The 57,671-nt window shown below is 51.4% G+C and carries 48 protein-coding genes and 2 pseudogenes (1 of these 50 running past the window's edge); 43 read left to right on the top strand and 7 right to left on the bottom strand.

The window, feature by feature from the left end:
• From LK536_RS45375 to LK536_RS45255, 25 genes are all read left to right on the top strand, one after another.
• On the top strand, positions 1–777 hold the 3' portion of the coding sequence (locus tag LK536_RS45375) for a D-2-hydroxyacid dehydrogenase (protein ID WP_008719765.1). Its footprint begins 189 nt before the window's first position; the window shows 777 of its 966 coding nt (coding positions 190–966); the start codon falls outside the window, past its left edge; its stop codon occupies positions 775–777.
• A 113-nt stretch (positions 778–890) separates the two neighbouring features.
• On the top strand, positions 891–2,585 hold the full coding sequence (locus tag LK536_RS45370; RefSeq protein WP_008719764.1) for a thiamine pyrophosphate-binding protein: 1,695 nt from the start codon (positions 891–893) through the stop codon (positions 2,583–2,585).
• Positions 2,586–4,025: an MATE family efflux transporter gene (locus LK536_RS45365; RefSeq protein WP_227795797.1), complete on the top strand. Its 1,440-nt coding sequence runs from the start codon at positions 2,586–2,588 to the stop codon at positions 4,023–4,025. It abuts the gene before it with no gap.
• A gap of 52 nt (positions 4,026–4,077) precedes the next feature.
• Positions 4,078–5,163 carry a M24 family metallopeptidase gene (locus LK536_RS45360; RefSeq protein ID WP_120055276.1) on the top strand — a complete coding sequence of 362 codons (1,086 nt, stop codon included), beginning with the start codon at positions 4,078–4,080 and terminating at the stop codon, positions 5,161–5,163.
• A 36-nt stretch (positions 5,164–5,199) separates the two neighbouring features.
• A complete protein-coding gene (locus LK536_RS45355) occupies positions 5,200–6,597 on the top strand; it encodes a YfcC family protein (protein ID WP_227795796.1) in 1,398 nt (465 codons plus the stop codon).
• Positions 6,598–6,628: 31 nt separating this feature from the next.
• Positions 6,629–7,849 (top strand): M20 metallopeptidase family protein, encoded by a 1,221-nt coding sequence (locus LK536_RS45350; protein WP_227795795.1) that lies wholly within the window; start codon positions 6,629–6,631, stop codon positions 7,847–7,849.
• Between the two features lie 355 nt (positions 7,850–8,204).
• Positions 8,205–9,338: an NAD(P)-binding domain-containing protein gene (locus LK536_RS45345; protein WP_008719754.1), complete on the top strand. Its 1,134-nt coding sequence runs from the start codon at positions 8,205–8,207 to the stop codon at positions 9,336–9,338.
• 100 nt (positions 9,339–9,438) lie between these two features.
• On the top strand, positions 9,439–11,244 hold the full coding sequence (locus LK536_RS45340) for an FAD-binding protein (protein WP_227795794.1): 1,806 nt from the start codon (positions 9,439–9,441) through the stop codon (positions 11,242–11,244).
• Positions 11,244–11,531: a 2Fe-2S iron-sulfur cluster-binding protein gene (locus LK536_RS45335; RefSeq protein WP_008719751.1), complete on the top strand. Its 288-nt coding sequence runs from the start codon at positions 11,244–11,246 to the stop codon at positions 11,529–11,531. Before LK536_RS45340 ends, LK536_RS45335 begins: the two co-directional genes overlap by 1 nt.
• A 71-nt stretch (positions 11,532–11,602) precedes the next feature.
• Positions 11,603–12,688: a TAXI family TRAP transporter solute-binding subunit gene (locus LK536_RS45330; RefSeq protein WP_227795793.1), complete on the top strand. Its 1,086-nt coding sequence runs from the start codon at positions 11,603–11,605 to the stop codon at positions 12,686–12,688.
• 44 nt (positions 12,689–12,732) lie between these two features.
• Positions 12,733–14,634, top strand: coding sequence for a TRAP transporter permease (locus LK536_RS45325; RefSeq protein WP_227795792.1), 1,902 nt, complete (start codon positions 12,733–12,735; stop codon positions 14,632–14,634).
• Positions 14,631–15,290, top strand: a complete 660-nt coding sequence (gene fsa, locus LK536_RS45320; protein WP_008719743.1) for a fructose-6-phosphate aldolase — start codon at positions 14,631–14,633, stop codon at positions 15,288–15,290. Before LK536_RS45325 ends, fsa begins: the two co-directional genes overlap by 4 nt.
• A gap of 16 nt (positions 15,291–15,306) precedes the next feature.
• Entirely contained in the window at positions 15,307–16,128 is an 822-nt protein-coding gene (locus LK536_RS45315; RefSeq protein WP_474912675.1) for a transketolase, read from the top strand.
• Positions 16,129–16,130: 2 nt separating this feature from the next.
• Complete coding sequence (locus LK536_RS45310) at positions 16,131–17,063, top strand: transketolase family protein (protein WP_227795790.1); 933 nt, start codon at positions 16,131–16,133, stop codon at positions 17,061–17,063.
• A gap of 37 nt (positions 17,064–17,100) precedes the next feature.
• Positions 17,101–17,985 carry a carbohydrate ABC transporter permease gene (locus LK536_RS45305; RefSeq protein ID WP_008719739.1) on the top strand — a complete coding sequence of 295 codons (885 nt, stop codon included), beginning with the start codon at positions 17,101–17,103 and terminating at the stop codon, positions 17,983–17,985.
• Positions 17,986–18,001: 16 nt separating this feature from the next.
• Positions 18,002–18,829, top strand: coding sequence for a carbohydrate ABC transporter permease (locus LK536_RS45300; protein ID WP_177314784.1), 828 nt, complete (start codon positions 18,002–18,004; stop codon positions 18,827–18,829).
• 136 nt (positions 18,830–18,965) lie between these two features.
• The gene (locus LK536_RS45295; RefSeq protein ID WP_227795789.1) at positions 18,966–20,357 is read left to right on the top strand and encodes an ABC transporter substrate-binding protein; all 1,392 of its coding nucleotides are present in this window, start codon (positions 18,966–18,968) and stop codon (positions 20,355–20,357) included.
• A 10-nt stretch (positions 20,358–20,367) separates the two neighbouring features.
• A complete protein-coding gene (locus LK536_RS45290; protein WP_025485601.1) occupies positions 20,368–20,766 on the top strand; it encodes a cupin domain-containing protein in 399 nt (132 codons plus the stop codon).
• Positions 20,715–21,161, top strand: coding sequence for a TIM barrel protein (locus LK536_RS45285; protein WP_227795880.1), 447 nt, complete (start codon positions 20,715–20,717; stop codon positions 21,159–21,161). The genes LK536_RS45290 and LK536_RS45285 overlap by 52 nt, the downstream gene beginning before the upstream one ends.
• Positions 21,162–21,329: 168 nt before the next feature.
• The gene (locus LK536_RS45280; protein WP_227795788.1) at positions 21,330–22,538 is read left to right on the top strand and encodes a DUF401 family protein; all 1,209 of its coding nucleotides are present in this window, start codon (positions 21,330–21,332) and stop codon (positions 22,536–22,538) included.
• A gap of 157 nt (positions 22,539–22,695) precedes the next feature.
• Positions 22,696–23,115: a 30S ribosomal protein S12 gene (gene rpsL / locus LK536_RS45275; RefSeq protein ID WP_008719729.1), complete on the top strand. Its 420-nt coding sequence runs from the start codon at positions 22,696–22,698 to the stop codon at positions 23,113–23,115.
• Between the two features lie 354 nt (positions 23,116–23,469).
• Positions 23,470–23,940, top strand: a complete 471-nt coding sequence (gene rpsG, locus LK536_RS45270) for a 30S ribosomal protein S7 (protein ID WP_002568226.1) — start codon at positions 23,470–23,472, stop codon at positions 23,938–23,940.
• A 48-nt stretch (positions 23,941–23,988) separates the two neighbouring features.
• Entirely contained in the window at positions 23,989–26,106 is a 2,118-nt protein-coding gene (gene fusA, locus LK536_RS45265; protein WP_227795787.1) for an elongation factor G, read from the top strand.
• 109 nt (positions 26,107–26,215) lie between these two features.
• Positions 26,216–27,409, top strand: a complete 1,194-nt coding sequence (gene tuf, locus LK536_RS45260; protein ID WP_227795786.1) for an elongation factor Tu — start codon at positions 26,216–26,218, stop codon at positions 27,407–27,409.
• A gap of 134 nt (positions 27,410–27,543) precedes the next feature.
• Positions 27,544–28,920: an MATE family efflux transporter gene (locus LK536_RS45255; RefSeq protein WP_227795785.1), complete on the top strand. Its 1,377-nt coding sequence runs from the start codon at positions 27,544–27,546 to the stop codon at positions 28,918–28,920.
• 127 nt (positions 28,921–29,047) lie between these two features.
• Here LK536_RS45255 and LK536_RS45250 read toward each other — a convergent pair whose 3' ends face one another.
• Positions 29,048–29,275: a hypothetical protein gene (locus LK536_RS45250; RefSeq protein WP_008719716.1), complete on the bottom strand. Its 228-nt coding sequence runs from the start codon at positions 29,273–29,275 to the stop codon at positions 29,048–29,050.
• Positions 29,276–29,695: 420 nt separating this feature from the next.
• On the opposite strand from LK536_RS45250, the gene LK536_RS45245 reads away from it, so the two are divergent.
• Complete coding sequence (locus tag LK536_RS45245) at positions 29,696–30,607, top strand: YitT family protein (RefSeq protein ID WP_120055288.1); 912 nt, start codon at positions 29,696–29,698, stop codon at positions 30,605–30,607.
• A 146-nt stretch (positions 30,608–30,753) separates the two neighbouring features.
• Here LK536_RS45245 and LK536_RS45240 read toward each other — a convergent pair whose 3' ends face one another.
• A complete protein-coding gene (locus LK536_RS45240) occupies positions 30,754–31,302 on the bottom strand; it encodes a CDP-alcohol phosphatidyltransferase family protein (RefSeq protein WP_227795784.1) in 549 nt (182 codons plus the stop codon).
• 95 nt (positions 31,303–31,397) lie between these two features.
• On the opposite strand from LK536_RS45240, the gene LK536_RS45235 reads away from it, so the two are divergent.
• Complete coding sequence (locus LK536_RS45235) at positions 31,398–32,252, top strand: MurR/RpiR family transcriptional regulator (RefSeq protein ID WP_008719710.1); 855 nt, start codon at positions 31,398–31,400, stop codon at positions 32,250–32,252.
• On the opposite strand, the gene LK536_RS45230 is transcribed toward LK536_RS45235, so the two are convergent.
• The gene (locus LK536_RS45230; RefSeq protein ID WP_227795783.1) at positions 32,233–33,204 is read right to left on the bottom strand and encodes a LysR family transcriptional regulator; all 972 of its coding nucleotides are present in this window, start codon (positions 33,202–33,204) and stop codon (positions 32,233–32,235) included. The genes LK536_RS45235 and LK536_RS45230 overlap by 20 nt on opposite strands.
• Positions 33,205–33,403: 199 nt before the next feature.
• On the opposite strand from LK536_RS45230, the gene ilvD reads away from it, so the two are divergent.
• From ilvD to LK536_RS45185, 9 genes are all read left to right on the top strand, one after another.
• On the top strand, positions 33,404–35,107 hold the full coding sequence (ilvD, locus tag LK536_RS45225; RefSeq protein WP_227795782.1) for a dihydroxy-acid dehydratase: 1,704 nt from the start codon (positions 33,404–33,406) through the stop codon (positions 35,105–35,107).
• Between the two features lie 148 nt (positions 35,108–35,255).
• Positions 35,256–36,995, top strand: coding sequence for a DUF5722 domain-containing protein (locus LK536_RS45220; RefSeq protein ID WP_227795781.1), 1,740 nt, complete (start codon positions 35,256–35,258; stop codon positions 36,993–36,995).
• A gap of 294 nt (positions 36,996–37,289) precedes the next feature.
• A complete protein-coding gene (locus tag LK536_RS45215; protein WP_008719701.1) occupies positions 37,290–38,504 on the top strand; it encodes an aspartate kinase in 1,215 nt (404 codons plus the stop codon).
• Positions 38,505–38,763: 259 nt separating this feature from the next.
• Complete coding sequence (locus LK536_RS45210) at positions 38,764–40,215, top strand: acyl-CoA carboxylase subunit beta (protein ID WP_120055298.1); 1,452 nt, start codon at positions 38,764–38,766, stop codon at positions 40,213–40,215.
• A gap of 17 nt (positions 40,216–40,232) precedes the next feature.
• Positions 40,233–41,051 (top strand): OadG family protein, encoded by an 819-nt coding sequence (locus LK536_RS45205; protein ID WP_025485617.1) that lies wholly within the window; start codon positions 40,233–40,235, stop codon positions 41,049–41,051.
• Between the two features lie 45 nt (positions 41,052–41,096).
• On the top strand, positions 41,097–41,480 hold the full coding sequence (locus tag LK536_RS45200) for a biotin/lipoyl-containing protein (protein WP_227795780.1): 384 nt from the start codon (positions 41,097–41,099) through the stop codon (positions 41,478–41,480).
• Positions 41,481–41,530: 50 nt separating this feature from the next.
• Complete coding sequence (locus tag LK536_RS45195) at positions 41,531–42,676, top strand: sodium ion-translocating decarboxylase subunit beta (protein ID WP_120055300.1); 1,146 nt, start codon at positions 41,531–41,533, stop codon at positions 42,674–42,676.
• A gap of 38 nt (positions 42,677–42,714) precedes the next feature.
• Positions 42,715–44,127 carry an oxaloacetate decarboxylase subunit alpha gene (locus LK536_RS45190; protein ID WP_008719696.1) on the top strand — a complete coding sequence of 471 codons (1,413 nt, stop codon included), beginning with the start codon at positions 42,715–42,717 and terminating at the stop codon, positions 44,125–44,127.
• A 227-nt stretch (positions 44,128–44,354) separates the two neighbouring features.
• Positions 44,355–45,947, top strand: coding sequence for a 2-dehydropantoate 2-reductase (locus LK536_RS45185; protein ID WP_506092168.1), 1,593 nt, complete (start codon positions 44,355–44,357; stop codon positions 45,945–45,947).
• A 372-nt stretch (positions 45,948–46,319) separates the two neighbouring features.
• Here the strand turns inward: LK536_RS45185 and LK536_RS45180 are convergent, their stop codons facing one another.
• Positions 46,320–47,792, bottom strand: a complete 1,473-nt coding sequence (locus LK536_RS45180) for an AAA family ATPase (RefSeq protein ID WP_227795778.1) — start codon at positions 47,790–47,792, stop codon at positions 46,320–46,322.
• A 622-nt stretch (positions 47,793–48,414) separates the two neighbouring features.
• On the opposite strand from LK536_RS45180, the gene LK536_RS45175 reads away from it, so the two are divergent.
• Genes LK536_RS45175 through LK536_RS45150 form a run of 6 tightly spaced genes read left to right on the top strand, consistent with a single transcriptional unit; the run spans position 48,415 to position 53,448 of the window.
• A complete protein-coding gene (locus LK536_RS45175) occupies positions 48,415–48,582 on the top strand; it encodes a hypothetical protein (RefSeq protein ID WP_506092167.1) in 168 nt (55 codons plus the stop codon).
• Positions 48,569–49,513, top strand: a complete 945-nt coding sequence (locus LK536_RS45170) for a TRAP transporter substrate-binding protein DctP (protein WP_506092166.1) — start codon at positions 48,569–48,571, stop codon at positions 49,511–49,513. Before LK536_RS45175 ends, LK536_RS45170 begins: the two co-directional genes overlap by 14 nt.
• Positions 49,514–49,534: 21 nt before the next feature.
• On the top strand, positions 49,535–50,050 hold the full coding sequence (locus LK536_RS45165) for a TRAP transporter small permease (RefSeq protein WP_227795776.1): 516 nt from the start codon (positions 49,535–49,537) through the stop codon (positions 50,048–50,050).
• A complete protein-coding gene (locus LK536_RS45160) occupies positions 50,043–51,338 on the top strand; it encodes a TRAP transporter large permease (RefSeq protein WP_227795775.1) in 1,296 nt (431 codons plus the stop codon). The genes LK536_RS45165 and LK536_RS45160 overlap by 8 nt, the downstream gene beginning before the upstream one ends.
• 12 nt (positions 51,339–51,350) lie before the next feature.
• Positions 51,351–52,796: a sedoheptulokinase gene (locus tag LK536_RS45155; protein WP_227795774.1), complete on the top strand. Its 1,446-nt coding sequence runs from the start codon at positions 51,351–51,353 to the stop codon at positions 52,794–52,796.
• The gene (locus LK536_RS45150; RefSeq protein ID WP_227795773.1) at positions 52,696–53,448 is read left to right on the top strand and encodes an HpcH/HpaI aldolase family protein; all 753 of its coding nucleotides are present in this window, start codon (positions 52,696–52,698) and stop codon (positions 53,446–53,448) included. The genes LK536_RS45155 and LK536_RS45150 overlap by 101 nt, the downstream gene beginning before the upstream one ends.
• Before the next feature lie 52 nt (positions 53,449–53,500).
• Here the strand turns inward: LK536_RS45150 and LK536_RS45145 are convergent, their stop codons facing one another.
• The 3 genes and pseudogenes from LK536_RS45145 to LK536_RS45135 form a co-directional block, all read right to left on the bottom strand.
• Positions 53,501–54,997, bottom strand: a complete 1,497-nt coding sequence (locus LK536_RS45145) for a S8 family peptidase (protein ID WP_227795772.1) — start codon at positions 54,995–54,997, stop codon at positions 53,501–53,503.
• Between the two features lie 158 nt (positions 54,998–55,155).
• Positions 55,156–57,429 carry a glycogen/starch/alpha-glucan phosphorylase gene (locus tag LK536_RS45140; protein ID WP_227795771.1) on the bottom strand — a complete coding sequence of 758 codons (2,274 nt, stop codon included), beginning with the start codon at positions 57,427–57,429 and terminating at the stop codon, positions 55,156–55,158.
• Positions 57,430–57,443: 14 nt separating this feature from the next.
• Positions 57,444–57,605: pseudogene (locus tag LK536_RS45135) on the bottom strand (DUF6783 domain-containing protein); the annotation flags it as partial.
• On the opposite strand from LK536_RS45135, the pseudogene LK536_RS45130 reads away from it, so the two are divergent.
• A pseudogene (locus tag LK536_RS45130) lies at positions 57,543–57,671 on the top strand (DUF6783 domain-containing protein); the annotation flags it as partial. The pseudogenes LK536_RS45135 and LK536_RS45130 sit on opposite strands and share 63 nt — an antisense overlap.

Below are 57,671 nucleotides of genomic sequence, written 5' to 3'. Positions count from 1 at the left end.
GATGCATGCCCGTCTATCAGGTACATTGCCATGCTGGCCACCGGATACAATGTGGTGGATTATGCATATGCGAAGGAAAAGGGCATTCCCCTGTCCAATGTGCCCTCCTATGGGACTGCCGCCGTGGGCCAGTTTGCAATCGCCATGCTGTTGGAAATCTGCCATCATGTGGCCCACCACAGCGATACCGTGCATGCTGGGAAATGGGAAAACTGCCAGGACTGGTGTTATTGGGATTATCCGCTGATTGAGCTGGACGGCAAGACCATGGGCATCATCGGCTTTGGCCGTATCGGGCAGCAGACAGGGAAGATTGCCAAGGCAATGGGAATGGACATTATTGCATATGACAGCTTCCAGAATGACGCGGGCAGGGCCATTGCCCGGTATGTGGATCTGGATACGCTCTTTGCACAGTCAGATGTCATTGCCCTCCACTGCCCGCTGTTCCCGGATACCCAGGGCATCATCAACAGGGAATCCATTGCCAGGATGAAGGACGGCGTGATCATCCTTAACAATTCCAGGGGACCGCTGGTGGTGGAACAGGACCTGGCGGATGCGTTGGATTCGGGCAAGGTGTATGCGGCCGGCCTGGACGTGGTGTCCACGGAGCCTATTAAGGGGGACAACCCGTTGTTAAAGGCAAAGAACTGCATCATCACGCCTCACATTTCCTGGGCGCCAAAGGAGAGCAGACAGAGGATCATGGACTGCACGGTGGAGAATGTGAAGGCATATCTTGCAGGCGCGCCCATCCATGTGGTGAACCGGTAAAATGCAAAGTGAAACCATTGATAATGAAAGTCCACGATGAAATAAACCGTGGAAGGGCAATAAAAGTCCACGATAAAAACAAACCGTGGAAGGGAAAAGAAGGAGAAAGAAATATGAAGATGACAGTTGCACAAGCTATTGTGGAGATCATGTGTAAGGAAGGCATAAAAACCGCCTTCGGCATCCCGGGAGCAGCCATCAATCCCGTGTATAAATATATGGAGCATGCGCCCATTGAACATTTCACCATGCGCCATGAGGAGGCCTGCGTCCATGCGGCCGACGGCTACCAGCGCGCAAAGCACGAGATCGCGCTGGCAATCTGCTCCGCAGGCCCCGGCGCCACCAACTTTGTCACCGGGCTTTATACGGCATTCATTGATTCCATGCCGGTGCTGTGCGTGGTGGGACAGGCCAATACCGGCCAGCTGGGCCAGGAACCATTCCAGTGCGTGGACATGCCTGACATTGTCAAGACCGTGACCAAGAAGGCGTGGTGCGTGATGAAGGCGGAGGACCTTCCGGCCATCATGAATGAAGCATTCTACCTGATGAGGGAAGGCCGTCCAGGCCCGGTACTGGTGGAGCTTCCTCTGGATGTACAGAAGGCGGAGCTGGACTTTGACATCGACAGCTATGTGCCCAGGGAGGTTCCTGTTCCTGGCCCGGACATGGACCGGATTAAGCAGGCAGTCCAGATGATAAAGGAAAGCAAGGCGCCGGTCCTCATCATGGGCGGCGGATGCCTGATAGACGGCTGCACGGACCAGGTTGTTAAGCTGGCGGAAATGCTTCAGATTCCGGTGGTTACCACCTACCAGGCCAAAGGCGGGATACCGGAGGACCATCCGTTGAACGCGGGCCATGTGGGTATCCAGGTGGGGCAGCCCATCGGCAACCGGGTTTTCCTGGATTCCGACCTGGTCATCGGCATCGGCAACCGTTTCTCAGACCGCCACACCGGGGATTTAAAGACATACTGCGAAGGCCGCCGGTTCATCCATATCAATATCGAGCCAAGCCAGATTGGGATGGTATTTGAGCCTGAACTGGGAATCGTATCCGATGCAGGGCTGGCTGTACAGGCGCTGATCACGGAAGTGGAGGCAGCGGGCCTTGGCCCTGTGAATCCGGCCAGGGCAGAGGCCATACCTGCCCTTCGGGAAGAGCTGGCGCGCAGGATGGATTATGACTGCAGCCCCATCATGCCCCACCGCGTGTTCCAGGAAGTCAATGAGGCATTTGACGATGAGACCTATTTTACGGTGGGATGCGGCATTACCCAGATTTGGAGCGGACAGCTTCAGACCATCAACAAAGCCGGAAAATATCTGCCGTCCGGCGGTGCAGGAACCCTTGGATATGAGGTGCCGGCGGCTTTTGGCGTGAAGGTGGCCCAGCCTGGGTGCCACAGCGTGACCCTGGTCGGGGACTTCGGACTGACCTTCATGGGAGAGGAGATTGCAGTTGCTTCCGCCTTTAAGAAACCAATCATCATTGTGGTGGTGAACAATGCATACCTGGGCCTGATCCGCCAGAACCAGAGCGGCTACGGTTTTGAGTATGCCGTGGATATGCCATACAACCAGGATGGTACCATTGATTATGTGAAGCTGGGAGAGGCCTATGGCTGCGTGGCCGAACGCGTATTCAGCCCGGATGGGTTGAAGGACGCGCTGGTAAGGGCCAAGGCATCCACGGAAAGCTCCGGCCGCTGCTATCTCATTGACGCTATCTGTGTGAAACTGCAGGCCTGCGACATGGGGCTTTCCATTGCAAACATCAAATCATGGGCGCCTGAGGTATAAATGTTTAAGTCAGGCAGGAAACAACGGGCCGGCCTGACGGAGGGGAGGCCCGGTATCAGCCTCCTTCTCTTCGCCCTCCCCATGATACTGGGGAATCTGTTCCAGCAGCTGTACAACATGGCTGATTCCATGATTGTGGGAAACTTTGTGGGGGAGGATGCCCTGGCCGCCGTGGGGGCCTCCTACGCCCTCACCAACGTGTTCATCATGGTGGCCATCGGCGGGGGAAACGGCGTGTCTGTACTGATTTCCCAGTATCTGGGAGCGAAACAGTATGGGAGGATGAAGACCTCTGTTTCCACATCACTGATTACCTTCCTCTGTATCAGCCTCCTGTTAGGCGGAGTGGGGTTCGGTTTCAACGGCGCAATCCTAAAAACCCTGCATACACCGGACAATATCCTGGAGCAGGCCAGGCTGTACCTGGGAATCTACTTCCTGGGACTGCCCTTCCTTTTCATGTACAACATCCTGGCCGCTGTTTTTAACGCAATGGGGGATTCCAGGACTCCTTTAGGCTTTCTTGTCTTTTCATCTCTGTTAAATGTGGCCCTGGACCTGTTTTCAGTTACCTGGCTGGGAATGGGTGTGGACGGGGTTGCAATTGCCACTGTGTTCGCCCAGGGCTTTTCTGCCCTGCTGTTATTCTGTCTTCTTATCAGAAGGCTCAAAGGTTATGGGGGACAGGAAAAGGAAGGATTTACATATTACGATATGAAAATGCTGGGAAAGGGGACCAGGATCTCGGTCCCCTCCATCCTCCAGCAATCCATTGTTTCCGTGGGAAGGCTGCTGGTCCAGTCCGTGGTAAACGGATTCGGTTCCGCTGCGCTGGCCGGCTACTCCGCGGGGGGACGCATCGAGTCCATCTGTATCGTGCCCATGAGCGCCACGGGCAATGCCATGGCTACGTTCACGGCCCAGAACATCGGGGCGGGAAAGATAGAACGGGTCAGGCAGGGCTACAGGGCCAGCTACATCATCGTGGCAGTTTTTGCACTGATCATTGCCCTGGTCCTGACGCTTTTTAAAGGACCTCTTATTGCTGCGTTCCTGGGCGGCGGGGCCGCGGGCACAGGAGCCGGCGCCGCCGGGGGAATCCTGTCAGGGGCTGCCGCCGTGCCGGGGACCGGGGCATCTGCTTCCGTCACCGCCTTTGAGACAGGCACCGGATACCTGTCCGGGGTGTGCTATTTCTTCCTGTTCGTGGGGCTGAAGACGTGTGCGGATGGCGTGCTCAGGGGTTCCGGCGACATGCTGGTATTCACTGTATCCAATCTGGTGAACCTGGGAATCCGCGTATTTGCCGCTTTCTATTTTGCCCCTGTCTGGGGAATAGCGGCTGTGTGGTATTCCGCGCCCATGGGATGGATCGCCAACTATATAATATCATTTTCAAGGTACCTTACAGGCAGATGGAAGGAGAAGAAGGTAATCTGACCACGTCCTCCTTCCTCATTGCAACAACAGTTCAGATTTAGGAGAACCCCAAATGAGAACAGACCGTATTGAAAAAATCCTCAAGGGAATGAGGGAGCATGGCATGGACCAGATGATTATCAGCGACCCCTCCACCCTTTATTACCTCACAGGCCGGTTCGCTCCTTCCGGCGGGCGCCTGTTTGCCCTCTACCTGGATACCCAGGGCGGCCTCGCCTTTTTCATGAATACCCTTCAGACTGACTACGCCCGGATGGCGGGCAGCGCTGAGATTGTCTGGTATTCAGACAGCGACGATCCAATCCGGCTTCTTGCCGGAAAAATCCGCCCCGGCGCAGTGGTGGGCGTGGACAGGAACTGGTCCTCCGGTTTTCTGCTGGGCCTGATGTCCCAGGCGGAGGCCCGCTATGTGTTAAACAGCCGGGTGATTGATTATATCCGTATGGTAAAGGACGAAGGGGAAATCCAGCTGCTGCGCCAGTCCCAGGAAGTCAATGAGAAGGTCATCGGGCAGATGTTTGAATATGTGGATCCGGACCTGACGGAGCAGAAGCATCACCGCATGCTTCATGAGGCATATTGTTCCTACGGTGCGGACGGCTATAACATCATAGGCGTGGTGGCTTACGGGAAATCCTGCGGTTACGCCCACCATAAGCCGGATGATACAAAGCCTGTCCCTGGTGACTGCATCATGATAGACGCGGGCGCGCGCCTTAATGGCTACCGCTCGGACATGACGCGCACCGTATTTTACAAGAGCGTTCCAGATAAGATGAGGAATATTTACGAGGTGGTTAAGGAGGCCCAGCTGACTGCCATGGACGCTGTGAAGCCAGGCGCAAGATTCTGCGATATTGACAGGGCCGGACGTGACGTGATTGCCAGACATGGCTTTGGCAATTATTTTACCCACCGAATAGGCCACAACATCGGCATTGACGGACATGAGTTCCCGGATGTGGGAGGCGGCAATACCATGGAGATACGGCCGGGCATGGTCTTTTCCGTGGAACCGGGCATTTACATACCTGGTCTGGGCGGCGTGCGCATAGAGGACCTGGTGGCTGTAACGGAGGACGGCTGTGACTGCCTGAACCGGATGAGCAAGGACCTGCGCGTCATCAAGGCCGATTAAGAGATAAAATCAGTATAAAATTACGAGGTGACTGAAATGAACAATACGAATACGAAAAAGAAAATGGCATTTCCGCACACACTGATCATCATACTTATCATGATTGTATTTGCGGCAGTCCTGACGTATCTCATCCCGGCGGGGCAATATGACCGTATTGAAGTAGCCGGAAGAAATGTAGTCGACCCTGCCAGCTATCATATGGTTGACGCCAACCCGGCCTCCCTGTTTGATATCTTCACCGCCATTCCGTCCGGTATGAAGGCAGTGGCCTCCATCGCGAACATGGTTCTTATCATCGGCGGCTCCTTTGCCGTCATCGAGGCCACCGGCGCTACCAAGGCAATGCTGGCAAAGGTGTTGAAGATGGGCGGACATCTGGGCGCGGCCCTGCTTCCGCTTGTGATCATCGCATTCTCCATGCTTCCTGCATTTACCGGGAATGCCGAGAGCATGCTGGCCTTTGTCCCGTTGGGCATACTGTTTGCCAGGACCCTGGGCTTTGACGCCATGGTGGGCGTATCCATCACCATTGCCGCGGGCAATGCTGGATTTGCCAGCGGACTGTTTAACACCATGACCACCGGCGTGGCCCAGACCCTTCTGGGGATTGAGATGTTTTCCGGTCTGTGGTTCCGCGCCGTGGGCTATATCCTGCTGCTGTGCTCCGTCTGTTTCTGGACCGTATGGTATGCCATGAGGGTTAAGAAGAATCCTGCAAAGAGCTGCTGCTATGATGTTGAGCTGGCGGCCCAGGCTGATGCGGGACAGGTGAATGAAATTGATTCCCAGCTGACCACCAGGAGGCTTCTTGTCCTTGTTGAGTTTGCGGCAGGTATCGGCTGTGTTATCTACGGCGCCCTGAACGGGTGGGATTTCGGTACCCAGATTGCGGCCGTGTTCCTTATCATGGCCATTGTATGCGGACTGACAGGCGGCTTTAACGGCAACCAGATATGCGACGAGTTTGTGGCCGGGGCCAGAAGGGTCCTGGTAGGCGCCCTGGTGGTGGGCTTTGCAAAGGCCATCAGCCTTGTCATGGACCAGGCGTTCATCACGGATACCATCGTGTATGCCTTCTCCAGCCTGTTAAGCGGCATGCCAAAGGTAATCGGCGCGCTGTTCATGTACATATTCCAGGTCATCATGAACTGCTTCATCATCTCCGGTTCCGGCCAGGCTGCTGCCACCATTCCGATCATGGGACCTCTGGGCGATGTGCTGGGGCTTACGCCTCAGACCGTTGTAACGGCATTCATTTTCGGTGACGGCCTCACCAACCTGCTGCTGCCCATGTCCGCTGCCACCATGGGGGCGGTTGCCATTGCGGGGATTACCTATGGACAGTATGTGAAGTACATCTGGAGGATCATTGTGACCAACCTGTGCATCGGCGGCGCCATGGTGGTGATTGCCACCATGATCCATCTGTAAGGCGGCTGTAAGGAAGCGGTATCGTAATGGATTGATAGCAGGCTTTATAGAATGCGAAAGGAGAATTGCCATAGATTACTTAGAGAGAGCCTTCCAACTGGCAGAGGAGATTACCGCAGATAGAAGATATCTGCACCAACACCCGGAAACCGGCTGTGATACTCCGGTGACCATGGAGTATATTGAACGACGGCTGAGGGAGATGGGGTATCAGGCTGCCCATGTGGGGCCTGGCCTGGTTGCCACGGTTGGCCAGGGAACCCCGGTCATCCTGCTGCGGGCCGATATGGACGCGCTTACGATGGATGAGGAAAGCGGACTGCCCTTTGCCTCCTTAAACCCTGGCAAGGCCCACTGCTGCGGGCATGACACACATACTGCCATGCTGTTAGGCGCTGCCAGGATGTTAAAGGAAAATGAGTCCGGCCTGAAAGGGACGGTGAAGCTGATGTTCCAGCCGGGAGAGGAAACCGGCAACGGCGCCCAGGCCATGGTAGAGGCCGGGGTGCTGGAAAATCCCAGGCCGGACGCGGCGGTGGCGTTCCATGTGGACGCCGCCCTGCCCCTGGGCAGGCTGAATTACAGTGTGGGTCCCACCTTCTGTTCCAATGATGTATTCACAATCCTGGTGTGCGGCAGGTCGGGACATGGGGCACGCCCTCATCAGGCAGTTGACGCCATTAACGCGTCGGCCCATATTGTCACTGGTCTGGAAACCCTGATTGCAAGGGAGACCATTCCCACTGAAACCTGCATGCTGACGGTCTGTTCCATTGAGAGCGACAGCAAGACATTTAACGTGTTCCCCAAAACCGTGACACTGACAGGCAGCATAAGGACCTACAACCCGGACCAGAGGGCCGTCCTTGTCAGCCGCCTGAAGGAGGTGGTGGAAGGAATCGCCAGGTCCTTTAACTGCACGGGCCAGGTGTCCTTTGACCACCAGCAGGAACCCCTTCTGGTGGACAGGCAGCTGGAAACCGAACTTCGGGCATACCTGGAGGAGGCCCTGGGAAATGAAGGCACGGTAGTGGAACCGCCAATCATGAAAATGGGGTCGGAGGACTTTGCCTGCGTCACCATGCGGGTTCCTTCCGCATATTTTTTCATAGGAGCGGGGCCGGACAGGGAGAACGGATATCCTTACAGCCAGCATAACCCGAAGGTGCGTTTTAATGAGGATATGCTGCCTCTGGGGGCGGCGGGGTATGCGTACTGCGCTGACAGATGGCTGGAACATAACGGTATCTGACGGATGTAAGGTGAGACATTTTTTTAAAAACATAAAAAACAGTTACAGGGATGGAATCCGGCTTACGGTATTACATCCCTGTTTTGTGTCCCGGCTTGTTTCCGGTTGGCAGAATAGTCTAAAAAATCAACATTTGTGAGTAAATATATAATATTTTCATTGACAAGCTAACTATAACGAGTATAATTGGAGGAAAAGGCTCACAAAAGTTTGCGGTTAAAGAGGAAGGAAACAGTTGAAATATACAAATGGAACGGAACGGATCCGTACAGCGGCTGCTTCTGCACGGTGGGCTGTTTAATGATCCACACCGGCCGCCTGCACGTCCTGACAAAGAATAAGGAGGTTAACATATATGATCATGGAACCCAATTATAACATCGTAGTCATCGGTATGGGGAATATCGGAAAGTATCTGATGCCGGGGTACCGCTGTCTTCTGGGAGACAAGGCAGGGAGCAATGTATTCGGGGTACGCCGCAACCCGGACAAGGTGGCTGAACTTCAAAAGCAGGTTCCCTTCCCTGTATCGGCAGGCAATACCGGCCGGCTGCTCCGGGAGAAACGGCCGGATATCATAATCGTTTCCACGCCGCCTGCGGTCATCCCTCTTGTGGCGCAGGAGGACCTTAAGCCCTATTTTGAGGAGGCGCGCAGGAAGGGCTGGAACCTGCCGGATATATATACCTTTGGTCCCACACCGGAGCCACGGATGTATCTTGATCTTCTGGGGGAGGATGTCCTGGCGGCAAAATTCCTTCCCAGCATGATCAAAGAAAAACAGGGAGTCCCGCTGCATAAGCTGGGCGCAGGTTTCCTCACCTTTGCAGGTTCCTTCCCCAGGGAACGGGAAGCCCGGGCCATTGAGTTTTCCGACATGTTCAGCCGGAGTTTCATTGTGGACCAGGACCAGAGTCTATATGGTCTTTCCAGCAAGATAACCACCTATACCATTTCCGACTGTGTCTGCGCCATTGCCGACGGCCTGGGGGACATGGGCTGCCAGGTCCCTGTAAAGGACATTGCATCCGGGTGGCGGGCAGCTTTCCGCCGGCATACCGGGCTGGAGGGACAGGGGATGTATCCCTGCGCAGAGGAGGACGTTCCTGCATATATCCGTGAGTTTGTGTGCCGCATGTCAGACGCATGGTATGACGGCATCCTGCGCTACATTCTGTCGCTGGGATGCGATGAGACCCTGGCACAGGGGTTCCACGGCGCTAATTTTGAGGCATTTTCCCTGGCTGCCCAATTGTCTGACCGTACTGGAATGGAGGAGGACATGAGGCACCGGGCCACCAAGGGAGGCGTTACGGAAAAGGGAATCAGCACCTTCCGCAGCTATTTTACCGGGCATCTGCGCCAGGCCGCCAGGGACTGGATGGAGGGGAGCCTGGATCAAAGCTTTTTTGATACGGCGGAAGGGATTGCTTACACCATCAATATGACGGTGAACCGCCATGCCTATCGGCTGGCAGCCCCAAAGTGACGCAGGAGGACGGACGGGGGCCAAACCGGGAACCGGAAATAGGGCACAGGGAACAGGTATGGGGATGAAAGCGGATATTGGAGAATAAAGGAGGGATGGAATGACACGGAACATAGTTACAAGTGATATCCTGGTCATCGGAGGTTCCGGGGCCGGGGTGATGAGTGCGGTGGCAGCTTCCAGGAAAGGGGCTGACGTGGTCCTGGTTTCAAAGGGCAGGGTTGGAAAGAACGGGAACGCCATCATGCTGGGAGGCAGCTTCGGGGTGGACGGCAGGGGGGCCAGGGATATCTGCGGCGAGTCTGAGGCCAACCAGGAGTATACGCCGGAAAGCCTGTTTGAGAAGATGGCCGCCTGCGGCTTTGGACTGGGGGACCAGGAACTTCAGAAGCGGTTTGTGCAGGACGGTCCATATGCGGTGAAGGAATTACTTCAATGGGTCAAAGAGTGCGGCAGCACCTTTGTATTTTCACCCAAGGCCTGCCGCTGGAGGGCAGGCGGGGTGGCCTTTGGAAGGGCTTTAAAGCACGGATTGGAAACCCAGGACCAGATAAGTGCCTATGAGGATATCATCATTTCCGACCTTCTGACCGGCAGCGGTAAAGTCTGCGGCGCTATTGGTTTTGACGTATTTACCGGAGAAATCATTGAGTTCCATGCCAAAGCGGTTATCCTGGCCACGGGCGGCTGGCAGCCGTATGAGTTGAAGAATACGGACAGTGACATGACAGGGGATGGCATAGGAATGGCCCTGAGGGCAGGCGCCAGGGTCAGGGACATGGAGTTTGTGCTGGCCATTCCCACCATACAGGAACCCCTTTATGCAAAAGGTTCCATCCTGCCGTTCCAGATGACCATGCCCAATCTATTTCCGCTGCGGCATAAGGCCACAGACCTGGACGGCAGAGAACTGATATATCCCAATGACCAGAGATTCAGGACCAATGCCTCCAACAGTAAGGTCAAGAAGCTTCTCTACTGCGCCTTTTACGCCCCGGGGATGTACGAAAAATGGGATACATATGGAAACCGTTTCTACATGGATTATTCCGCTTATACAGATGAAGAAATCCGGGACGGCTTTAAGATATTTTATGAAAATCAGCACTGGTGGCACGGAAAGGACAAATACCACCACATCGACCTTCAGAGACTGGCCCGGGACATGATTGCCAACGGGAAACGGCTGATGTGCGGCTTTGGCAATGAGTACACCATGGGCGGAATCATCATCAACAAAGACTTTGAGACTGATATCCCAGGTCTTTATGCGGCCGGGGAAGTCACAGGAGGCCTGTTCGGGGCCTTCCGAAGCGGCGACGGTCTTACGGAAATGCTGGCCAACGGCCTGGCGGCCGGGGAAAACGCGGCAGTTTACGCCCGGGCGGCTTCCGTCGCACAGCCTGAAAACGTGGAAGCGGCTGTGGATTTACTGACAGCGCCCCGGAAACGGTCCGAGGGCATCAGCCCTGTTGAAGCCTGGAAAAAGCTGGAACAGGTCAGTGAGGAAGGCTTTGGGTTTGTCCGTGACGGCAGACGCCTGCAGAAAGCTTATGATGAGATGACAAAACTGCGTTCCTCCCTGGATTATATGGCGGCTCCCGGACCTGGGCAGTACAACCTGGAATGGATGAATTCGGTAATGCTCCGTAATCTGGCGCTGTGCACTGAGATTGGGATTTACTGCGCGTTGAACCGCAGGGAGAGCCGTGGATGCCACCTGAGGATGGACGAACCTCAGGTAAACAATAAGGAATATCTGTTCAGCTGGACCGCTGGATTAAAGGACGGAAAGCCTGTCTATGAAAAGGAAATCCCTGTACCGGCCTATCTGCCGCTGGACACGGATGATTATACGAACGTGCAGGAATACATAGCTAAGGCCATATTGAAAGGAGGGACGTGATGAAAGTGGAAATTGAGGAAAGCGCAGGCCTTGCTGTTTATGATGTTCCGGTTGTGCAGGGGATGAAGGTGATGGATGTATTGGATTATATCCATGCCAATCTGAACCATGAACTGGCATATTACAGGCATTCATCCTGCTGTCAGGCAATCTGCGGGCGCTGCGCCTGTAAGCTGGATGGCAGGGCCATCCTCCCGTGTGCAAAGGAGGTGGATGCCGCCGCCGGAACAATGCATCTGAGTCCCGCAGATGGGACAATCATACGTGATCTGGTCGTAATCCGCTGAAAATCCATGATGTCTCTTATATATTATGGTGTATTATAGGTCTGCTTAAATGAAAGGAATAGGTATAAGGAATGAAAATAAGAAAATGTCTTTCTCTGATCCTGATATCGGCTATGGCCATATCCCTGTCTGCCTGCGGCGGCAGCAGTAAAAACAACGGCAGCCCTGCCGGCGACAAGGCTGATACTCAAAGTACGGCTGCCGGGAACAGCGGCGGGGCGGACGGCGGATCCTCCGGTCAGGCAGTTACGCTTGACCTTGTTACCGGAAGCACAGGTACCTCCTGGTATTCCTACGGCGCCACATTTGCAGAGGTCCTTCCCAGGGGACTGCCTTCCGGTTCCATGATTAATGCGGCTGCGGAAGGCGGCGCCACTTCCAATCCCATTCAGGTTTCCAATGGTACCTACCAGCTGGGAATCGGATACAATCTGTCTGACAAATGGGCCTTTGGCGGGGAAAGCCTGTATACGGAACCCTATGATAACCTCCGCGGCATAGCCGGATATTTAGACACATTTTATTATATTGCAGTGGTGCGCACCGATGCCGGATGGACCGATCTGGCTGATGTTGCCGCCAATCATATTCCCATCAACATCAGTGTGCTTCCCGCGGGCAACATGGGCAATATCGTGGCTTCCATGATATTTGAATATTACGGTATGACCTTTGACGATATCATTGCCTGGGGCGGAAAGGTCGAGTACGCGGACTGGAGCACCAGTGTGGAGAATATAAAGGATGGCCGCACGGACTTCATCTGCCACAATATTACCCAGGGACACGCCGCCGTGACGGAACTGGCATCCACGGTTGACATGACCTTCATCCAATTTCCTCAGGACATGATTGACACCTTTGTGGGTGAGAAGGGATTCAGCCCCGAAACCCTGCCGGCCAATTGCTTTAAGGGCCAGGACACGGACATCCGCACATTCGGCGTCACGTCCACCCTGTTCTGTTCCACGGAACTGCCCGACGATGTGGCTTACGGCATTGCCAGGGCTTTGTGTGAAAATGTGGAGGATATCAGGGCCGGGCATACTGCCCTTCAGCGGTTTACAGCCGAAAGCGCCTGTGACCCCGGGGGGATGGGAATCCCACTCCATCCGGGAGCTGAACAATACTACAAAGAAGCCGGGCTGCTGGAATGACGGATCTTCCTGTCCACCTATAAGAAAGGATATAGACCTGACATATGAAGAAAAATAAATACATAGAAGCCTTCTGTAACCCGGGAGCAGTTTGGGCATTGGTTTGGGTCATGTTCCAGCTTTGGGTTGTGGTCAGAGGCTCTTACAGCGCCCTCATCATGCGTTCTGTCCATGTCTGTTTTGCAATGGGGCTGGTATTCCTCACCTTTCCTGCCTTAAAAAGGCATAAGGTCCCCAAAGGGGAGAAATACATCCCCCGGTGGTATGAATACATATTTTTTATCATAACCATTTTCTGCGGCATCTATATCGTGATGAACTGCGCAAGATATGATACCAGGATGGCTTACGTGGACCCCCTTACCGCCATGGACCATGCGGTAGCCATAGCCATGCTGTTGCTGCTGCTTGAATGCAGCCGCCGTGCCGTAAATATGGCACTGACCGTAATTGTGCTGATATTTATTGCTTATGGCTTTTTCGGGGAAATGATGCCTGGCCTGCTGGCCCACTCCAATATGCCGCTGGCAAAGTTCATTGAGGTCCAGATATATTCAACCACAGGTGTTTTGGGGTCGCCTGTGAGCACTGCCTGCGGTACCGTGTTCTATTTTCTTTTATTCGGGGCGTTCCTGACAGCAACGCCTGCAGGCAGGCTGTTTGTTAATATTTCAACCCTCCTTACCCGCAGGGCCAACGGCGGCGCAGGTAAGGCAACCATTGTGGCTTCTGCTTTCTTTGGGATGATTTCCGGCAGCGCCCCGGGCAATGTGGCGTCCATCGGGACGATTATGTACAGGCCCATGAAACAGCAGGGCTTTGAGAACCGGTTCATAGGAAGCATCCTGGCCATTGGCGGAACAGCGGGCCAGCTGATTCCTCCCGTGATGGGGGCTGCTGCTTTCATCATGGTTGATATGACGGGAATCAGTTATTCCTCCATTATGCTGGCTGCCGTAATCCCTTCTTTTATCTTTTTGGTAGCCCTATATTTCCTGGTTGACATGTACGCCAGGAAATATAAACTGCCTAAGCCACAGATTGATGCGGCAGAATGCCGGAGGGAAATCGGGAAGAACATTTACCTTCTTCTCAGTGTGGCAGTCCTTGTGGCACTCATTATCCGGGGCGGTTCCATGATGCGCTGCTGTACCTATGCCACCATTGTGCTTGTGGCCTTGTGCATGATCCGCAGGGATACACGGCTCAGTCTGTTTGATTCGGTCAGGGCGCTGGTTTCCACCGGGAAACAGGCCATTGTTGTCACGCTGCCCTGTGCCCTGGCAGGTATTATTGTCGGTCAGATTACCGCCACCGGCCTTGGCATCCGCTTTTCCAGCATGATAAATGCCCTGGCCAGCAGCAATCTGCTGTTTGCCCTCATGGCCACTATGCTGATGGCCCTGATTTTAGGCATGGGCATGCCGACCAGCGCGGCCTATATCATGTCCGCCACCCTGCTGTGTCCAAGCATCATCAAGCTGGGCGTGCCTACGCTGGCAGCGCACTTTTTTGTTTTTTATTTTGCCAACCTGTCCATGATTACGCCGCCTGTGGCCCTGTCCTCTTTTACTGCGGCCGGTATTGTGAATGACAATATGTGGAAGCTTGGGCTTTCGGCATTTAAATATAGCTTCATTATTTTCATTATCCCCTACACCTTTGTATATAGTCCGGCCATGTTGGGAATCGGGGCGGTCACGGAGCTTTTACAGGCCAGCCTTACCTGTCTGGTCAGCGCTTACGGGTTGGGTATGGGGTTAATCGGGGTTGGGATTGCACCCATGAAGCAGATGGAACGGATTGCGGCTGTGGCGGCTTCCTTATTATTAATCATACCCGAAACCATCACGGACATAGGCGGAATCCTGTTAATGGCGGCTGTCCTGGCAATTCAGATACGGAACAGGAAAAAAGAAAACTCACAAAGGAGGAAAACAGTATGAAATTTTTTATCGACACCGCAAACCTGGAAGAGATTGAGGAAATGTCTGCCTACGGGATCGTGGACGGGGTTACCACCAATCCCTCCATCATTGCAAGGGAGGGGAAGGACTTAAAGGAAACCCTGATCCGGATCTGCAACATGGTGGACGGCCCGATCAGCGGGGAAGTGCTGGCGCTGGATGCGGAAACCATGATTAAAGAGGGCCTGGAGATTGCGGGCTGGCACCGTAACATGGTGGTAAAAATCCCCATGACGCCGGAGGGAATCAAGGCAGTGAGGGCTTTGTCGGCAAAGGGAATCAGGACCAATGTGACAACGGTCTATGACTCTGCCCAGGCCCTGGTTGCAGCCAAGGCAGGCGCCACCTATGTAAGTCCCTTTGTAGGCAGGTCCGATGATGTGTTGATGGACGGACTGGGGATGCTGGCTGAGATATCCCTGATTTACCGCATCCATAATATAAAGACGGAAATCATAGCGGCCAGCATGCGTACCCCGGCCTATGTCGTGGGGGCTGCCAAGGCAGGGGCTGATATTGCCACCATTCCCTATGAGTGCATGAAGAAACTGTTCTGGCATCCAATGACGGACGTGAGTCTGGACGGCTTTATGAGCGACTGGAAAAAGGCAATGGGCGACAAGAAAATCCTATAATGAAAGAAAGGGAAAAATCATGGGCAATATAGGGGAATTGCAGACAAAAGCAAAAGAAATCAGGAAACTGGTCATCCGTTCCATTGGACAGGCCCGCTCCGGACACCCTGGCGGCTCCCTGTCCTGTGCGGACCTGATTGCGGCTTTGTATTTTGATATCATGGACATCGACCCGGGGAATCCCCGGTGGGAGGACAGGGACCGTTTTGTGCTTTCCAAGGGACATGCGTGCCCTGCGCTGTACGCGGCATTGGCGTTAAAGGGATATTTCCCGGTGGAGGAACTGGATCATCTGCGGGAACTGGGTTCCATGCTCCAGGGCCATCCTTATTCCGGCAAGACGCCGGGGGTGGATGTCTCCACCGGATCCCTGGGCCAGGGACTGTCCATTGCCAACGGCATTGCCCTGGGCGGCAGGCTGGACCATAAGGACTACTATGTGTACTGCCTGCTGGGGGATGGGGAGATTGAAGAGGGCCAGGTCTGGGAAGCAGCCATGACAGGCGCGCACTACGGACTGGACCATGTAATCGGATTCGTGGATTACAACCACCTCCAGATTGACGGCACCATTGAGGAAGTCATCGGCAATGGCAGGATTGAGGAGAAGTTCCAGGCATTTGGCTGGCGTACCATGACCATTGACGGCCATGATATGGAAGAAATCCTGAACGCTGTTGCAAAAGCCAAAAAGACACAGGGCCTGCCCACCTGCATCATCATGAACACGGTAAAGGGCAAGGGCGTCTCATTCATGGAGAACCAGGCCGGATGGCATGGGACAGCCCCAACCAAAGAACAGGTGGAGCTGGCGCTGAAAGAATTGGAGGGGAATTGACCATGGGAGAATTGATAGCAACAAGGGATGCCTTTGGCAGCGCATTGATTGCCTGCGGCGGGGAGAACAAGGATATTGTCGTGCTGGATGCGGACCTGGCCAAGGCGACCATGAGCGTAAGGTTTAAGGAAGCATATCCGGAGCGCTTTTTTGATGTGGGAATTGCAGAGGGGGATTTGATTGATACGGCCGCGGGACTGTCCATGACAGGCAGGATTCCCTTTGCATGCACATTTGCCGTATTTGCAGCGGGGCGCGCCTTTGAACAGATACGCAACTCAGTGGCCTACCCCAGGCTGAACGTGAAGATCTGCGGCAGCCACGGCGGGGTACAGGTGGGCAAGGACGGCGCCACCCATCAGGCCATAGAGGACCTTGCCATCATGTCGGCCATTCCCAACATGGTGGTGCTCAACCCAGGGGATGCGGTTGAGATGGAAGCTGCCGTGAAGGCCATGGTGGAATACGACGGGCCGGTCTATGTGCGCCTTGGCAGGAATCCGGTTCCTGTTGTATTTGACAGGGAAACCTACCGGTTTGAAATCGGCAGGGGAACCGTTGTGCGGGAAGGCGGGGACGTGACCCTCATAGCCACGGGCTGCCTGCTGGACGTGGCGGTGAAGGCGGCGGATATCCTTTTACAGGAAGGTATTTCCGCTGAAATCATCAACATTGCCACCATCAAGCCCCTGGACAGGGAAATCATCACAAAGTCCGTCCAAAAGACAGGAAAGGCGGTTGTGATGGAGGAAGGAATCATTGTGGGCGGCCTTGGCTCCGCCGTGGCGGCAGCCCTCTCTGAAACCTGCCCGGTGCCGATGGCCTTCATCGGTATGGACGATACCTTTGGCCAGTCCGGGGACGCGGCGGACCTGATGAAGTATTATCATATGACTGCCGGGGATACGGTAATGAAAGTGAAGGGGTTATTATGATCCTGCCAGACGGCCGGGGAAAGGAGGCATATGCCCGATGAATGGAAAGAAATACTCCTGGATATGGCCCTACCTGCTCATTGCGCCTGCGCTGATTGTGGTAATCTGTGTGGTATTCATTCCCGTGATTGAGGCTGTAATCACCAGCCTTAAATACCATGACCTGCGTTATCCAAACAGGACGGCATGGGTGGGGCTTCAGAATTATTCCGACCTGCTGACAGCGGATTCCCAGTTCTGGCCTTCTTTATACAGGACAATCCTGTGGGTTGTATTTGGCGTGGGGTTCCAGTTCCTTCTGGGGTTCGTGCTGGCCCTGGTACTGAACACCAGGTTCCGGTTCCGCGGCATTGTCCGCGCGGCGGCCATGGTACCCTGGGTCACGCCGGGCGTCCTGATCGGACTGATCTGGAGATGGCTGTATGACGGGGATTACGGGGTCATCAACGACCTGCTCAAACGGATGGGATTCCTCACCAGGGGAATTGCCTATCTGTCCAGGGTGGATACCGCGCTTCCCGCGGCTATTTTCTCTGTCGTATGGCAGGGAATCCCATTTTTTGCCCTGATGCTCCTGGCCGCACTACAGGGCGTTTCCACGGAAATGTACGAGGCGGCTGACATTGACGGGGCCAATTTTTTCCAGAAGCTGTTTTACATCACCATCCCGTCCATCCGGAATACCATATATGTAACGCTTCTGCTGCGGGTCATCTGGGTTGCCAATTCCATTGACATTATACAGAACATGACGGCGGGAGGGCCTGCCTATGCCACCCAGACCATTGGCATCTATGTGTATCAGAAGGCCAGGGTGCTGAACCTGGGCTACGCTTCCGCGCTGGCAGTAATCATGACAATCATCCTTCTGGCTGTATCGGTTCCCTATCTCAGGTATACCTTCCGCCAGATTGATGATTAGGAAGGGAGGGGTGCAGATGAACCATAACCGGAAACGATCCATCTTTGTATGGATACTTGTCCTTTTGTTCCTGGTATTCTTACTGTTTCCTTTTTACTGGATGTTTGTGACATCGGTGAAGACAGATGCGGAAATCTATGCCAGTCCCCTGGTTTACTGGCCAAAGGAAGTAATCTGGACAACCTATGGGAAACTGTTCGGATATTTTAACTTTCTCCGGTACATGAAGAACAGCCTGGTGGTGGCGGTGGTTACCATGCTTCTGTCACTGTGCGTATCCCTTCTGGCGGCCTATGCGTTTTCCAGGTACCAGTTTCGGGGAAGGAAGCTGCTGATGTGCATTTTCCTGTCCAACAATATGTTTCCGACCGTGCTGCTGATGATACCCCTTTATTCCATCATGCGGCAGATCGGGCTTTTGTATACGCCGGGCGCTTTGGTGCTTTCCTATACAACATTTACCATCCCATTCACCATCTGGCTGCTGCAGGGATTTATCCGGGACTTCCCGTTTTCCCTGGAGGAGGCGGCCCTGGTGGATGGTTGCAGCCGGCTGACCGCGTTTTTCCATGTGTTCCTTCCGATTATGAAGCAGTGCCTGATTGCAGCCGGGGTCTATATATTCATGCAGGCATGGAATGAATACACGCTGTCCTCCATGTTCACCAACCCCCAGACAAGGACCATACCAGTGGCCCTCAACAGCCTGATCGGACAGCTGGGGGTGGAGTGGGATATGCTGTGTGCAGGCGGCATGGTGGCCATCCTTCCGGTGTGCGTCATGTTCTTCTTTGCGCAGAAGAGGCTGGTGGAAGGGCTGACCGCAGGGGCAGTGAAGGGCTAGGGGGTGTCCTCCCTGCATGGCCTGGGATAATCTGATGTTTTGGTAGATGGAAAGTCAGGAAGATAGGAAGTCAGAAAGATTGGAAGACGGAATACAAAAAGACAGTATAAGACGAATGACATAAAGGAGGATTTTTATGAAGAAAATATCAATCATGACCGCAGCAGTGACAGCGGCAGTCCTGACGCTGTCAGCATGCTCAGGCGGTTCTGTCGGCAGTACAGGGAGTCCCGGAGGGAACGGTGCCGGAGGGGCAGGAAGTCCCGGCGCCGGAGAGGCCGCCAGTTCCCCGGACGCGGACGCCAAAGGCACAGGCGCCGGGACGGACAGCCCTGCCCAAGGTATGGATGAGGCAGGGGCTAAGGAGGTGGAGCTGATGTTCTGGTATTGGGCTGACAACACGGAACAGTCAGATCTGATACTGGGCATTGTGGAGGATTTTAACAGGGACAATAGCAGGGGGATTACGGTAAAGGCAGAGGAGTATCCCTGGAACGGCGGCGGCTTCAGCGAGGATACCTTTACCGCTGTCATGGGCGGAGGCGGCCCGGATGTATCCACCTTCAAACTGTCGGCCGGGAAAATGTACGCGGCCAACCAGCTGCTGGCAGATATGTCATCCTATGTGGAAAACTGGGATGACGCGGGCCAGATCAGCGATGCTGCCTGGGACATCGTGAAGGAGAGCACGGGAAACGGACAGCTGAACGTCATGCCCTGGACCCTGGAACCATTGTATGTGTATTACAGGCCCTCCTATTTTGAGAAGGCAGGGGTCAGCGTACCAACTACCTTTGACCAGTGGCTGGAGTGCATTGAGAAGTGTACCATGGACACGGACGGGGACGGCCAGACCGATGTGTACGGCTACGGCCTGAGAGGCGCTAACGGGGGACAGGAGCATCTGGGAAGCTTCCTTTACGCCTACGGGGCGGACTGGAGCGACCTGATAACGCCTGAGGCGGTGGAAGCCTATCAGGCATATCTGGGCATTTATGAAAACGGATGGGCGCCGGAATCCGCTCCCAATGCAGGGTACGCGGAGCTGGTGGACGGTTTCAAGTCAGGCTTGACGGCCATGATGCTTCACCACGTCGGCTCCAGCAGCATCTGGCTGGAAACCTTCGGGGACGATGTGGACGCATTTGTGATGCCCGGCACGCAAAAGGGGCAGTGGACCTGTACCGGGGACACGGAACTGGTGGTATATGAGCAGTGCAGGGACAAGGAGGCGGCCTTTGAGTTCATCAAATATATGATTACGGGCGATGGAGGGACCAAATGGTTTAAAGGCACCGGCAAGGGCCTGGGAACAGACAACGTAACCTCTACCCCTGAGTATGCGGCCAACCCGTTCCAGGAGGTTTCCGCACAAAGCATACCCATAGCAGGCGTGCTGCCTCCAACGGATACGGTAACAGAGTTTATCAACAGCGTATGGTCCAACACCAACCAGCAGGCGCTGCTGGGACAGGTCACCCCGGAGGAAGCGCTGGAGGTCATGAACCAGTCCCTGAACGGACAGTAAGGAGGGCAGGATGAAGATAGAATCCTTTGGATATACCGGCGAAGGCATGAGCCGGGTCTATGAGAATGGACAATGGACCGTGGGAATCAAGAATTACAAACCAGCGAATGATAAATCCCTTTTTAATGAGCTGGAGCGCCACAATGAAACCGATGAACTGTTTGTACTGACAGCAGGGGCATGCACCCTTGTATATGCAGACGGGGCAGATGGGGAAATGAAGTTCGGCGCCGTCTCCATGGAGCGGGGAAAGGTATACAATATCCCACAGGGGCTGTGGCACAATACCATCACGGTCCCGGGAACCAGGATGGTATTGATTGAAGACCCGGGGACAGGCATGTCCAACAGTGAGATATATCATCTGGAGGATGGGGAAGCGGAAGAACTCCGGAGGCTGATACTGTAAATTATATTCAGAAACAGGCCTGGGAACACAGTGTCGGTTCACTAAATGAAATATTGAAGACGGCCCGGGATTATCGGGTGACCCTGAGCCTGGAGGTGGTTAACCGGTATGAGCATTACCTGCTGAACACGGCCGGGGAAGGGGTGAGGATGGCAGAGGAGACGGAGAGCGGTTTCTGCAAGGTGCTGCTGGATTCATTCCATATGAATATAGAAGAGGATGATATGGGGGAAGCCATACGTCATGCCCACATGCATGATAAAATAGGAGGGATCCATATTGGGGAAGCCAACCGAAGGGTTCCGGGAACCGGAAAGAGCCATATGGACTGGGAAGGATTTTTCGGTACCCTGAGGGATTCATTGACATGGCCCGGACAGGGGCTGGTTTTGTAAGGGAATCCTGGACCGCTGCCAGTAAGTGAAAAAGTGGTTGTGGGGAAGACGGCTGTCATGATAGAATGGGAATCATGACAGCTGTTTTTCGTCCGCTTCAGGGGATAAGGGGGCTGTTGATGCAACGCCTGTGTCAGGCGGCTGAATAATGGGTATGGGAGATTTAAAATGAACATTCTGATACTGAAACTCTGTCTTGTCTTTCTGGTCATCATCGCAATCCTTTGGATGAAACGGCCTCTTTTTTTGGCTATTTCCGGCGGTCTGGCAGCGGCAGTGCTGCTGTACGGCATCCGTCTGCCGGATGCCCTTGTGATCATGGGGAAATCCATGGTCAGCAAGGACACCATTACGGTGGTGCTCAGCTTTTATTTCATCACCTTCCTCCAGCGTATGCTGGAACGCAGGAACCGGTTAAAACAGGCAGAGGAATCCCTTAACGGCCTGTTCAACAACCGGAGGATTAATGCCTCAGCCGCCCCTGCTGTCATCGGCCTGCTGCCCTCGGCCGGGGCCATGACCATATGTGCGGAAATCGTACGGTCCTCCTGCGAGGATTATCTGAGCGACGAGGATATGACGGCAGTCACCAGCTTTTACAGGCATATACCGGAGAGCTTCCTGCCCACCTATTCCTCCATCCTGATTGCCCTGGCCGTGTCCGGCATAGGGGCCGGGGAGTTTGTGGTGGCCATGATCCCGCTGGTGGCGGCCCTGTTTTTCATCGGCTATCTTTTTTTCCTGCGCAAGGTGCCGAAACCCACGGGGATGGTTTCGGAGGGCGGCAAGGGAGAGGCTGCAAAGCTGCTGGTGCGCAGCCTGTGGTCCATCATACTGATTGTGGTGCTAATCATTGCATTTGACATACCGGTCTACATAGCCACGCCGCTGGTGGCGGTGCTGAATGTGTTTGTGGACAGGCTGAAGCCGTGGGAGATTAAACCCATGTTCAGGACTGCCTTTGAACCCATCATTATTTTTAATACCATATTAATCATGATGTTCAAGGATATCATCACATCCACCGGGGTAATCCATGAATTGCCCGCCTTCTTTGGCGGCCTGCCGATTCCCATGCCTCTGGTGTTTGCGCTGATTTTCTTTTTTGGGACTGTCATCAGCGGTTCCAATGCAATCATTCCCCTGTGCATGCCCATGGCCATGGCGGCCATGCCGGAGGGCGGCGTGCCTCTTCTGGTGCTGCTCATGAGTTCCGCTTATGCTGCCATGCAGATAAGCCCTACCCATGTATGCCTGTTCATCGCAGCGGAGTGTTTTAAGGTAAATATGGGCGGCCTGGTGAAGCGGAATATACCTATGATACTGCTGTTTTTTGCAATTACCCTTGTGTATACGGCGGCTCTGGGTGTATTTTAAGGGAATTTTGGGAATATTTCAGGAATATAAAAAGAAATTCCTTGACAGAATATTTTTACATGTATATAATAATATGGCGTGCTTGAACACGTAATGTTTTCGTGCGCAAAAAGCTGATATACAGCAACCGCAGACAATATCACAGGAGGTGAAAAGAATGCCAACATTTAACCAGTTAGTGAGAAAGGGAAGACAGACCAGCGTTAAGAAGTCTACTGCACCAGCTCTGCAGAGGGGTTACAACTCCTTACAGAAGAAGGCAACAGACGCATCCGCACCACAGAAGCGTGGCGTGTGTACCGCTGTTAAGACTGCTACCCCTAAGAAGCCTAACTCAGCACTGAGGAAGATTGCCAGAGTCCGTCTTTCCAACGGCATCGAGGTTACAAGCTACATTCCAGGAGAGGGTCATAACCTTCAGGAGCATAGCGTTGTACTGATTCGTGGAGGAAGGGTAAAGGATCTGCCAGGTACCAGATACCACATCGTTAGAGGTACACTGGATACAGCAGGTGTTGCTAACAGAAGGCAGGCCCGTTCCAAATACGGCGCTAAGAGACCAAAAGACAAGAAGTAATCAGTTAGACCGCATATTTGAATTATAGGAATTGTGCCGGATTGATGATATTGACCTGTAGGTTGCAGGATTATATATTGTAGAACCGTGCATGAACGCATTTGGCTGGCGGGAAGGCCTTATGAGGAAGTACAATGAGCTGGGGCACCATGCTTGGTGTCGCGCTGGAAGACGCGCCCGTTTCGCAGGCGCGCTTGATTGCTGGATGTGGTATATTGCTCGCGGAGCGTGCAATGTATCGCCAAACTCGAAAAGACCTCGCTAAGCACTCAATGCGAGTACCTATGATCTAATGAAACGCTGGGAAGGATCTGCATGACAGGTCCGGACAGCTCTATTAAGGAGGGAAGTAACGTGCCACGTAAAGGACATACTCAGAAAAGAGACGTTCTGGCAGACCCGATTTACAATAACAAGGTTGTTACCAAGTTAATCAACAACATTATGTTAGATGGTAAGAAGGGTGTTGCGCAGAAAATTGTATATGGCGCTTTCGACCGTGTTGCTGAGACAACCGGCAAGGACGCCATGGAAGTATTTGAAGAAGCAATGAACAACATCATGCCTGTTCTGGAAGTTAAGGCAAAACGTATCGGCGGAGCTACCTATCAGGTACCAATCGAGGTTAGGCCTGAGAGGAGACAGACACTGGCTCTCCGCTGGATTACCCTGTACTCCCGCAAGAGAGGCGAGAAGACCCAGAAGGACAGACTGGCAAACGAGATCATGGACGCTGCCAACAATACCGGCGCATCTGTGAAGAAGAAAGAAGACATGCACAAGATGGCAGAAGCAAACAAGGCGTTTTCACACTTCCGCTTCTAATTGCGGTCGTGTGCGAGACCTGTTTGATTATTTAAGGAGGAAAATCCCTTGGCTGGAAGAGAATATCCATTGGAGAGAACCAGGAATATCGGAATCATGGCCCATATCGATGCTGGTAAGACCACCACGACTGAGCGTATTCTGTATTACACTGGTGTAAACTATAAAATTGGCGATACCCACGAGGGTACTGCTACCATGGACTGGATGGCTCAGGAGCAGGAGAGAGGTATCACCATTACTTCCGCTGCTACCACTTGTCACTGGACCCTGCAGGAAAACTGCAAGCCAAAGCCAGGTGCATTAGAGCATCGTATCAACATCATTGATACTCCAGGACACGTTGACTTCACGGTTGAAGTTGAGCGTTCCCTGCGTGTACTTGATGGCGCTGTTGGCGTATTTTGTGCAAAGGGCGGTGTAGAGCCCCAGTCTGAGAACGTATGGCGCCAGGCTGACACCTACAACGTACCGCGTATGGCCTTCATCAATAAGATGGACATCCTTGGTGCGAACTTCTACGGCGCTGTAGACCAGATTAAGACCAGACTTGGCAAGAATGCAATCTGCATTCAGCTGCCAATCGGCAAGGAAGATGATTTCAAAGGAATCATCGACCTGTTTGAAATGAAAGCCTACATCTATAATGATGATAAGGGCGATGATATATCTGTCCTTGATATCCCTGAGGATATGAAGGATGACGCTGAATTATACCGTTCCGAGTTAGTAGAGAAGATCTGCGAACTGGATGACGATTTAATGATGGCTTACCTTGAGGGTGAGGAGCCAAGCAACGAGGAACTGAAGAAGGCACTGAGGACAGCTACCTGTCAGTGTGCCGCAATTCCGGTATGCTGTGGTACTGCTTACAGGAACAAGGGCGTCCAGAAGTTACTGGATGCTGTCATCGAGTTCATGCCTTCACCATTAGACATCCCTTCCATCAAGGGTGTTGACCTGGACGGCAATGAAGTTGAGCGTCACTCTTCTGATGAAGAGCCATTTGCAGCTCTTGCATTCAAGATCATGACAGACCCGTTCGTTGGTAAGCTTGCATTCTTCCGCGTGTATTCAGGAAGCCTGAACTCCGGTTCTTATGTACTGAATGCCACAAAGGGCAAGAAGGAGCGTGTTGGACGTATCCTTCAGATGCATGCCAACAAGAGAAACGAGCTGGATAAGGTTTATGCCGGTGATATCGCGGCAGCTGTCGGATTTAAGATGACATCCACAGGCGATACCATCTGTGATGAGAAGAACCCGGTTATCCTGGAGTCCATGGAATTCCCAGAGCCGGTTATCGACATTGCAATCGAGCCTAAGACCAAAGCAAGCCAGGATAAGATGGGCGATGCGCTGGTTAAGCTGGCTGAGGAAGATCCGACCTTCCGCGTACGCACCGATGAAGAGACAGGCCAGACCATCATCTCCGGTATGGGTGAGCTTCATCTGGACATCATTGTTGACCGTCTGCTGCGTGAATTCAACGTAGAGGCCAACGTAGGTGCTCCTCAGGTTGCATATAAGGAAACATTCACCAAGGCTGTGGATGTTGACAGTAAGTATGCGAAGCAGTCCGGCGGACGTGGACAGTACGGTCACTGTAAGGTTCACTTCACACCAATGGAAGCAAACGCAGAAGAGACCTTCAAGTTCACTTCTTCCGTTGTCGGCGGTGCCATTCCGAAGGAATACATCCCGGCTGTAGGCGAAGGTATCGAGGAAGCATGCAAGACCGGTATCCTTGGCGGATTCCCAGTACTGGGCGTTCACGCTGATGTATACGACGGTTCCTACCATGAGGTTGACTCCTCCGAAATGGCATTCCACATTGCCGGTTCCATGGCATTTAAGGATGCAATGCACAAGGGCAACCCAATCCTGCTTGAGCCGATCATGAAGGTGGAAGTAACCATGCCGGAAGACTACATGGGTGATGTCATCGGTGATATCAACTCCCGTCGTGGACGTATCGAAGGTATGGAGGATATCGGCGGAGGCAAGATGGTAAGGGCATACGTTCCGCTGTCAGAAATGTTCGGTTATTCAACAGACCTGCGCTCCAGGACACAGGGCCGTGGAAACTACTCCATGTTCTTTGATAAGTACGAGCCGGTTCCGAAGAATGTACAGGAAAAGGTGCTTTCCGACCACAAGAAATAATTAACAAAAGGCTTGTAAATCCAAGGAAAATAGAATATAATGATTGATAGCCTGACATTAACTATAATAGCCCATTATACAGGGCGCAAATTAAGGAGGACGTTATAAAATGGCTAAAGCTAAGTTTGAAAGAAACAAACCTCATTGTAACATTGGTACCATCGGACACGTTGACCATGGTAAAACAACTTTAACCGCAGCAATCACAAAGACTCTTCATGAGAGATTAGGTACCGGCGAGGCTGTTGCTTTCGAGAATATCGATAAGGCTCCAGAAGAGAGGGAGCGTGGTATCACCATCTCTACTGCTCACGTTGAGTATGAGACAAAGAACAGACACTATGCTCACGTTGACTGCCCAGGACATGCTGACTACGTTAAGAACATGATTACTGGTGCTGCTCAGATGGACGGCGCTATCCTGGTTGTAGCTGCTACCGATGGTGTTATGGCTCAGACAAGAGAGCACATCCTGCTGTCCCGTCAGGTTGGCGTTCCTTACATTGTTGTTTTCATGAACAAGTGTGATATGGTTGACGATCCAGAGCTGCTTGAATTAGTAGACATGGAAATCCGTGAACTGTTAAATGAATATGAGTTCCCAGGCGATGATACTCCTATCATCCAGGGTTCTGCACTGAAGGCACTGGAAGATCCTACAAGCGAGTGGGGCGACAAAGTTCTTGAGCTTATGGACGCTGTTGACTCTTGGGTTCCAGATCCAGTCCGTGAGACAGATAAGCCTTTCCTGATGCCAGTAGAGGATGTATTCACAATTACCGGCCGTGGTACTGTTGCTACCGGTAGGGTAGAGCGTGGAACACTTCACCTCAGTGATGAAGTTGAAATCATCGGTATCCACGAGGACATCCGCAAGACTGTTATCACCGGTATCGAGATGTTCCGTAAGCTGCTTGACGAGGCTCAGGCTGGCGACAACATCGGCGCTCTTCTGCGTGGTATCCAGAGAACTGAAATCGAAAGAGGACAGTGTCTGTGTAAGCCAGGTTCCGTTAAGTGCCACAAGAAGTTTACCGCTCAGGTTTACGTTCTGACAAAGGACGAGGGCGGCCGTCATACTCCTTTCTTCAACAACTACCGTCCTCAGTTCTACTTCAGAACAACTGACGTTACTGGCGTTTGCGATCTGCCAGAAGGTGTTGAGATGTGTATGCCTGGTGATAACGTAGAGATGACCGTAGAGCTGATTCATCCAGTAGCTATGGAGCAGGGTCTTCGTTTCGCTATCCGTGAAGGCGGAAGAACCGTTGGTTCCGGCAGGGTTGTAAGCGTTATTGAATAATTCATTTTAAATGAATCATAATTGCCTGTATAGGTATATCTGAATAGATATTGTGTCCAAGCGTAAATTGAACCCCTGGAATGTGAAAGCATTTCAGGGGTTTTTTTGGAGGAAATTTTGGAGGAAATGAGAAGATGAGCCAACAAAAGAACCTGACGGAAGGGAACATCCTGTCATCCCTCATGGGATTTGCACTTCCGGTACTGGCAGCCCTGTTCCTGCAGACCATGTACGGGGCAGTGGATATGATGATTGTGGGCCGGTTCAGCCATGCAGCCGAGGTATCCGCCGTGTCCACTGGCAGCTGGATCATGCAGACCATAACCACTGCTATCGTGGGCCTTTCCATGGGGACCACCATCCTGCTGGGCAGGAGGATAGGGGAAAAACAGCCGGAGGAAGCGGGACGCGTGGCAGGTGCGGGCATCTGGATGTTTGCATGGATTGGGATTGTGGTCACTGTCGTGATGCAGTTTCTGGCAGTACCTGCCACCGGATGGATGCAGGCGCCCAGGGAAGCATTTGACAGTACGGCATCATATGTGAGGATATGTTCGGCAGGCGCTGTATTTATCGTGGCATATAATGTGATGGGAAGTATATTCCGGGGGCTGGGGAACTCCAGGCTTCCCCTGATTTCCGTGTCCATTGCATGTCTGGTCAATATTGCAGGCGACCTTTTGCTGGTCGGGGTGTTCGGCATGGCATCGGCCGGCGCGGCCATTGCCACTGTCTTTGCGCAGGTGGTGAGCGTGGTGCTGTCCTTTGCAATCATAAGGAAACAGAACCTGCCCTTTGTATTTGACCGGAAGAGCATATGCTGGAACCGGCCATTGGTGTCGCACATCGTGAAGCTGGGTTTTCCCATTGCGTTCCAGGATGTGCTGGTGTCCATTTCATTTCTTGTCATATCAGCCATTGTGAACACGCTGGGGGTCATACCTTCAGCCGGGGTAGGGGTGGCGGAGAAGCTGGCTGGCTTCGTGCTTCTGGTCCCATCAGCCTACAGCCAGGCCATGTCCGCCTTTGTGGCGCAGAATATCGGGGCAAAGCGTCCGGACCGGGCAAGGAAGGCCTTGCTGTACGGCATCCTCACCTCCCTGGGAGCCGGTGTGTTCCTGGCCTGGTTCACCTTTTTCCATGGAGACATACTGTCTGGAATCTTTTCCGGGGACAGGGAAGTGGTTTTGGCATCGGCTGATTATCTAAGGGCCTATGCCATTGACTGTCTGCTGGTTTCCTTCATGTTCTGCATGACGGGATTTTTCAATGGATGCGGCAAGACAGCCTTCGTGATGTTTCAGGGCATTGCTGGGGCGTTTGGGGTCAGGATTCCCGTGTCTTATCTGATGAGCAGGCTGGCGCCTGTTTCCCTGTTCCGGATTGGCCTGGCCACGCCGGCCTCAACCCTGCTGCAGATCCTGCTCTGCGGTATCTACATGAAGGTCATAAGCAAAGACCCTCTTTTGCGTATGGACGGCAGGCCGTCATCGCAGGGGAGGAGCAGGTAAATACAGGATAAAAGCCGGTATTCCCGCGTATTTGATGGGGAATGACCGGCTTTTGTTTTTTTCTGTTCGGTTTTCAGCTATTACAGGTCCGTCCACTCCAGGCTTCTGCTATCACTTACTTCCTTCATCACGTTCCGTCATCGGCGCACACAATCCGGATGAACTTTGCCATAAGCGGAATGTAGCTCACGATGAAGGTGGCGGCAGCTATGCATAATACGGTTTTCTTCCTCTGGCTGGGAACATGAAGGCCGATGCAGATGCCAAGGGACAGAAGGCAGAACTTCAGTAAGCTGATGAGTTTCCAGTCGGATTCCCAGATATACTGGTTCGCGCAGCGGATGAGTTTTTTCATGGTGATACCTCCTCTTATGTATTTTATAGTTCTAGTTTAACACAGGGAGGATGGGATTGGAAGTGAGGGATGGATGGAAATAAAAAGAAATGGGAAGTAAGGAGCTGTAGGGGCTGTAAGGGACAGCAAAGAGCTGTCTTGACATGCGGTAGAAAACGTGTTACCATTACTTTTGCGTGTTATCATACGTATACAGCAGGATGATCCGGACGCCGGACAGTCATGTCCCTTTGGCAGATTGGATTCCGGCTGGCAGAACAGGAACAGAAGGTTAAACAGATGAGGATTGGGTTATCACCATACAGGGCCTGGTTGGGCCGTATTACATGCAGCATCCCATATAAAGCATTATGACAGCAGAGGAATCTGCTGTTTTTTATTGCGGATTTTACCCGGCTACAGTGAGAAAGGACTAAAAACATGGAAGAGAAAAACAAGATAATAAGGGAACTCATAAGAATCGGACAGATTGTCCTTGGCAACACCATGTACGCCCTGGCAGTGGTGCTGTTCATCGTCCCCAATGGGCTGATAACAGGGGGGACCACGGGCCTGGCCCTTTTTGCCTCCCACACCATGGGGATACCGATCAGCCTCTTTGTCAGCATTTTCAATATCACCATGTTCCTCCTTGGGGCGTGGATACTGGGGAAGCAGTTTGCTGTCACCACGGTAATCAGCACCATCATCTACCCTGTGATGCTGGGGCTTTTGGAAGGCTCGGGTTTTGGCGGTTTTGTGCTTGAGGAAAAGATGGTGGCGGTAATTTATGCCGGTATCCTCATAGGAGGCGGCATCGGTATCGTCATGCGTGCAGGGGCATCCACCGGCGGCATGGACATACCATCCCTTATCCTTAAGAAGAAATTCGACGTCAATATCTCCTTCAGCCTTTACCTGATGGACTGCGTGGTTCTGGGGCTGCAGTTCATTGTGGCTGATTCCCATGCAATCCTGTACGGGATCCTGTTAATCATCGTGTACACCATGGTGCTTAACAAGGTACTGATGTCCGGCAATGTGAGGATACAGGTGAAGGTGGTCACCCGGTATTATGAGCGGATTAACAGGCTGATTGCAGAGCGCCTGGACTGCGGCACATCCCTGCTGCATATGGAGACAGGCTATCTGCACAAGGAACAGGATATGATTCTGGCCGTCATTGCAAGGCGTGACCTGCCAAGACTTAACCAGCTTGTGATGAACGAGGATCCGGAAGCATTTATGATAATAAACCAGATTAACGAGGTCAGGGGCCGCGGTTTTACCATGAAACGGGTGTATCAGGACGCGGCGTACCAGGAAGCTGATTATGGCGATGCTGCCCAGTGAGGATATAAGGCAGCGGGAACCGTAAGACTGCCCCGCAGTACTAGCTACATGTTCCGTAAGACTGCCCCGCAGTACTGGCTACATGTTCCGTAAGACTGCCCCGCAGTACTGGATACATGTTCCATAAAACTGCCCCGCAGCACAGCCTACATATTCCGGAAGACCGGTATGTACAGCACCAGGGTAAGGGCCATGGCGGCCGTGCACAGATAAATCAGGCCGTTGACAATCCCCAGGGGCAGACGGGGGAAAATCAGGAAAATGAACAGTACCACATACAAAAGGGCGGTGCAGCATTTTCCAAACCACTTGGCGCCGTTGAGCTTCTTGCCCTGGCGCAGTTTGATGATACCCATGACCAGCATGAAGCCTTCCTTTATCACATAGAGCACAAGCATCAGAAGGATCAGCGGATACCGGCTTAAGAGACAGAGGAGGATGGCGCCGTGGGACAGTTTGTCAGCCAGGGGATCCAGGAACTTGCCGAAATCTGTAATCATGTTGAATTTCCTTGCCACCATGCCGTCAAACATATCGGTCAGCGAGGAGATGCCCATGACCAGGGCGGCCATGTAGTAATCCATGTCCGTGGAGGCGGTCAGATACAGCCAGACAAAGACCGGAATCATGAGCAGGCGGAAATACCCCATCAGGTTAGGAATGGATAAAAGTTCTTTTTTGGAAAAATACTTCATAATAGAACACCTCTCTCTTGCTAAAAGAAATATTTTTTTTTATAATAAAGATAAATTAATTTTTCATATAGCGGGCATCCAAAGGAGGAAGGCATATGACAGCGGATTTTTTAGTGGGAATCAGAGGAGAATATAACCAGTTTACAAAGGCGGAAAAAAAGGTGGCGGATTTTATCCTCAATAATCCCAAAAAGGTTCTGTTCATGTCCATTACGGAACTGGCTGAGGCCTGCGGCGTGGGGGATACCAGCGTATTCCGTTTCTGCAAGACCATGGACTGCAAAGGATACCAGGAATTTAAAATGCTCCTGTCCCTGAGCCTTAATGAGGGAAAGCAGGGCCTGGGGCAGATTGAAGGCGATATCGGCAGGGACGATTCATTTGCCCAGGTGGCCCAGAAGGTCCTGGCCTCCAATATCGATGCGCTGCGGGAGACCCATTCCTTATTAAAGCGGGAGAACTTTGAAAAGGTCATAGAGTGCTTCCACCGGGCAAAGCGCATCTGCTTTTACGGAGTGGGGACCAGCATGACCACGGCCATGAAGGCTGCGGACAAGTTCTTAAAAATAGAACCCAAGGTATACTGTGTGGCAGACTCCCACATGCAGGCCATGATGGCCTCCACCATGTCAAAGGGCGAAACGGCTGTTGTATTTTCCTATTCCGGCGCAACCAAGGACACCATCCATGTGGCGGAACTGGCTAAGAAGGCCGGGGCTGATATTGTATGTATCACCCGTTTCATCAAATCCCCCCTTACAGCCTATGGGGACATGGTATTGCTCTGCGGCGCCAATGAAAGCCCTCTTCAGGCCGGTTCCTCGTCCGCGGAAATCAGCCAGCTGTTCCTGATTGACCTTCTGTATACGGAATATTACAGAAGGTACTATGATACCTGCTGTATTAACAATGAAAAGACATCCGCGTCCGTCATGGAGAAGCTGTGCTGACATGGGCTGCCTGACCGCCGGCGTCCGCACCGGGCAGTGCAAGCTCCCTCTTCCAATAGCAGGAGGCCAGGTCGATGAAACGTCTGGCAGGCATGCTTAAGTAGCTGTTCCTTCGGTAGCTGGCAGCCAGGTCCCAGGTGGGATGGCCCGGCAGGCAGAAGAAGGCAACTTCCTTCCTGGGAGGGATGGAGTCCGTATAGGGGACCAGGCCGCAGCACATCCTGGCGGCAATGATATCGATGATGGTTTTTGCCCTGGATGTTTCGAAGAGCACATTGGGCACAAAGCCCGCCTGCCGGAAAATGCTGTCCACACACTCCCGTATGGTGGATTCCCTGTACATCAGGGCAAATGGCTCATACTTAAGTCCCCTGATATCCAGTTCCGGATACGGACCCTTGCCTGTCAGGGAAGCCTGACCGCACAGGGGATGGACAGAAGGGACTGCCAGGATCAGTTCCTCAGAAGCAATGTGGATGTACGCATCCTCGGTCTTCTGGCTGTCCCTCAGGGTCATGAAGCCGATATCCAGACCGCCCTGCGCAATCATCTGCTGCTGCCTGCGCACGCTTGCCTCGGTTACATTGATGACAATCCCAGGATACTCCCTGTGAAAATCAGGATATACATCCGTGAACATAAAGGCGCCTCTTTCCGGCGGGAAAGCGATGGAGAGGGTGCCTTTTTTGACGGCAGCGATATCCTGCAGGCGGCGGTATGTCTCCCGCTTCATGCGCAGCATCTCCCTTGCCGTGCCCAGATAGACCTCCCCGGCCTCCGTGGGGGTCCATCCGGTGCGGGAGCGGTTGAACAGAGGGGTGCCGATATCCCGCTCCAGGTGCAGCAGCTGCTGGTTCAGGGCGGAGGGGGTGATGAAAAGCTTTTGTGCTGCCCTGGTCACATTGCGCTCCTCGGCTATTTTCACAATGTATTCGATTTCCTTCAGGTTCATGGAATCCTCCTTTTACATCCTATCTTTATTATAGAAGGAAATGAGAAGAAAAACAATAATGGAAAAATAATACTGTTAGAAAAATTAACAATACATCAATATCTATTAATTTTACTTTCTAAAAGACGGGGTTTATAATAAAGCCATGGAATATTTACACGGCGCGGACAGGAACAGCGCAAAGCGAGGAGGACGTGATATGGATTTTGAGAAAGAGTTTGAGATGAAGGACAGGAGGTACCGCAGCAGTATGCTGACCAACGGCCTGGGGCGGTCCGGCCAGAGGGCGCTTTTATATGCCACAGGCATGGATGAGGAGGATATGAAGAAGCCATTTGTGGCGGTCATCGGTTCCTTCAGCGAGATGGTGCCGGGACATGTGCATCTTCGGGAACTGGCGGATTATGTGAAGCAGGGTGTCATAGAAGCAGGCGGCGTGCCAAGGCAGTCGGAAACCATTGCAATCTGTGACGGTCTGTGCCAGGGACATAAGGGGATGTGCTATCCTTTGGCCAGCAGGGACCTGATTGCGGATTCCGTGGAAATGGTGGTGGAGGCCCATCATTTTGACGCCATGGTACTGCTGCCCGGCTGTGACAAGATCATCCCGGGAATGCTGATGGCGGCCGCTAGGCTGGATATTCCGGCAGTGATAGTGCCCGGAGGCCCCATGCTTCCCGGCAATGTGGGCGGCAACCCGCTGTTCTGTTCCTCGGAGCTGCGGGAGTATCCGGGCCGGGTAGAGATGGGGACGGTGACGGCAGAGGAGATGAAGGAGGCGGAGAAGGCCGCCCTTCCAACGGTTGGAAGCTGCGCCCATCTGGGAACCGCCAATTCCATGTGCATGCTGACCGAGGTCCTGGGAATGGCCCTGCCCGGTGCAGGAACCGCCCCGGCCGTGTCCAATAAGAGGAAACGGATTGCCAAGGCATCGGGCCGGTGTGTGATGGAAATGCTTAAGGAGGGGCTTACACCGAGGAAGATACTGACCAGGGAGACCATGCTCAATGGTATCGCAGGAGCCATGGCAACCGGTTCCTCCACCAACCTGGTGCTGCACCTTATGGCCATTGCCCATGAGGCAGGGGTGGAGCTGACCCTGGAGGACTTTGACCGCATCAGCCGCCAGGTGCCGTTTGTATGCAACCTCCAGCCCTCAGGGGATTATCCCATCGTATCCCTGGATGCCAGCGGCGGGATCCAGGCAGTGTTAAAGACCATTGAATCCAGGCTTCATAAGGATGTACTGACCGTTACCGGCAAGACGCTTAGCACACTTCTTGAACCGGTCCAGGCCCGGCCGGACCAGGTGCTAAAGTCCATGGATGAACCCCAGAAACCGGAAGGCGGTATTGCAATCCTCAAGGGAAACCTGGCGCCCTCAGGCGCGGTTGTGAAGCAGTCGGGGGTAAAGCCTTCCATGTATCATTTCCGTGGGAAGGCAAGGGTATTCGATTCCATGGAGGAAGCGGACGCGGCTGTCAGCGGCGGCGGGATAGAAAAGGGAACCGTCATTGTCATCCGCTATGAAGGCCCCAAGGGCGGCCCGGGCATGAGGGAAATGCTTTCCACCACAGCCCTTATCATGGGCAGGGGCATGGACGAGGACTGCGCCCTGGTCACGGACGGACGGTTCTCAGGAGCAACCCATGGTCCATGCGTGGGCCATGTATCGCCTGAGGCGGCATCCGGCGGCCCCATCGGGCTGGTGGAGGACGGGGATATCATAGAGATTGATATCCCGGGCCGAAGCCTGCATATTGAGGTGACAGAAGAGGAGTTTGACAGAAGGCGGAAAACATCCGTCCCGGTCAGGAAGCCCAGGAAACCTGCGCTGGCCAAATATGCGGCGCTGGTAAGTTCGGCTGATACAGGGGCGGTGATTGATGTGTCGAAGCTGTAAGATTCTTTTCATAACCAAACGTAAAATCTTCCAGAGCGTCATACAATAATTAAGAGACATGTAATAAAAAGTTCACGGAAAATGTAAACTTAATCCTGTATGATGTACCTTGTATCCTATTCTGGAGAAAGCTGGGAGGAATGAAACAATGAAGAGAACCAAATTCAAGGGAGGAAAGATGCTGGCGCTGGCCGCAGCCCTGCTGTGCTCCACTGCGTCATTGGGCAGCACATACGCTTATGCTGACACGGCCCAGGACCAGGCAGCCCAGGCAGCGGCCCAGGGACAGGCGGCGGAACAGGCATTTGTTCCGGCAGTGTCGGGGCAGATTACCTCCTGTAAGATTACCGGAGATAAACAGAACATTGAGATTGGATTTAACAGCAGCGGGGACGCGGCTGGCACGGACGGGAAGATTTATATTTTTGAGATGCAGCCCTTTGAGGATGAAATCGGAAGCCGCAGGGATTATGCCGCGTCGGCAGCAGCCCTTGGGAGTACCTCGGTGACCATCCCCCTGAACCTTGGGACACCCCAGGACCGTCTATACAGCAGGTTCATGCTGGCGGTCTATGACGGGACGGACTTCCTACCGGTCAGCAAGCCCCACTATATCACCAACCCTGAGATAGTGGCGAAGAACCAGGAAGCCTTCAAGGACCCGTTAACAAAGAAGGGCCTGAATATTGAGATTGACATGCTCAGCGACGCCTTTGACCTGGGCGTGAAGCACGTTACCACCAACATTGCATTTTCCCAGATCATGGGTACGGGCATTACGTACAATTATGACGGGGTAACTTATAACTTCAACAAAGCGGTGGTGGATGCCTATGACGAGACCATCAGCGCCCTGTCCGGCAAGGGAATGACCGTTACGGTCATCCTGCTCAATGACTGGAACCCCAATACCCCGGACCTTATCTATCCGGGGACACAGAAGAGCTCCAATGCATTTTACTATATGTTCAATGCGCAGACTGAGAACGGGTTTGAACAGACCAAGGCAATCGCCTCCTTCCTGGCAGACCATTACAGCGGCAAGAACCCCAATTACGGCAAGGTGTCCAACTGGATCATCGGCAATGAGATTAATAACCAGCAGTGGAACTACATGGGATCCACGGACCTGACCACCTATGTAAAGGCGTACCAGAAAGCCTTCCGCGTGATTTACACTGCCATCAAGAGCACCAATGCCAATGACAGGGTCTACTTCTCCCTGGACTACAACTGGATGAACGAGATTGACGGCAAGTTAAAATACGGCGGCAAGCAGATTGTGGACAGTTTTAACTCCATTGCCAACACAGAGGGGCAGATGGAGTGGGGGCTGGCCTATCATCCGTATCCATGCCCCATGACGGAGCCGGAGTTCTGGGATGACCCACAGTCCACCGGGCTTTTTACCAATGATTTTAATTCCCCGGTCATCAACTTTGCCAATCTGAATGTGCTGACGGATTACTTTGTGCAGGAGACACTGCGCACTCCTTCCGGCCATGTGCGCCATATCATACTGACCGAGCAGGGATTTACGTCATACAGCCCCACCAGGGGCAATATACCAGAGATTCAGGCGGCTGCCTATGCCTATTCCTACTATCTGGTGGACAGCAACCCATATATTGACGCCTATACGGTGAGCCGCCAGGTGGATGCGCCTTCGGAGGCAAAGGACGGCTTGAAGTTCGGGCTTTGGGAGTGCGACATGAACCAGCCCAACCTGATCGTGGCAACCAAGCGCAAGAAGATATGGCAGGTATTCAGGGATATTGATAAGAAGAATGCCACCCTGGAGGCAACGGAGTTTGCCAAACCCATCATCGGAATCAGTAAATGGTCCGACGTGGTGCCGGACTTTAAGTGGCGTAACCTGGAAAATTAAAGGCTCTGGTTGACAAACAAGGCCCAGCGTGTAAAATATTAATAGAAAAGGCTTAAGGAGCAGTGCCCCTGGTGGTCACTGCTCCTTTTTTGACAAATATTAGCAAGGATTCTCCCATCCTCTAAGGTGGTGGGATGAATTGCCAAAAACAAACTTAACGGCAGTGGTGGGCGGAGAGTAATCGGTATCCCCACTGCCATGAGGTCAACCACGCATCTACGTAGGATGCAGTCGCACTTCGACAATATACTGGGCGTGGATTGAAACAGAGAACAGGTATGGAAAGGAACAGGTATGGGTTTAATTGTACAGAAATTCGGCGGGACCTCGGTGGCTGACACGGAGAGACTCCGTAACGTGGCAAGGATCATCACGGACACCTATAAGGCGGGAAACCAGGTGGTGGCCGTGCTATCCGCCCAGGGAGACACCACGGACGACCTGATAGAGATGGCCAGGAAGGTGAATCCCAATGCTTCAAACCGGGAAATGGATATGCTGCTGTCCACAGGGGAACAGATATCGGTGTCCCTGTGCGCCATGGCCATTGAAGCCCTGGGCTGCCCTGTCATATCGCTGACGGGCTGGCAGGCCGGCATGTATACCAACACGGTTTCCAGGAACGCCAGGATCAAGCGGGTGGACACGGAGCGGATTGAGGCGGAACTGAACCAGAAGAAGATTGTCATTGTCACCGGATTCCAGGGGATAAACAGGAACCAGGACATCACCACCCTTGGAAGGGGAGGCTCCGATACCTCGGCAGTGGCCCTGGCAGCCACCCTGGATGCGGAGCTTTGCCAGATTTACACGGATGTGGACGGGGTGTACACCGCAGATCCAAGGACGGTAAAGGGAGCCAGGAAGCTGGATGAGGTGACCTACAACGAGATGCTGGAGCTGGCCACCCTGGGCGCCCAGGTGTTACATAACCGTTCGGTGGAGATGGCGAAGAAATATAATGTGAGACTGGAGGTGCTCTCAAGCTTTACGGGCCATCCGGGCACAAAAGTGAAGGGAGTAGTAAAGCGTATGGAAAAGTCGTATATCAGCAGCGTGGCAAAGGACAAGAATATTTCAAGGATTGCACTGATCGGGGTGCCCAACGAGATAGGAACCTCTTTTAAGGTATTCTCCCTGCTGGCCCAGAACCACATCAATGTGGACATCATCCTTCAGGGTATTGGCCATGAGGAGGGCAAGGATATCTGCTTTACCGTTGCCGGATCAGATCTTTTAAAGGCGGCCGGACTGCTTGAGGAACACAGGGACGAAATCCGCTATGCGCGGCTTGAGACGAATACGGATATTGCAAAGGTTTCCGTTGTGGGCGCGGGTATGATCAACAACCCCGGCGTGGCAGCCACGCTCTTTGAGGCGCTTTACGATGCCAATATCAACATCAACATGATTTCCACCAGCGAGATCAAGATATCGGTCCTGGTTGACAAGAAGGATGCGGATAAAGCAGTCCAGGTCATCCATGACAAATTTTTTTCAATCGGATAAAAAATATTGAGTACTATCTAACAAAAATGGAGTTGCAGCCTTTCTATTTCTTTTGGAAATGCTACAACTCCTTTCCATATCCCGTATTTGGAGGTTCGTTAATATTTTCACCTTTTTATACCGAAAGAACTTGAAATTTGACAAATTTATTATTATAATAGTATGTGGCAATATTTCTGCTTTTTTTTGCGTCATGGCTGTTTTTTTCAGCTTTGATGCTTAGATATTGTTAAACTTATGAATGATGGAGGACTGGAAAATGAGTAATTCAGCACAAACTTCAGCAAGCAGCCGCATCGCAGCCCTGCTTGATGAGAACAGTTTTGTTGAAGTCGGCGCGTACATCACTGCCAGAAGTACGGACTTTAACATGACTGAGCAGGAGACCCCGGCTGATGGTGTGGTTACCGGTTATGGTACCATCGGTGGATGCCTGGTGTATGTATACAGCCAGGATGCGTCAGTATTAGGCGGTTCCATGGGTGAAATGCATGCAAAGAAAATCTGCAACATCTATTCCATGGCAATGAAGATGGGAGCGCCTGTGGTTGGTCTAGTAGACTGTGCAGGACTGCGTCTTCAGGAAGCAACCGACGCACTGGACGGTTTTGGGAAGCTGTATTTAAGCCAGACCATGGCATCCGGCGTGATTCCACAGATAACAGCAATCTTTGGGACCTGCGGCGGCGGCATGGCGGTATCTGCAGGCATTACGGATTTCACCTTTATGGAAGAGAAGTCCGGCAAACTGTTTGTCAATGCACCGAATGCAATTGACGGGAACTACAAGGAAAAATGTGACACTTCCTCAGCTGAATTCCAGAGCAGGGAATCAGGTCTGGCTGATTTTACAGGGGACGAAGCCTCTATCCTGTCCCAGATACGCAGCCTGGTATCCATTTTGCCATCCAATAATGAAGATGACATGTCCTATGGCGAGTGCCAGGATGATTTAAACCGCATCTGTGAGAACCTGGATGCATGCACAGGAGATACGGCCCTGGCATTGTCCATGATTTCTGACAATAATTTCTTTATGGAAGTTAAGAAAGCTTATGAACCCTGCATGGTAACCGGATTCATCCGCCTGAATGGGACAACCGTGGGCTGTGTTGCAAACCGTACCGAGGTTTATGAGAACGGTGAGAAGAAGGAAGATTTCGAGGCCGTACTGTCCGGCAAGGGCTGTGACAAGGCCACCGACTTCATCAATTTCTGCGACGCCTTCAACATTCCTGTACTTACCCTTGTTAACGTTAAGGGCTACAAGGCCAAGAAGTGCAGCGAGAGACGGATTGCCAAGGCAGCGGCACGCCTTACCTATGCTTATGCCAATGCAAGCGTACCAAAGGTAACGGTGGTTGTGAAGGATGCATTCGGAAGCGCATACCTGACCATGGGCAGCAAGTCCATTGGTGCGGATGTGGTTTACGCATGGCCGAACGCGGTCATCGGCATGATGAATCCGGCTGAAGCAGTTAAGATCATGTACGCAGGTGAAATCAACGCATCCGACAATGCGGCTGCCCTGATTGCGGAGAAGACAGCAGAGTATGCCACACTGCAGTCCAGCGCCGTTGCAGCAGCTAAGAGAGGATATGTAGACGATATCATCAAGGCAGAGGAGACCCGTCAGAGGGTAATCGCGGCCTTTGAAATGCTGTTCACAAAGAGAGAGGACCGTCCGTCTAAGAAGCATGGCACGGTTTAAAGAGAGGTGACAGGTATATGAGACGATTAATGAAACGAGCGGCAGCAGCGGTTCTGATGGCTGCCTGCCTGATGAGCCTGTCTGCCTGCTCTGCGAAACAGGATGATGCTGCAGCAAAGGCTGCCCAGATCAGCATGGAGGGAACCCCCGTAGATGAGAACATGGCCATCAGTAAGAAAATCCAGGCGGCACAGGATCTGTCAGTATCCCTGGAACAGCTGAATGTCCAGAAGGCCATGTATGAGAAAGTGGGAACCGAAGACAGCGTCAATTACTTTAATGTCCTGATTGATGCGAAGCATGAATACGGCGAAGTAAGGGATGTGGATCTGGACGGCGCATCAGTGGTGCTTTTGGCTGACGGCAGTTATACGGTTGCCCTTCCGGTTACATTTACCGAAGGAAAGATGCAGTACGTGGTCAATGTAAATGATGCCACCGGTACGGTTGTATCTGAATTTACCGAACTGGTTGATGCATCGGAAGCAGATAAGAGCGTCGCAAGCCTGCTGGAGACAGCCACGGTATATGCTGTGATTGGTATCGGTACAGTGTTTGCTGTCCTGATTTTCATCAGCCTGCTGATTGCCTGCTTCAAATTCATCCACAAGTGGGAGACAGGGCTTAAGACAAAGAATGAGACGCCAGCGCCAGCACCCGCGCCGGTAAAGGCAGCGCCTGCAGCGCCCGCAGCACCGGCAGCAGGTCCGGATTTATCCGGTGATGCTGAGCTTGTAGCAGTTATCACAGCGGCCATAGCCGCTTATGAGGGAACTTCTTCTAACGGTCTGGTGGTTCGTTCCATCCGCCGCGTACAGGGTTCCAGGCGGAGATAGGAACAGGATTCCGTAATTATTCTTAATTTCAGGAGGAATTATATAATGAAGACATATACAATTACAGTTAATGGAAAAGCATATGCAGTAACCGTTGAAGAAGGCGCAGCAGCAGGTGCTGCATCGGCAGCAGCTCCTGTTGCCCCGGCAGCGGCCCCGGCTCCAGCAGCAGCTCCTGCACCGGCAGCAGCTCCCGCACCGGCAGGCGCAGCTGGCTCCGTGCAGGTTGCGGCCCCAATGCCAGGCAAGGTGGTAGCTGTCAAGGGCGCGGTTGGCCAGGCTGTCAAGAAGGGCGACGTCATCCTGGTACTGGAAGCAATGAAGATGGAAAATGATATCGTGGCTCCTCAGGATGGAACCATTGCCAGCATTAATGTATCCACTGGCGATTCCGTTGAATCAGGCGCGGTTTTGGCTACTCTGAACTAATAAAATAGGTGGGTCCATAGTAATATGGGATTCATTATGGAGGGAACATTATGGATTTTGGCAATATAGTTAACAACCTGCTGAACCAGATGGCGTTTTTCCATCTGGACGCAGGCAATTATGCAATGATCGTAGTAGCCCTGGTGTTCTTGTATCTTGCCATCAGGAAGGGGTATGAGCCCCTGCTTCTGATCCCGATTGCATTCGGAATGCTGCTGGTTAATATTTATCCTGAGATCATGTATTCACCGGAGCAGACATCCAATGGAACCGGAGGGCTTTTGTGGTATTTCTTCCAGCTGGATGAGTGGAGTATCTTACCGTCCCTCATTTTCCTGGGCGTAGGCGCGATGACGGACTTTGGTCCGCTGATTGCCAACCCAATCAGCTTCATTATGGGAGCTGCGGCACAGCTGGGTATCTATTCCGCTTATTTCTTCGCCATCCTGCTGGGATTCACAGGCAAGGAAGCGGCTGCCATCTCCATCATCGGCGGAGCGGACGGCCCTACATCCCTGTTCCTGTGCAGTAAGCTGGGACAGACTCAGATCATGGGACCCATTGCAGTGGCAGCGTATTCCTACATGGCGCTGGTGCCAATCATCCAGCCGCCGTTCATGAAGCTGCTTACAACTGAGAAAGAACGTAAGATTAAGATGGAACAGCTTCGTCCGGTATCCAAGCTGGAGAAGATTTTATTCCCAATCATCGTGACCGTGGTAGTGTGTCTGATCCTGCCGTCCACAGCTCCTCTTGTAGGTATGCTGATGTTAGGCAACCTGTTCCGTGAGAGCGGCGTTGTCAAGCAGCTGGCTGACACGGCAAGCAACGCGCTGATGTATATAGTGGTCATCCTGCTGGGAACTTCTGTTGGTGCAACCACCAGCGCTGAGGCATTTTTAAATGCAACAACCGTTAAGATTGTTGTCCTGGGCCTTGTTGCATTCTGCTTCGGCACCATTGGCGGCGTGCTTTTCGGCAAGCTCCTTTGCAAGATTACCGGAGGAAAGATCAATCCGTTAATCGGTTCCGCAGGCGTATCTGCAGTTCCTATGGCAGCACGTGTGTCCCAGAAGGTTGGCGCAGAAGCAGATCCTACCAACTTCCTGCTGATGCATGCCATGGGACCCAACGTTGCAGGCGTTATCGGTACAGCGGTCGCAGCCGGTACGTTCATGGCAATCTTTGGGGTATAACGGTATAACATTTTGACAATTATAGGAGGATTATAACTATGGCAGAGATAGAGAAGAGGCCAGTAAAGATTGTGGAGACCGTCCTTCGTGACGCCCATCAGTCCTTGCTTGCAACCAGGATGTCTACTGAGCAGATGCTGCCCATTATTGATAAGATGGACAAAGTAGGCTACCACGCAGTCGAGTGCTGGGGCGGCGCTACATTTGATTCCTGCCTTCGTTTCCTGAAGGAAGATCCATGGGACAGACTGAGGAAACTGAGGGATGGATTTAAGAATACCAAGCTGCAGATGCTGTTCCGCGGACAGAACATCCTGGGATATAACCATTATGCAGATGATGTGGTAGAGTACTTTGTACAGAAGTCCATTGCCAATGGTATTGATATCATTCGTATTTTCGACTGTCTGAACGATATCCGCAACCTGGAGACAGCCGTTAAGGCTACCAACAAGGAAAAAGGACATGCTCAGATAGCCCTTTGCTACACACTGGGTGACGCATATACCCTGGATTACTGGAAGGACATTGCCAAGAGGATTGAGGACATGGGCGCTGATTCCCTGTGTATCAAGGATATGGCCGGCCTTCTGACACCATATGCGGCAGCAGAGCTGGTACAGGCCCTGAAGGAAGGCACCAAGCTTCCAATCGACCTGCATACCCACTACACCTCCGGCGTTGCCTCCATGACCTACTTAAAGGCAGTAGAAGCAGGCTGTGAGATTATTGACTGTGCAATGTCACCTCTGGCACTGGGAACCAGCCAGCCGGCAACCGAGGTCATGGTTGAGACCTTCCGCGGCACACCGTACGACACTGGTTATGACCAGACACTGCTGGCTGAGATTGCAGACCACTTCCAGCCAATCCGCGACGAGGCGCTTAAGAGCGGCCTCCTGAACCCGAAGGTGCTGGGCGTTAATATCAAGACACTGCAGTATCAGGTACCGGGCGGCATGCTCTCCAACCTGGTTAAGCAGCTTAAGGATGCTGGACAGGAAGACAAGTACCGTCAGGTTCTGGAGGAAATCCCGAGAGTGCGTAAGGACTTTGGTGAGCCTCCCCTGGTTACACCGTCTTCACAGATTGTCGGTACCCAGGCTGTTATGAATGTCATCATGGGCGAGCGCTATAAGATGGTTCCGAAGGAGTCCAAGAAGATCATGCTCGGCGAGTTCGGCCAGACAGTTAAGCCATTTAATGCTGAAGTCCAGAAGAAGATCATCGGCGATGAGACACCGATTACCTGCCGTCCGGCCGACCTGATTCCGCCGCAGCTTCCTCAGTTTGAGAAGGAATGCGCACAGTGGAAGCAGCAGGATGAGGATGTGTTGAGTTACGCACTGTTCCCGGCTGTTGCAAAGGAATTCTTCGAGTACAGGGCCGCACAGCAGACCAAGGTGGACGGCGCTGTGGCTGATAAGGAGAGTAAGGCTTATCCTGTGTAATTGGGTAAGGGCTGTAACAGAGGGAAGTTTGGAATAACTGAGAATCATATGACATATATGGAAAGGCTGTCTCCGGTTGGGGGCGGCCTTTCCTGGTAATACGGGTTATGTGCCCCTGTGCTAAAATAAAACTTGCGTAAATGTCAAAATCTTCGTAAGATAGAGTCAGGATTTAAATAACGTGACAGGCCTGGGCGGTGTCAGAAGGTAGTTGAGAGGGTTGTATGATGAGAAAAATAAGAGAAGTAGCAATAATTGGGCTGGGCGCAATGGGGGCCGGGTATGCCTGGCAGATTGCAGAATGTAATAAAGATGTCAATCTGTATGGTATGGTGAAGGATTCCCGGAGATATAGGGAGAACCCTGCCGTAGTGAATGGCCGGAAACTTTCTCTGCAATACTGTTCTTTTGAAGAACAGATGAACCATCCTATGGATTTGATTATTGTGGCTGTAAAGTCATATCATCTGCCGGATGTGATTAAGCATATGGCGTCAATGGTGGGGCCGGACACCAGAATATTGTCGCTGTTAAACGGGTTGACGAGTGAGGAGAGACTGATTCAGGCGTTTGGTGATGGACATGTGCTGTATGCAACTGTCACAGGCGCGGATGCCAACAGGAACGGCAGCCAGGTGACCTTTAATAAGCCGGGATGCCTGTATTTTGGAGAGAAGATAAACAAAGGGCAATATTCAGAACCGGTGCGGGAAGTATCTGCATTTCTGGAGGCCAGCGGTATTGATTACCAGATACCGGAGGATATGGAATACAAGCTTTGGGAGAAGTTCCTTATCAATGTGGGATGTAATCAGACCAGTACAGCGTATCAGATGAATTATGGCCAGATGCGGGAGAGCGAAGAAGCCATGGAGACAATGAGAAGTGCCCAGCGCGAGATTATTGCCCTGGCCAATCATTTCAATGTTTCCTTAAGTGAAGAAAATATCAGGGCCTGGGAAGACAGCCTGCAAAACCTGACCTTCCAGGGACGGTCTTCCATGCTGCAGGATTATTGGCAGGGACGCCCTCTGGAGATGGATATATTAGGCGATACTGTATTGGAACTGGGCAGAAAGGCCGGCATTGCAGTACCTGTTAATGAGATGCTAAGTAATAAAATCCATCAGATGGTACAGGAGAGGAATGTGGTAAACCGTGGGTCTGCGGCTGCACCGGACAAAATAGCCACACAGTTGCGTCTGGATATCCTGCGTCAGACGATTAAGAAAGGTGATAAGCTGGCGGAAAACCAACTGGCCCGGCGTTTTTGCGCAAGCAGAAGTTCCGTGAGGACAGCACTGCAGATCCTATCCAGCGAAGGACTGATTATCACACACAGTAACGGACGGCGGGAAGTGGTGGAATTTACTGAAAAACAGGTGATGGAATTATATAATTTCCGTTGCCTGCTGGAACAGGAAGCCCTAAGATTAATGCTGAACCAGAAAAACTCCATGTTTCCTTTAATTGCAAAGGTACTGGAAAAGATAGAGAAAGCATGCCTGTCCAATGATGGGAATGTTGACTGGTATGACCTGGATGTCCAGTTCCATAGGGCGCAGGTACGTTCTTCAGGCAATCTTTTTGTCATAAACGCCTGGGAAAGCAATGCCCAGCTTATCTATACGCTCATGACTTTTAATACATCTGCCGGATATGGTGAGGAATATGCAGCTACTTTTTTTGAAAAACACCGGCGGTTATATGAGTTGTGGCTGTCAGATGATGAGGACAGTTACCAGGAATTAAAGAAACATATTATGGATGCGGAGATAATATCCAAATCTGTATTGAATAGTGTGCATATGGAGAAATAGTCAAGGGACTGTCCGGGGACGTATGGGAACTTACATTTACACAATGATATTCAATATCACACGTTCAGTTTCCATGTTATTCACCTCGGGTTTAGTATTCCTGTTTTTTCTAAACCCGAAGAATTGGGGTTAATCCAAAGATTTCGCTTGGAAGGCGAGGGTTTTAACCCCATTATACGGGCAATAATATTATATATTCTAATATTCTGTCGATATAATGTAAAGCTTTTGATGCTTTTCTGTACAAAATCCCTTAAATCATTTGGAAAATGCTTTCTATTCACATTTGGTGGGACAGCACATGATAAAGCTCATGTCTGAGACCGACAGTGGGGGGGGGGGGGTATTCGCGAAATTCCGGTTTAACGAATATCAGTTATTAATCATTTCATGCTTTATCTTACACCGTTTCTTATCATGCGCAAGCCCGATACATAGAATATTTCCCCTTAGAGTATGATAATATTCCTGTTTCATGATTTGGTCAAGCGCCTCTTTTGCCAGAGTTTCTAAATCAATACCTTGTTTAAATTCGATTATAATATGGGGCTTATTTGGTATTAGGGCCCGCAGGGTGATATCGCTGCGTCCAAGTCCTGCCTCCAGATTACTGGTTACCTCATAAGAACCGCGCAGCGTCATGCACATACCAAGCATCAGGAATTCAGTCATTACTTCGTTGTTAGGAATTTTTACCACGGTCGAGGTGGCATCATTTCTTTTGATGACGGTTAAGTAACCAGCATTGACTAATAATCCCCAAAGACTGTAATTGCTCTCCCGCTCAACATACGATGTATCCAGGTTGAGCCAGACGGTAGTTTCGGCTCCGCTTGCCAGGACATCAAAATCCTGCCAAAAACTTGCTGTAGCCTTTTCCAGTGCCTGCCGGATTAGATAATTGGATGAAGTATTGGTCCAGTAATTATCAAGAAAGGCATTATCTGCATAGTTCAGGATGGACCAGGGATTATACATCCCAATTCCAGAAAAGAGATAGCCGTCATACATCTGCTGTACATCTGTTGTTAAGGAAAGCCCGTAGGCGTTTAAGAGCGTTTCCGTTTCACCCGCTGTCAGCCCGAAATAAGGTGCATACTGGTGACTCATTACGGTGTACACTTTTGGGTTGTTCAATTGTGAGAAAATACTTTCCTTTGCGACTCGTTGGATGCCTGTAAGCAAGGCATGTCCTAAGGATGGGTTACCTTTTAGGGCTGCTCCAAAAAATGTGGAAAAAAACGTTCCCAGCGTGTCGTGATAATTGTATTCGTAACTGCTCATGATGGGTTGATCATACTCATCAATCAATAGAATCGGAGAGATGCCATAACATGCAGCCACGATCCTGGTGAAATCTACAAGACTCGTTGTTAAATAAATATAAGAAGAATTTTTATCTTTTAACGTATTTAAGATATCCCTATAGTTCTCATAATCATATGAATCGTGGTCCAGTTTTTCTTCCGCTACTGCTTCATAGCGAAGGAACTCACGCAAAAGCTCCTTTTTTAGCGTAAATATCAATTCATCGGCGGTGGCGCCTTTGCAGTTTTTCAAGGTTAGAAAAATGACTGGACAACTGTTCATTTGCTTGGCAAATGAGGTATTTGAAATTGCAAGTCTATCAAATATCTGTCTGCTTTCGACTGTGATGTCAAAAAATTCCCGCATCATAGTCATGTTGAGTGTTTTTCCAAACCTTCGCGGCCTCGCAATCAGGGCAACCTTATCACCCATCACTAAAAAATCCCGAATCATCAGAGACTTGTCGATATAATAGTACCCCTGCTCCCGTACCTCCCTAAATTCATCGTTGCCGATTGGCAATGGTTTTTTATTCAAATAAAACCTCCTTTTATGGCACCTTTTTATAACCGATGTTTTCCGGAATATTGGCTTAGATAGTTCTTACCATGACGCATCAAGTACGTTTTATCTATATAGCAGCAATCACCATAGCTGGCTTATAGAGCAATTGCTGGCTATTCTGTATATTAAAAGTATACCCTCTAAAAGTTGGAAATACAAGTATGAGATTGATTCGCTGCACATCTGATTCTAATCCATTCACATAGCGGATAAAGAGTTCATGCTGTACGCGATTGGCCGAAATATAATCAATATCACCAGTTCCTTCAGGGTGGGATCCAAACACGGAATCCAAACACGGGATCCAAACACGAAATCCAAACACGAAATCCAAGCATTTGGAGGAAAAAGCGATGAGAAAACAGCTTAGACAGAGGCGCGTTCTGAAATATGGGAATGAGGGGAAATTCCGGCCTAAAATAAGCAGTAAAAGGAACTTCTTATTTTTTGGTGAGAAGCCTAAAAATCGGTATTAACCGACAGCCCCTTTTTGCAAATGGGATTGCGAAAAAAGTGTCGACATTTTATATTAACAAGTTGACACTTTTTTAAAATTGTGCTACATTAATAATGGATAATTTAAATCACATCTAAAATGAAAAGGAGAAGGGTATATGAAAAAATCAGTGGTAATGGGGTTGGCATTGACAATGGCTGTACTAGGTATTACGGCTTGTTCAGGGGGAGGTTCTTCACAGACGAAATCGGCGGGCTCATCTGTTGGGAAGGAGGCTGTTTCCTCGACAGAGATGGAAAAAAGTGAGGAAACACCTGTACTGGCAGACGGGGATGCGGAAACCAGGGAGCTTAAGGTATCTCATGTATTTGCTGAAAGCCATCCGGTCCATCAGGCGTTCTTGCAGGCATCGGATGAACTTTATGATAAGACCGGGGGACGGTATAAGCTAATCATTTATCCGAACGGTACATATGGAAATTATACGGACAGTATTACAGCATGCCAGATGGGGACTCTGGATATCGCATGTCTGGACAGTGCGTCAGACTGGCTGGAAGCAGCAGGCGTACTGTTTGCGCCCTATTGCTTTGATAGCTATGAACATTGGCAGACATTTAAAGAAAGTGATTTATGTACGCAGATGCGTGGAGAAATCAGTAAAGCAGTGGGAGGCATTAATCAGCTGAATATGTATAATTTCGGTTTCCGCAATCTGACTGCCAATAAGGAGATACGAGCATTGGAGGATTTTAACGGGCTGACCCTGCGGTGCGTGAACTTTGAGCCGTACTCCACGCTGAAGGATGTTTTCCAGGTATCCATTACCTCGATTCCCATTGAGGATGTGTACATGTCACTGCAGACAGGCGTTGCGGACTGCGAGGAAAATCCGGTAACGCAGATTGTGACCATGAAGTTCTATGAAGTCCAGGATTATCTGATTATGACACAGCATATGCTTGCATGCTCATCGACCATCATTAATCAGGGTTTGTGGGATGCACTGCCTGAGGATGACAAGGCTATTTTCTCAGATGTATTTACCAATATGGGAAATAACGTGGATAAAATGACCGTTGAAAATGAGTCTGCCCTGATTGACGAATGCCTGTCCAACGGTATGACATTAATTGAGGATATTAACACCACGCCATTTAAGGAAAATGCACGGAAGGTGGTAGAGAATTATCCTGCATGGAAAGAACGGTACAATCAGATTCAGGCGATGAAATAACAGCAGAAGGGGAGAAGTTCCATGGAAAAGGCATTACGGGGGATTTTTTGGATTAACACAAAACTGAAACAGATGGAAAAGGCCTGTGGATGCATCTGTCTTGGCGTGCTATTTACAGTCATGATTTCCAATGCCATGCTGCGGTACTGCCTGCACAGTGGATTTAACTGGTCTGACGAGCTGAATCAATTCCTGTTTGTGTGGATGGGATTCCTGGCCTCAGCTTATACAATGGGCGATGATAAGCATTTAAATGTTTCTGCCTTTGTAAGCTTGTTTCCAAAATCTGTCCAATATGCGATAAGGCAGTTGATGAACATAATTATGCTGGTATTTTTTGTGATGTATATTCCGGCCCTCATTGAACTTCTGGGGCAGTTGGCAATATCCAGTGTCATGAGACTTCCTTTAAAGTATGTGTATGCAATCCTGCCTGTGAGTTTCGGTCTTATGAGTTACCATATTGTGTGTAACATAATAATGGATACCCAATGCTTCATGAGGGAACATAAGGGGGGAGGAAAGGCAAATGTCTAGTATCACATTGTTTTTAGTTAGTTTTATCGTATTCTTTTTATTAGGGATGCCTATTGCGGCGTCCATGATTATATCCTCCTTCCTGTACGCATTAAACAGTGGGATGGGACTCGCCATCATGGGAACAAAGATGTTTACAGGACTTAATAATTTTGCCCTGGTAGCGATTCCGCTGTTTATCCTTACTGCTGAAGTAATGAACCGTACATCTGTGGCGGACCGGATTTTTAAATTCTGCCGGGACATGGTGGGATATATACCGGGAGGTATGGGGCACGTTAATATTACAACAAGTATCATTTTTGCCGGAATGTCAGGTTCTGCCGTGGCAGATGCCGGAGGAATCGGACACCTGGCTTATCAGGCCATGGTGGATGAAGGTTTTGACAGGGAATTCAGTGCATCTACCACAGTTGCTTCCTCTACCGTAGGCCCTATCATCCCGCCAAGTATTCCCGCGGTTGTTTATGCCATGGTGGCCAATGTATCGGTAGGACGTCTATTGTTTGGCGGTATACTGCCAGGAGTGGTCATGGGCCTTATCCTGATGGCATATGTATACCTTTATTCCCTGCGGCACAATGGGCCAAGGCTGAAGTGGCAGGGATGGCGGTATTATCTGGTGCATTTGTTGTATTCCCTGTTTTCATGCATACTTCCGCTTATGACCCCGGCTATCCTCTTAGGAGGTATCTACATGGGAGTGGTTACTACCACGGAAGCGGCTGCGCTGGCAGTATTATATGCCCTGGTACTGGGGGGTATGGTATACCGTACCATGAAGATAAAAGATTTTATTGAAAGCCTGAAGCGTGTATTTATCACCAGCGGCTCTGTGCTTCTTGTGATTCCAGCGGCTAAATGTTTCAGCTTTGTCATGACAGCGGAGAATCTGCAGGTCAAATTATATGCGCTTCTCACATCATTTGCAGGTGACAGCAAGTTTTTAGTGGCTCTTTGTATTACCGTGCTGTTTCTGATACTTGGCTGTTTGAGTGACCCAAATGTGAATATCATGGTATTCGTTCCGATGATACTGCCCTTATTGAATGCAGCGGGATTTGATCCGGTTCATGCGGGTATCTGTATTATTGTAATTGCGATGATAGGCAATATCACGCCGCCGGTTGGGGTGGTGCTGATGACGACCTGCAGCATAGAGTATCTATCCATGGAACAGGTATGTAAAAAACTCTGGCCGTTTTTGGTTGTTCTGATGGTTGAGGTTATTATATTATGGGCGTTTCCGGGGCTTGTAACCGGAATCCCGAATATGCTGATAAAATAGAGGGGATAGTCCATGAAATTTATAATGGTAGATATAGGGAGCACATTCATAAAAACCGGTCTGTTTGATGTAGGCCTGAAGACTCAGATAGAGAAGGCAAAATATCCCACGCCTCCCAGAAAGGCAAACCATGACAGTAGTTATTATGAGAATGATGCCATGGAAGTGGTAGGGATAGTAAAGGGAATCATCCATGACTGCTGCAGGAAGCATCCGGATACATCTGGAATCCTGTTTTCTACCCAGCAGCATGGATGCGTTGTCTGCCATCCGGAAATGGAAGGGGATATTTATATTTCGTGGCAGGATACCAGGTGCCTGAAGCGCAGGAAAAGTAGTGGATACAGTTATATAGAAGAACTGAAGGAAAAATTTTCCAGGGAAATGATGGAACCCAACGGTGTTTACATAAAACCTGCATTGGCGCTGTGCAATCTGTATACTTTATTTGAGGAACAGGGGTTATCAAGGAAATGTGAGACACATGTACATACTCTTGGCTCTTATATTATTGAAAAGCTGACAGGAAATGGAATCTGTCATATTACAAATGCCGCCCCCATGGGATTTGCCAATATCCTGGATAACACATGGCGTACTGATATGCTGGAACAGGCCGGACTGGGATTTATAAAGCTTCCTGCCATAACCAGTCAGATGGAGTGCTGCGGGTATTATCAGGCGGGGGACGTACGCTTAGGGGTGTTTCCAGATGTGGGGGATGTACAGACCAGTGTATATGGGACAGATGCTGTGACAGGGGACCTTATTATTAATATAGGGACCAGCGGACAACTGATTTACATAACGGATCGGTTTGTACCGGGAAATTATGAAATAAGGCCTTTCTATGAGAACAATTATTGTAATGTCATATCCCGCATGCCGGGAGGGAGGAATTTCGATATACAGATTGATTATATCCGGGATATAGGGAGACAGGTATTCGGTTCATCCCTGGAACGGGAAGAGATATGGAACAGACTGCATCAGATGGAGCCCTGGCATGACACACAGGGGCTGGAAGTGGACTGTGGGTTCTATGAACTGCCGGATAGGCTGGCAGATGGGAATATCCGGCATATAAACCATGATAATCTGAAACTTAAAAATGTAATGTGGGCTACTGCAATAGACTTTGGAAGAAAATACCGGGAATTTGCGGATTATCTGCGCGGACAGGAAGAGCGGAATGGAACCATATACTTTACAGGGGGCGCAGTCCTGAAAAACAGGGAATTACAGGCGGCCATACAGCGGGAAGTGGGGATTCAGGAGGTTGTCTGTGCCGCGGATGACGAGGTTTTCAGAGGAATGCAGAAATTAGTTCTTAAGTGTGTGGAAAGGATGGATTGGGATGAAACAGAAAATCAGAAGGGGGCAGGAAGTAACCGGTGTATTCCTGTCGGAAATCGCGGCTCCAAACCTGCTGCGTTTGATGCAGGCGTCAGGGCTTGATTATGTGATTGTGGATTGTGAGCACGGATATTTTGACTATTCACAGGTAGCGGCTATAGCAGCAGTGGGGAATGGAATCCATTTTCCTGTAATTGTCAGGATCCCGAACGTGGCGCGGGATTGTATCCAGAAGTATCTGGACGCAGGCGTGGACGGACTTCTGGTTCCCATGCTGGAGACAAAAGAACAGGCCCGGATGCTGGTGAGGTACGGAAAATATGCACCTGAAGGAAAACGGGGCATATCTACCATGCGTCCCCACAGTAATTACAATCCAGGGAGCCTGCAGGAGTATACATCGGCAGCCAATGGACGGGTTATGCTGTTTGCTCAGATTGAAACCCAAAAGGGAGTTGCTAATATAGGCGATATCGTTTCAGTTCCCGGACTGGATGGCGTTTTCATCGGCCCCAATGACCTGGCGTGTGACCTGGGGACAATGGGGGACTTTTCTGCTCCGGCAATGGAAAACTGCATCAGCACTGTGATTGAGGTAACAGGAAAAGCAGGGTTACCCAGCGGAATCATTACATCCAAAACTGAATTGATTAAACAGTGCCGCTGTAAAGGTATGACTATGTTCAGCTGTGACAGTGAACTGGGATTATTGAAGAAAGGGATTCTGGAGATGAGGAAATGCTCTCAGGGTTAACAAAACAGGACGGGTTTAAGCAATGCCCCGTCCTGTTTTGTTGTATGTCATCTTATTGTCTTGCCCACTGAAGGGCTGAATACACATCCAGCATCCCGCCGCTATATACCCTTCCGTTCAGGGTATCCAGCTTATGGGCCGAGGTGATGAGGATATTCTTCACATCCTGAAGGCTCAGTTCCGGGCGGGCGGAGTACAGCATGGCGGCTGCTCCCGTTACCATGGGCGCTGCCATGGAGGTGCCGGACATGAAGGCGAAGGATTTATCCGGGATGGTGCTTAGGATGAATGTGCCCGGGGCGGCAATATCCACGCTGACCGGACCGTAGTTGGAGCTTCTGTCCAGCTTGCCGTTGAATATCAGGTTAGCCACGGTTATGATATTGTCATATGGAAGGCTGGCTGGGTAGACAGGATTCTTATCTATATTGTAGCCGATTTCGTCCTCGTTCCCATTGCCCGCCGCAACCACGAACAGCATCTTGGAATTCTGGATGGCTGCACGGAACTCCTCGGTGTAATTTTCAGAACCAAAGCTTAGGTTGCATATTTGGGCGCCATTGGCCTCGGCGTAGCGGATGGCGGCAATGACGCTTTCAGGGCTGCCCTTTCCTTCCTCGCCGCCCAGGGCTTTGATGGACATGATCTTGACATACTGGTTATCCGTGATTCCCACTGAACCGCCGTTGTTCCTGGAGGCGGCAATGGTGCCTGCCGCGTGGGTGCCGTGGTTGTCTTCCTTACCGGTGTAGAGCTGGTTGTTATTGTCAATGAAGTTCCAGCCGTTCACATCATCGATGAAGCCATTGCCGTCATTGTCAATCCCGTCACCGGGAATCTCATCCTCATTGACCCATATGGCGTCCTTAAGGTCCGGATGATCCACATCAATACCCGTGTCAATGATTGCCACGATGACCGGGCGCTTATTCTCAATCTGATCATAAAGCTCCCAGGCAGGCTGGAGGTTGATATCAATCCCCTTTACCGCATCAATGGTGCTGGCCTTGAAGTTGCTGGGACCAAGGGGCGGAAGGGATATGGTGTCCACCCCGTTTTCATCTGTCTTGACAATGGGATCCACTGTCTTTATATCCAGCTTCCGCTCAATCTTCTGTACCTGTCCGTCGTTCTTAAAGGCCCATTGGTAGGCCGCGTAGTCGTCCCGGGTGGAAAGGTTGTTGAGTCCAGGACCTACTGCGTATGGGGAAAATGAATTGTTGGGGGAGGCTGCATCGCAAAGGGAGAATATCTGGCCTGAGCCTGCATCGCCGAGGGAGAATGTCTGGACTGAGCCTGCATCGCCGAGGGAGAATGTCTGGACTGAGCCTGCATCGCCGAGGGAGAATGTCTGGCCTGAGCCTGCATCGCCGAGGGAGAATGTCTGGCCTGCGCCTGCATCCCCAAGGGAGGATGTCTGGACTGAGCCTGCTTCTCCTGTCAGGGATGGAATGTGGCCATAGGCTCCGTCAAGTGCTGTATGGATTGGGGCTGCCGCAAGTGCTGCCGTCATGGCAAGCGGGAGGGCCGCCGCCGTTAATTTGTTCATATCTGGGTTACTCCTTTTCATGTATGTATCTGAATTGTGCTCACACTGCATTGTAATAGTATAGCACATAAGATATCACATGATTTTGAAGATTTTATGAAATTTCTTCCAAATATATTACAAATGAGGTTAAAATCCAATATCCCATCTAAAAAAGCTTAGTCCAGCTTCCATATATCCCGGTTATATTCTTCAATGGTGCGGTCGGAAGAGAAGAAACCGGCCTGGCTGATATTGACCAGCATTTTCCTGGCCCATTCTGTGCGGTTCTCATAATCATTGTAAGCCTGTTCCTTGGCCCTGCAGTATGCATCAAAGTCAGGGAAGGTCATGAACCAGTCCTTGCTCAGCAGTTCGTTGGACAGACGCTCCAGGTGTTCCTTTGAACCCACGGCCAGCATCTGGGGGCCGGTGATGAAGTCCACGGCCTCCCGGATGGATGGGTCCGCTTCGTAGTAGGCCCTGGAGCAGTAGCTCCCGTCCTTGTAACGCTGGATCACCGTTTCGCTGGAATCGCCAAAGATATAGATATTGTCATCCCCCACAAGTTCATGGATTTCCATATTGGCCCCATCGTCCGTGCCCAGGGTTACGGCGCCGTTCAGCATGAACTTCATGTTGCCCGTACCGCTGGCCTCCTTGGAGGCAAGGGAGATCTGCTCGGAAATATCGCAGGCAGGTATCAGCTTCTCAGCCAGGGTCACGTTGTAGTTATTGACCATGATTACCTGAAGCCATGGTTTTACATCCGGGTCATTGTCGATGATCTGCTCCAGGCAGAGGATCATGTGGATGATATCCTTTGCAATCACATAGGCAGGGGCTGCCTTGGCCCCGAATATGGCAGTGATGGGGGTGGTCGGTTTTTTACCCTTCTTAATCTCCAGGTATTTGTGTACCAGGTACAGGGCGTTCATCTGCTGGCGCTTGTACTCATGAAGGCGCTTGATCTGGATGTCAAAAATGGACTGGGGATTCACATCCACCCCCTGTGTCTCCTTAAGGTACAGGGCCAGGTCCTCTTTTTTCCCATCCTTGATGGCTAAGAGGCGGTGCAGGGTCTTCATGTTATTCATGAATTCCGGGGCGCCCAGTTTCTTTAACTCCATGGCATCCTTCCTGAACCCGCTGCCGGTTAATTCCTCAATCAGCGCGGTCAGCTGGGGATTGCAGTGGAGGAGCCACCGGCGGAAGGTGATGCCGTTTGTCTTGTTGTTGAATTTTTCAGGATAAATCTGATAAAAGTTATGCAGTTCATTTTCCTTCAGGATATCCGTGTGAAGGGCAGCCACGCCGTTGACGCTGAAGCCGTAGTGGATGTCGATATGGGCCATATGGACCCGGTCGCCTTTGTCAATGATGGCCACGGACTGGTCGTCAAATCTGCGGCGCACCTTGTCGTCCAGCACTTCCATGATTGGAATCAGCTGGGGCACGGTTTCCTTGAAATATTCCATGGGCCATGTTTCCAGTGCCTCTGCCAGGATGGTGTGGTTGGTGTAAGCGCAGGTCCTGCTTACAACCTGGATGGCATCGTCCATTTCCATGCCGTGCTCCGCGGTGAGCAGACGGATCAGCTCCGGTATGACCATGGTCGGATGGGTGTCATTAATCTGGATGACCGCGTAGTCGGGCAGGTCGTAAAGGCTGGAGCCTTTGCTGAGCGCTTCTGCCAGAATCAGGCGCGCGGCATTGCTGACCATGAAATACTGCTGGTAGATGCGCAGGACCTGGCCCGCCTTGTCACTGTCGTCCGGGTACAGGAACAGGGTAAGGTTCTTCCGTATGTCCTTCTTGTCAAAGGAAATGCCTTCTGTTACCAGGGATTCATCCACGGTCTCCACGTCGAACAGATGGAGGGTATTGGTGCGGTTCCCATAACCGGTTACCTGGATGTCGTACATCCTGGATGTCAGGGTAAAGCCCTTGTAGGGAATCTCATAGGTTACATCTGTCTTGGTGAGCCATGAGGTGTCCTTAATCCAGGGATTAGGTTCCTCATCCTGAAGGTTATCCTTAAACAGCTGCTTGAATAGGCCGAGATGATAATTCAGGCCGATTCCATCCCCGTTTAATCCAAGGGTTGCAATGGAATCCAGGAAACAGGCGGCCAGGCGGCCAAGTCCTCCGTTGCCAAGGGATGGCTCCGGCTCTATCTCCTCAATCCGGCTTAAGGACTTACCGTGGCTGTCCAGGATGGATTTCACGCCGTCATAGATTCCAAGGTTAATCATATTGTTGGACAGCAGTTTTCCGATAAGGAATTCAGCGGAAATATAATAGAGCTTCTTCTTTCCTTCATCGGATCTGTGGGTTCCGGCCAGGTCTTTTACCAGATGCAGGAGTCCGGTATAAATCTCCTGGTCGGTGCAGGATGCCAGATCCTTCTTACATGCAGCGGTTAGCATTTCTTCCAATTGTTTTTGGTTCATGGGATTACTTCCTTTCAATGTATGCTTATATGTGGGGGTAACATGGGTTCCGTAACCATATTGTGGGGTTCCAAACACACCTTAGAGCGTGTTTGAAAATTGCTTTCCGTCAGCTGTGCGTCCCACTTCGTGGGAGATTTGGTCCCGATGATGGAGGCGTAGCCCGCTACGCTGACTGAATCGGGGCCAAATATACCGCGAAGTGGGGCGTGCAGATGGCGGGAATGAATTTTCAAACAGGC

This window comes from Clostridium pacaense, assembly GCF_020709765.2.
Taxonomy (GTDB): Bacteria; Bacillota; Clostridia; order Lachnospirales; family Lachnospiraceae; genus Enterocloster; species Enterocloster hominis.
The sequence above is the reverse complement of the archived record's forward strand: the minus strand, read 5'-3'. Positions and strand labels throughout refer to the sequence as shown.

What these genes read in the sequence shown, in the direction of transcription:
- LK536_RS45245 (WP_120055288.1), top strand. Translation starts at nt 29,696, where the DNA reads ATGGAAGAGAAAAACAAGATAATAAGGGAACTCATAAGAATCGGACAG.
- LK536_RS45230 (WP_227795783.1), bottom strand. Translation starts at nt 33,204, where the DNA reads ATGAACCTGAAGGAAATCGAATACATTGTGAAAATAGCCGAGGAGCGC.
- ilvD (WP_227795782.1), top strand. Translation starts at nt 33,404, where the DNA reads ATGGATTTTGAGAAAGAGTTTGAGATGAAGGACAGGAGGTACCGCAGC.
- LK536_RS45235 (WP_008719710.1), top strand. Translation starts at nt 31,398, where the DNA reads ATGACAGCGGATTTTTTAGTGGGAATCAGAGGAGAATATAACCAGTTT.
- LK536_RS45340 (WP_227795794.1), top strand. Translation starts at nt 9,439, where the DNA reads ATGACACGGAACATAGTTACAAGTGATATCCTGGTCATCGGAGGTTCC.
- LK536_RS45290 (WP_025485601.1), top strand. Translation starts at nt 20,368, where the DNA reads ATGAAGATAGAATCCTTTGGATATACCGGCGAAGGCATGAGCCGGGTC.
- LK536_RS45360 (WP_120055276.1), top strand. Translation starts at nt 4,078, where the DNA reads ATGAGAACAGACCGTATTGAAAAAATCCTCAAGGGAATGAGGGAGCAT.
- LK536_RS45220 (WP_227795781.1), top strand. Translation starts at nt 35,256, where the DNA reads ATGAAGAGAACCAAATTCAAGGGAGGAAAGATGCTGGCGCTGGCCGCA.
- LK536_RS45250 (WP_008719716.1), bottom strand. Translation starts at nt 29,275, where the DNA reads ATGAAAAAACTCATCCGCTGCGCGAACCAGTATATCTGGGAATCCGAC.
- LK536_RS45185 (WP_506092168.1), top strand. Translation starts at nt 44,355, where the DNA reads ATGAGAAAAATAAGAGAAGTAGCAATAATTGGGCTGGGCGCAATGGGG.
- LK536_RS45295 (WP_227795789.1), top strand. Translation starts at nt 18,966, where the DNA reads ATGAAGAAAATATCAATCATGACCGCAGCAGTGACAGCGGCAGTCCTG.
- LK536_RS45345 (WP_008719754.1), top strand. Translation starts at nt 8,205, where the DNA reads ATGATCATGGAACCCAATTATAACATCGTAGTCATCGGTATGGGGAAT.
- LK536_RS45165 (WP_227795776.1), top strand. Translation starts at nt 49,535, where the DNA reads ATGGAAAAGGCATTACGGGGGATTTTTTGGATTAACACAAAACTGAAA.
- LK536_RS45200 (WP_227795780.1), top strand. Translation starts at nt 41,097, where the DNA reads ATGAAGACATATACAATTACAGTTAATGGAAAAGCATATGCAGTAACC.
- LK536_RS45155 (WP_227795774.1), top strand. Translation starts at nt 51,351, where the DNA reads ATGAAATTTATAATGGTAGATATAGGGAGCACATTCATAAAAACCGGT.
- LK536_RS45355 (WP_227795796.1), top strand. Translation starts at nt 5,200, where the DNA reads ATGAACAATACGAATACGAAAAAGAAAATGGCATTTCCGCACACACTG.
- LK536_RS45190 (WP_008719696.1), top strand. Translation starts at nt 42,715, where the DNA reads ATGGCAGAGATAGAGAAGAGGCCAGTAAAGATTGTGGAGACCGTCCTT.
- LK536_RS45300 (WP_177314784.1), top strand. Translation starts at nt 18,002, where the DNA reads ATGAACCATAACCGGAAACGATCCATCTTTGTATGGATACTTGTCCTT.
- rpsL (WP_008719729.1), top strand. Translation starts at nt 22,696, where the DNA reads ATGCCAACATTTAACCAGTTAGTGAGAAAGGGAAGACAGACCAGCGTT.
- LK536_RS45325 (WP_227795792.1), top strand. Translation starts at nt 12,733, where the DNA reads ATGAAGAAAAATAAATACATAGAAGCCTTCTGTAACCCGGGAGCAGTT.
- tuf (WP_227795786.1), top strand. Translation starts at nt 26,216, where the DNA reads ATGGCTAAAGCTAAGTTTGAAAGAAACAAACCTCATTGTAACATTGGT.
- LK536_RS45330 (WP_227795793.1), top strand. Translation starts at nt 11,603, where the DNA reads ATGAAAATAAGAAAATGTCTTTCTCTGATCCTGATATCGGCTATGGCC.
- LK536_RS45175 (WP_506092167.1), top strand. Translation starts at nt 48,415, where the DNA reads ATGAAAAGGAGAAGGGTATATGAAAAAATCAGTGGTAATGGGGTTGGC.
- LK536_RS45305 (WP_008719739.1), top strand. Translation starts at nt 17,101, where the DNA reads ATGAATGGAAAGAAATACTCCTGGATATGGCCCTACCTGCTCATTGCG.
- LK536_RS45240 (WP_227795784.1), bottom strand. Translation starts at nt 31,302, where the DNA reads ATGAAGTATTTTTCCAAAAAAGAACTTTTATCCATTCCTAACCTGATG.
- LK536_RS45370 (WP_008719764.1), top strand. Translation starts at nt 891, where the DNA reads ATGAAGATGACAGTTGCACAAGCTATTGTGGAGATCATGTGTAAGGAA.
- fsa (WP_008719743.1), top strand. Translation starts at nt 14,631, where the DNA reads ATGAAATTTTTTATCGACACCGCAAACCTGGAAGAGATTGAGGAAATG.
- LK536_RS45170 (WP_506092166.1), top strand. Translation starts at nt 48,569, where the DNA reads ATGGAAAAAAGTGAGGAAACACCTGTACTGGCAGACGGGGATGCGGAA.
- LK536_RS45215 (WP_008719701.1), top strand. Translation starts at nt 37,290, where the DNA reads ATGGGTTTAATTGTACAGAAATTCGGCGGGACCTCGGTGGCTGACACG.
- LK536_RS45255 (WP_227795785.1), top strand. Translation starts at nt 27,544, where the DNA reads ATGAGCCAACAAAAGAACCTGACGGAAGGGAACATCCTGTCATCCCTC.
- LK536_RS45280 (WP_227795788.1), top strand. Translation starts at nt 21,330, where the DNA reads ATGAACATTCTGATACTGAAACTCTGTCTTGTCTTTCTGGTCATCATC.
- LK536_RS45150 (WP_227795773.1), top strand. Translation starts at nt 52,696, where the DNA reads ATGAAACAGAAAATCAGAAGGGGGCAGGAAGTAACCGGTGTATTCCTG.
- LK536_RS45210 (WP_120055298.1), top strand. Translation starts at nt 38,764, where the DNA reads ATGAGTAATTCAGCACAAACTTCAGCAAGCAGCCGCATCGCAGCCCTG.
- LK536_RS45140 (WP_227795771.1), bottom strand. Translation starts at nt 57,429, where the DNA reads ATGAACCAAAAACAATTGGAAGAAATGCTAACCGCTGCATGTAAGAAG.
- LK536_RS45145 (WP_227795772.1), bottom strand. Translation starts at nt 54,997, where the DNA reads ATGAACAAATTAACGGCGGCGGCCCTCCCGCTTGCCATGACGGCAGCA.
- LK536_RS45195 (WP_120055300.1), top strand. Translation starts at nt 41,531, where the DNA reads ATGGATTTTGGCAATATAGTTAACAACCTGCTGAACCAGATGGCGTTT.
- LK536_RS45365 (WP_227795797.1), top strand. Translation starts at nt 2,586, where the DNA reads ATGTTTAAGTCAGGCAGGAAACAACGGGCCGGCCTGACGGAGGGGAGG.
- LK536_RS45335 (WP_008719751.1), top strand. Translation starts at nt 11,244, where the DNA reads ATGAAAGTGGAAATTGAGGAAAGCGCAGGCCTTGCTGTTTATGATGTT.
- LK536_RS45205 (WP_025485617.1), top strand. Translation starts at nt 40,233, where the DNA reads ATGAGACGATTAATGAAACGAGCGGCAGCAGCGGTTCTGATGGCTGCC.
- LK536_RS45310 (WP_227795790.1), top strand. Translation starts at nt 16,131, where the DNA reads ATGGGAGAATTGATAGCAACAAGGGATGCCTTTGGCAGCGCATTGATT.
- LK536_RS45160 (WP_227795775.1), top strand. Translation starts at nt 50,043, where the DNA reads ATGTCTAGTATCACATTGTTTTTAGTTAGTTTTATCGTATTCTTTTTA.